The sequence below is a fragment of the Acidicapsa dinghuensis genome (assembly GCF_025685685.1).
GTDB classification, from domain to species: domain Bacteria; phylum Acidobacteriota; class Terriglobia; order Terriglobales; family Acidobacteriaceae; genus Acidicapsa; species Acidicapsa dinghuensis.
On record NZ_JAGSYH010000007.1, the window covers coordinates 288358 to 346028 of the forward strand.

A 57671-nucleotide genomic window follows, 5' to 3' on the forward strand; every position below is an offset into this window, starting at 1 on the left:
CCGGTATAGGTGTCGATTCCCTGCTCGTTGAATGGCGTGCCGAGCATGACCTTGTCCCAACTGGTGTCATCGAAGGATGGGTCTGACCAGCGCGCGTCATCGCCTTCATGGAAGCTCCATGGACCTTCAAGGTGGATCGTGCCATGCGTCGCCGCAGGAATGGAAACCTGCATCGCATTGATGGCGATGAAAATCTCAGTCGAGCCGGGTTGCGCAGCGAATGCGCGCGGAACTAACGCAACAGCCAGCAGGAGCCAGAGGAGCACCGCCGATCGAACTGGGGGATTACCTTGCATGCGCCTTTCAAGTGTACCGATATCTGACGGCGCGCAGGAAATCTGGTTATGCCAATTATGCCGCCAGACTCTCTAACTTACGGCTGAGCGGCCAGGATAGTTCCTGACCGGCTCAAGCCGCTGTGCCCTGCGGCGGTTCGTCGGAACGGGTTCGGCGCAGATGACGGAGCAGTAGTGCGGAACCCGCGATCAGGCCATAGAAAGCCAACGGCATGCCTAAAGCTGCTGCAAACAGAGTCAAGAGGCCCTCAGGACCGAAATAGCTGCCCGCAACATTCTTGTCGATGACATAAAGATGTTCCGCAATGTCCATGCACTCGCCGTCGTACGCGACCGTATGCTCCGGAGTGAAATGGGCACAGTTAGCCAAACGCTCGCCGAGACGGGTTTCGGCGCGATGCCTCAACCGAATAGGAACCACTATCGTCAGGTAGACGATCCAAAGCGCCGTTACGATTGCGAAAAGGCGGTGAAACGCCTTCCATCGTCGGACTATCAGCATAACCTTAACTCCGGCAGAGCTATTGCATAGCCCCTATCGGAATAAGCGGTGGTTTGAAGTTTCGCTGTTCAAAAATCCGGCGATTGGAGATCTGGTTTCATCTCACACAGCTAATCGCGTGCGGGCTGCCATGGCGGGAAAGCCTGACACTTTTCCCCTGCGCTCTTTTAAGCTCTGTATATGGCAGATCGAACTCCATATACGGCCGTGACGCGAAACATCGCGGTAAGCGTTGTGCCCACCTACCTGGAAGCAAATTCTTCGCCGGCAAACGCACAATATGTGTGGGCCTACCGGGTGACGATTGAGAACCGGGGCAACGAAACGGTGCAACTGCGGAGCAGGCATTGGATGATCACCAACGCCAGGGGCGAGTTCACCGAAGTGAAAGGGCCGGGAGTCGTCGGTGAGCAACCTGTACTAAGGCCGGGTGAGAGTTTCCAATACACCAGCGGCGCACCGCTCAACACACCTTCCGGTATGATGGGCGGCGCTTATCTGATGGAGAGCGAAAGCGGTGAGCAATTCCATATCGAGATACCAACCTTTTCGCTGGATAGTCCAGGACAAAACGTGATGTTGCACTAGAAATAGGTGCTGCGCGCGTCCTGGCATGGAAGATTGAGCACAGATTGCGGCTTCCTGCTGAGTGATCACCTGGCTGGAATCCAAACCGCTTGAGACATTTGCGGCAGCCAGGTTACGTGAGCTAGCATAGGAACCTCTTGAAGCTTCTGCTCTTAGTAACTACATCATGTATCGAGCGCTGGGACTGATTTTGTTGTTCATGATGACTCGTGTCGCTGGCGCGGCAGATCTTCCCTGTTCCCTTCGTGCGCCGCAATTAAGTATTTCCCGCCTAAACATCTTTACGGAAGAGCAGGAGCAATGGCTGGGCGATGCGCAAGCCGACATGGTGGAGCCGCGCTACACGCTTCTGCCCGCAACGGAAAGCACATATCTCGATGAGATTGGCAAACGGCTGCTCGATCAGCTTCCGCCCACCTCGATCCATTACACCTTCCGCGTCTTTGAGTCGCCCGATCTGCGGGCGTTTTCACTGGCCGGCGGCCACATCTACATCAGCCGCAAACTCATCATGGATGCACGCAACGAAGATGAGCTGGCCGCCATGCTGGCGCAGGAGATCGGCCGTGTATACATTCACCACTCCGCTTCGGTGGTCACGCTCCGGTTGAATAAGCTCCTGCATGTGAAGGCCGTAAGCGACCAGGCGGATATCTACGACAAGTTTGAACGCATGCTCGATGTTCCTCCCACCAATGACTCGCAGCTAAGTCCAGGCGACCAGAAAAAGGATGAGTTGCTGGCTGATCAGGTCGGGCTTTACGCCATGATTAAGGCAAGTTATGACCCGAGCGCGTTCGCCGTGTTTCTTGACCGGGTTAATAACAATGGAGGGTTCACCGGCAACCTGTTTACCGACCTTTTCGATACCACTCCGGAAATAAGCGTCCGCGTAAAAATGGCGCATAAATCCGTCGATTCCCTTCCTTCCGAATGCCGTCAGTCACGCCATGTCTATCGGCGCGGATTCAAGCCGTTCCAGGAGACTCTGGGCAGCCAACGCATCGATCCGCTGATGCCGGCTACCGCTGGCCTCTCATTCATTCCGCTGCAGCCGCCAATGAATCCGGCGCTCGAAAACGTAATGCTCAGCCGGGACGGAAAGTATGTGCTCGCCCAGGATCGCTACAAGATTCACGTGTTGAGTACGTCTCCCTTAAAGCTGCTCTTTTCTGTTGATGCGCTCGACGCGGAACTGGCGCAGTTTTCACCAGACTCGCAATTCCTGGCCCTTAACTACAACGACCTGCACATTGAAAAATGGAACATCTCTACAGGACAACTCGCCGACACGCTTGATTTCGTGGATTACGCCGGATGTGTACAAACCAGCCTGTCTCCCGATGGAAATGTAATGGCATGCGTCAGCTACTACGGCGGCCCGGTATGGCTAAAGCTCTTCGAGGTGCACACAGGGCGCATGCTCTACCAGAACATGCACTTTTTCGACCGCGGCACGATGTTTGGAATGGATGCGCCAGGGAGGCTTAACACCAACTTCCAGGTACTCATGCGCTGGACGAGCGACGGGCGGTACTTCGTTGGTGCATCCGGTACTTCTGCTATGGCGTATGACCTGTTGCACCATCAGACAGTTCCTTTGCAGAAGACACTCTCCTACCTGTCGCAGGAGCGATTCGCGTTTGTCGGTTCCGATAAGCTGGCCTCTACCTGCGACTGGACCTACAAGACCGGCCGGGCGGATGAAACATATAAGATGTGCTACACCACGTTTCCGGAAGGCCGCGACATTGCCAGTTTTGACCTTCCGAGAGGCTGGTTGACCGGGGTAACTTCCGGCGACGATCTGCTCTTTGGTCCGCTGAGAAGCGCCGCCGCTGCGCTCGTAGACCCGGTCACAGGCAGAGAAAAGAAAGAGTTCCGGCTGGAAACAGTGGATGTGGCTGGCGATAAACTGGCTGCCGAAACTCCGAACGGTGGCATCGCTGTTGGTAAGTTAGGTGGCAGCATGGAAGAGGTCAGACTACCGGTTACTCCACTGGCAGCCCTGGAGTCGAACGCCTTCAGTATGAACGGCCGATATCTTGCCATCTCCGACCGCGCCCGCGGAGCCGAATGGGATCTATCTACCGGAAAACTGATGGCCGTCACTTCACCCTTCCGAGCCGTTGCTGTGCAGGACGACGGCAAGCTCCAGGTGCAATTCATCCACCATGAGCTCAATCCATCGATCGACATAAATATCGACAAGCGAACGCATAAGTACGCAAGCTCACTAACCCGGCTCGCCGATCCGGTGCAGTACGGCAGCATCCGCATGCGGATCAAACCACGGAGCATGCAGCAAAGCGCTGATACGGACGTGGATCTGGAGGCTTACGATGCGTCGAGTGAAGCGCATCTATGGACCACGCACTTCGACTACCATCTCCCTGAGATAGTTCCGGCGGATGGAGACAAGCTGCTCTTTGTGATGAGCAGGCGCAGCGACTCAGGAGAAAACGAAGCCAGGCGCAATCATAAGCAATTGATCCGCACATCCGACTGGAACCGGGGATTTCTCGACGACCGCGGAACACTGGTCGAGATAGTCTCCGACCGCACTGGGCAGGTAGAACGCGCCATCGCCACTCCGCAGCTGATCTCAAACGAGGACGCCGAACGAAACACCAGGCTCTTCGGAAGTCTGCTGGCCGTTTACGGTGACCACAACAACACGGTGGTTTATCGCGTTTCCGACGGCGGTCGGCTGCTGACATTCTTTGGCCGCGCACTCGCTGGCGATGAAAACCTTGGCATGGTGGCTGCGACAGACAGGCCTCAGGAGCTGAACGTCTATGACATCGTCACAGGAAAGCGCTTGCTGGCTGTCACGCTCGACCACGATGTGCTTGCCGCGCGGTTTGTGCCCGGCGACAAACAACTGCTGGTGCTGACAGCGTCACAACATATCTACCGCATCAGTCTGCCTGCATCTCACTGACATCAGATCTAGCCGCTTTTCGCCTCCCGCTGTTCCTCGCAAAAATGCCAGCTTATACGTTTTACTAGTACACTTGCGCGAGTATGATGGGTGGCGGAAAAATGCTCCCCGAAAACTCTTCCGGAAGGTCCAGTATGACGCTCGCTTCGCCTTGGCGATTTCGCCTTTCCGCCGCCGTAGCTCTCGCAGCCATCGCGGCGGGTAGCATGCTTGTTGCGCAATCTCCCCGCCGTCGTCCGCCAGAACCCGCATGGGCCCACGCCAAGTACATGGACAAGAGCCTGTCGCCCGATGAACGCGCCGAGCTCGTCCTTAAAGAGCTCACGCTCGATGAAAAGGTCGATCTCATCCACGGCCAGGGCATGCCCGGCTGGGGCAAACCGAAGCCCAACTACTATCTCGGCAACGGGGGCGCCGGTTTCGTGCTCGGCATTGACCGTCTCGGCATTCCCTTCATTCAGATGAGCGACGCGGCCTACGGCGTCCGCTCCAGCGCCATGAATGGCCGTTATTCCACTGCCCTGCCCTCAAATCTCGGCGCGGCGGCCAGTTGGGACCCCGAAGCCGCCTGCGCCTATGGCGAAGTCATCGGCAGCGAACTTCGCGCCCAGGGTTACAACATGACCCTTGGTGGCGGCGTCAACCTCACCCGTGAGCCGCGCAATGGACGCACCTTCGAGTACCAGGGCGAAGACCCGGTCCTCGCCGGTACGCTGGTCGGCAACCGCATTAAGTGCGAACAGGCCCAGCACGTCATCGGCGACATCAAACACTTCGCCATCAACGACCAGGAAAGCGGCCGCAACGAAGTCGATTCCGTTATCTCGAACCGCGCCATGCAGGAGAGCGATCTGCTCGCCTTTCACATCGGCATCGAGGTCGGCGATCCGCAGGCCGTCATGTGCAGCTACAACGCCATCAATGGCGACTACGCCTGCGAAAACAAATACACACTCACCGATGTGCTGCGCAACGAGTGGCATTTCAAAGGCTTTGTGCTGTCGGATTGGGGCGGCACGCACTCCACCATCAAAGCTTCCGCCGCGGGCCTCGATCAGGAGCAGCCGCAGGAAAACTTCTACGGAGACTCCTTTAAGAAAGCTGTACAGGACGGGAAGATTCCTATGTCCGAACTCGATGAACATGTGCGCCGCGTGCTGCGTGCCGAGTTCGCCGCCGGGCTGGTCGACGATCCCCTCCACAAGAGCGTCGTCGATGTCTTCGGTGACCTTGCAAAAGCTCGCAAGATCGAAGACGGCAGTATCGTCCTGCTGAAGAACACGAACAACCTTCTTCCGCTCGACAAAAACTCCGTCCAGTCCATCGCAGTTATCGGTGACCACGCCGACTATGGCATGATCTCCGGCGGTGGCTCGGCGCAGGTCGACCCGCCCGGCGCGCCAAACCCGAAGTGGCTCGAGCATGTCTGGTTCCCTACCTCGCCGCTCAAATCAATCGAAGCCAGGGCTCCTTCGGCCAAGGTTGCGTTCGCATCGGGCAAGGATCTCGACGCAGCGGCGGAGCTGGCGAAGAAATCCGACGTAGCCATCGTCTTCGTGCAGCAGTGGGAGAGTGAAGGCATGGACCTGCCCAACCTCACACTACCCGATGAGCAAGACAAGATCGTGGAGGCAGTTGCAAAAGCCAACCCTAAGACCATTATCGTGGTGGAATCAGGAACTGCGGTAACGATGCCCTGGGTCGACAGCGTAGGCGCAATTGCCGAGGCCTGGTATGCGGGCAGCGCAGGTTCAGATGCCGTGGCCGACATCCTGTTTGGCGATGTAAACCCCAGCGCCAAACTGCCCATCACATTCCCGAAGAGCATCGACGATCTGCCGCATCCGACGATAGCTCAGCCCCCACCGCATTCGCAGGGCCCATCGCCCGTGATGCGCATGGAAGACGCCAAGCCCACCTTTGCCGTGCATTACGACGAGGGCGTGGAGATTGGCTACAAGTGGTATGACGCCGAGAACAAACCAGTGCTCTTCCCATTCGGATTCGGATTGTCATACACGACTTACTCGTATTCGGACCTGAAGGTCAGCGAGGGCAAAGAGCCAAGGGTGACGTTCAAGGTAACGAACACAGGCAGCCGCGCCGGTGTTGAGATCGCCGAGGTCTACGCCGGACTGCCTGCGGCAGCACAGGAGCCGCCGAAGCGGTTGGTCGGCTTTACCCGCGTTGCATTAGCGCCGGGCGAGAGCAAAGAGGTCTCGGTCAGCGTGCCAAGACAATATCTCGAAATCTTCGACGAAGGCGCGAACGCGTTCAAACTGACACCGGGCAGCTACACCTTCATGGTAGGCGGCTCGTCACAGGAACTGCCGCTCAAGCAGGAAGTCTCGCTGAATTAACTGGCTTTCCCGAATACTTCCCGCAGGTTGCTGCGTGTCATAGCAACCTGTGGGGAGTTGCTTTGATCAAGATCGATTCACAAGACCGCGTCCCGAAGCCGAGTAATGCGGCGCTAAAGGTTGTTGCAGCACGCCTGTTTGGCATGGAAATTGCGCCGCTTACTGCGAGGTGGACCGTGTTGTTCGAGTGATTTCGAAATCTGGGCCAACTGCCGATGGAGCCTGATCAGTGCATGTAGGTTTTGAGCAGCCACCAGATGAGAAAGAGTGCTACGAAAGCCAGCAATGCGTGCACGAGCCACTGGCCCAGGGTATTCGGTCTGCCGAAGTGGAACATTTGCGAGATGCTAGCAGTGTTTTTCAGAGGGATCTGTGCTGAAAAGAGCGCCTGAGTACAGGATTGCGGTCGTGTTATACGAAGACAAAGATCGGGATTAAGAAGTAGCTAAGAAATCGGGCGCATGGTTGATCAGCGGGAATTTCAAGCATTTCCCGAAAGAAGTATGTATGGGGGTGAAGGTGGTTTCGCCTGGGGAGTATTTAGAGGAGCTTGATGCGAAGTGGAATAACAAACACTAGGTTGTCGGGATTGTGATGATCGAGATCTGACATCAAGAAAAGAATGAGCAGCCCTATTTCGCATTCTCATCGCGCAAGTTTCCAATGAAAGAAAACCGCTTCCCACAAAAAACTCGCAAAAGCCACTCCAGCGCAAACTGCCCTCGCAACTGTAATTGCCCTATACTTAGCTGCGAGCTTCGGGAAAAATAACTCCTCTACGTAGATCACAAAAAAGCATGCCCAAATCGCCATTGCAACTGAGCTTTCTGTTGCCTCTACGCTCCAAAAAACACTAGCGGCAACAAAGGCTAACGCAGCAATCACTAATCTCTGCCGTCTTGGTACAGCTTGAACCAATGGCTCGATGCCTTCGATTTGGTTGCTCATTGCAATCAACATTACCTCAAATCCTTCTTTGGCGAATCCGACATGCAAATTGCAAGACAAAAAGAGCTGCCGTGCTTGCGGCAGCCCCTCTGTAATTCGAATTGACTTAACCGCGGAGGAGATATTTCACCTGCTGTACCACTGAATCGTATTCCTAAGGCTTTTCCTGGAACGCGGCCTTCAGGTGGTTGTCGGCTTCCGGTGCCTCGACCGTAGTGATTTGATCCTCTTTTTTTCTTCCTGTCAGCCGGCTCCACAGCTTGCTCGGCCAATCTTTGTCCATGCATGGTCGTTCCAACAGCATGTAATAACCGAGCCCCACGACGCCTACGGCTACCAGTTCCAACACCATTCCGGCAGGGATGCCTAAACGCCAGACCTTAACGATGCTGCTCAGCACCAGGTTGTGAGTAAGGTAGATGCTGTAGCACATGCCTCCGATGATGGAGATGGCCGGCAGGGAGAGAAACCAGCTGCCGATTGGCCCCTTGAAGGCAGACACAATTCCAATGGCTATAAAAACCGCCGACCAGATGGTCCACCCAGTCCCTCCAAGTCCGAAGACAAATCCCCAGGCTGCCAGGCCGATCACGTCCCATCCCCAATGGGATGGGATCCGCTTCCAATCGGTCAGGTAAAGATCGCAAACCAGAAATCCGGCGAGAAAATATTGCAGATTGCCGAGGAGACTCAACCGCACCCTGGAAACATCGCCGATCCATAACTGAGCGATGGAGAGGGCGAGGATGACGGCGAGAAATCCCGCTCTGCGCCAGTTCTTAGGCCCACGGAACGCGACCAGCGCCAAAATAGGAGCCAGGCAGTAAAACTGCACTTCGACTTCCAATGACCAGACCGGAGGATTGATAGAGCTCATTTTCCCGTAGACCATGCTGTGGACGTATCCCAGGGTTGCGAGAAAATGCGGCATAAGAGCCCGGACAGCTACGTGCATGGCTCCCACCAGCAAGGCAAACCGCAGCAGAAGCAAAACGATGTAAGGCGGTTCGAGACGGGTGAGGCGGCGCAGAAAATACGCGGAAATCCGCACTTTTTTGCCGCCGAGCAAATCCTGTTTGGCAAAAGGCAAGCCGAGAATGAAGCCGCTCAGAGCGAAGAATACTTCCACTCCGCGAAGCCCATAATGGACGGAAGGAAAGAGGATGGTCCGGACGCTGTCGGTGGCTTGAATGGCGATGTGGTACAGAACGACAGAAAGAATCGCAATAAACCGCACCCCGTCGATCTCAGGGATGTAGCTGCCACCTGTTGTTCTGCGCCGCAGATCCATTGCGTTCGCTCACCCTCCGTCTCACACAGGATAGAGTCGCGTCTCGCGGTACGTACAGAGTACCGATGGCGCGGCAGCATGCTTCCGGGCATCTCGCGGCTTGAGTTGGAACTATGCTGGGCCCGGTGCTAACTGCGAACCAAGTCCTTGATTTGCTGGACGATAACGTCGCGGGTGACATCGCTGATGGCTTCGGTTAATGGGAGCTGCTTGGGACAGGCCTGGACGCAGTTCTGGGCGAAGCCGCACTCCTGGACGCCGCCGTCGCCGGCGAGGGCGCGCAGGCGATCCTCTTTGAGGACCTTGCCGCTGGGGTGCTGGTTGAAGAGCTTGACCTGAGCGATGGTGGCTGCGCCGACGAAGCCGGTGGCGTCGTTGAACTGCGGGCAAACCTCCATGCAGCAGCAGCAGGAGATGCAGTTGGAGAGCGGGTAGGCCACTTCCTGCTCCTGCGGCGAGATACGCGGGCCGGAGCCGAGGTCATAGGTGCCGTCAACGGGAACCCAGGCCTTGACGGCCTTGAGGTTTTCAAAGAGGACGCTGCGGTCGACGGCGAGGTCACGCACGACGGGAAACTTGGTCAAAGGCTGGAGACGGATGGGCTGTTCCAGCTTATCTACAAGGGCAGAGCAGGCCATGCGGGCTTTGCCGTTGATGACCATGGCGCAGGAGCCGCAGATCTCTTCGAGGCAGTTGGAGTCGTAGGTGATGGGCGTCGTTTCCTGACCAGCAGCCGTGACGGGGTTGGCCGCGATCTCCATCATGGCGGAGATGACGTTCATGCCGGGACGCCAGGGGAGCTCGAACTTTTCCCAGGTGGCTTGGGCATCGGGGCCCGATTGACGCTTGATTTCGATGGTTACGGTCTTGTTTGCCATGATGTGTCTCGTCGTTTTAATTTCAGTTATTGCGGTTGGTAAATCGTTAGGGTTGATTTAGGACGTCTGATGAGATTCATGATTCCTATCGATGAGCCCCATAGTGAAACCAAAGTAAAAAGCCTAAACCGATTAACATTAGGCTTATTCCAAGCCCTAGAAGTACACGCCTCAACCAACTTCTGCGCGGAAACCAGTTGGCTACAGATGCTACGAAGAAGCCCGGTGGCCAGATGTAAAACCAAAACGGGTGTGATTGCGTCACCATCATGAAAGCCTCTATCGCGAGGAGGAGAGTCGCACAAGAGGTCCCGACGACTCTTACAACGCGCTCTTCTCTTTGCTGATCGGCTTCCACTCGATAGCTCCATTCCCAGCACGCTCGAACAACCTTCCCTCAGGGGCTAAAGCCCGCCTATTTCGTCGTTTCTAGCGGCACTGCTAAAGCCGTGCCCTGTTACAAAACTCTTGAAGCCGATCCTCCGCTTTGCTCAGGATGACAACAAAAAGACTACGTGCCTCCACCTAGTATTTGCGCGGGCGTGGAGGAATGTACTGCGTGTCGACGGGTTCGTATTCGAATTTGGGTCCGTCGGCGTCGGGGGCGAAGCTGGCTTTGGTCGTCTTCAGGAAGTTGGCGTCGTCGCGCTCCGGGAAGTCGGGCTTGTAGTGCGCGCCGCGTGATTCGTTGCGCAAGGCCGCACCCTGGGTGACGACCCGCGAGAGCTGGAGCATGTTGTAGAGCTGGCGGGTGAACGCGAAGCTGGTGTTGGCCCACTGGCTCTTGTCGCTCAGATTGATGTTGCGGTAGCGATCGAGAAGCTCGACGATCTTTTCGTCGGTCTTCTGGATGTTTTTGTTGTAGCGGATGACGGTGACGTTGGCGGTCATGGTTTCGCCGAGCTCGCGCCAGATGCGGAAAGGGTTTTCAGTGCCTTTGGAGGTCAGAAGCTGGCTGTTGAGCTGCTGCTGACGGGCGAGCTCGTTGGCTGCGCCGCCATCACCTGTAACCGCGCTGACGCTCTTTGCGTAGGCGAGGGCGTTGGGTCCGGCCTGGAATCCGCCGAAGATGCAGGAGACGAGCGAGTTGGCGCCGAGGCGGTTGGCGCCGTGGTACTGGTACTCGGCCTCGCCGGCGGCGAAGATGCCGGGAATGTTGGTCATCTGGTTGAAGTCGACCCAAAGACCGCCCATCGTGTAGTGCATGCCGGGGAAGATCTTCATGGGGACTTCGTGGGGGTCGTCGCCGACGAACTTCTCGTAGATTTCGAGGATGCCGCCGAGCTTGCGGTCAAGAGTGGCGCGGTCGATGTGGGTGAGGTCGAGGTAGACCATCGGCTGGCCGTCGATGCCGAGCTGGTGCTCGTAGACAACCTTGTGGATGGCGCGGGTGGCGACGTCGCGGGGGACGAGGTTGCCGTATTTGGGGTACCACTCTTCGAGGAAGTACCAGCGGTCAGACTCGGGGATGCTGCGCGCGGCGCGCTTGTCGCCCTGTGTCTTGGGCACCCAGACGCGGCCACCCTCGCCGCGGGCTGACTCGGACATGAGCCGGAGCTTGTCTTCGCCGGGGATGGAAGTGGGGTGGACCTGGATGAATTCGCCGTTAGCGTAGTAGGCGCCCTGCTGGTAGAGAGCGGACTGGGAGGAGCCGGTGCAAACGACGGAGTTGGTGCTCTTGCCGAAGATGGCTCCGATGCCGCCGGTGGCCATGATGATGGCATCGGCTGGAAAGATGCGGAGCTCCATGGTGCGCAGGTCCATGGCGCAGATGCCGCGTGCTACTCCGTTCGAATCGATGACGGCGGAGAGGAACTCCCAGCCTTCGAACTTGCGGACTTTGCCTTCGGACTCGTAGCGACGGACCTGCTCGTCGAGCGCGTAGAGAAGCTGCTGGCCGGTGGTGGCTCCGGCGAATGCGGTGCGGTGATAGAGGGTGCCACCGAAGCGGCGGAAATCGAGGAGCCCCTCGGGGGTGCGATTGAAGGGGACGCCCATGCGATCGAGCAGGTCGATGATGGCGGGCGCGGCCTCGCACATGTTCTTGACGGGGGTCTGGTTGGCGAGGAAGTCACCGCCGTAGATGGTGTCGTCGAAGTGCTTGTCGGTGGTGTCGCCTTCGCCCTTGAGGTTTTTAGCAGCGTTGATGCCGCCCTGCGCGCAGACAGAGTGCGAGCGCTTGACGGGGACGATAGAGAAGAGGTCCACGTTGCCGCCGGCTTCGGCGATCTTGATGACGGCCGCCAGGCCTGCGAGGCCTCCGCCGACGACGATGATTTTGGGTGCTGCCATAGGTTTGGCGAGTCCTTCCTTGATTTCCCAGGGCCTCATGCCAGGCCCTTAAAACTTATGCGTTGGCCAGCTCTTTCTCCGGCTTAGGAATGGGCGGAGTGAATTGAAGCGGGCCAGCGATGCGGTTCCAGGTGTTGATGAGGCCGATGGCTGTGGTAAGCCAGGCCGTTTCTTCAGTGCTGAATTGCGCGGTGACGGCGGCGTAGTCTTCGTCCGAGATGTGGTTGCCGGCGATGCTGGTGAGCTTTTCGGTCCAGGCGAGAGCGGCCTGTTCGCGTGGGGTGAAGATGCCGGCTTCGCGCCAGACGGCGAGGAGGTCAAGTTTTTCGGCTGGGACTTTGTGCTTGCGCGCCGCGTTGAGATGATACTGCGTGCAGAAGGCGCAGCCATTGATTTGCGAGGCGCGGAGCTTGACCATCTCGACGAGGCCGAGGTCGAGGCCGGAGGCGCCGATGGCCATGCTCAACTTAATAAGAGCAGCGTAGGCGTCAGGGGCGATCTCGTGAAATTCCTGCGAGCCGATGCGGGGTTTGGATTCGGACATAGTGGCTCCTTAGGCTTGGGCGGTAAACGCTGGCTTCCCTTCCCACATCTCTGCGAGATATGGGGCACCCGGAGTTGTGGTGGGTAGTACAAGCTGACTGGACGGCGTTACGTCTTCAGGAGCAGGCGGAGCGGAGACGAAGGCGTAGATGCTGGCCAGTCCCATGCCGCAGAGGATGATGCCGATAGCGGCGCAGACATAAGCGAAGCGCTTGCGCGATTTATTGCCGGGAGTGATACCCCACTTGGCGGCAAAGAGCCAGATGCCATAGCTGAAGTGCCAGCAGATGGCGATCATGGCGATGATGTAGACGGCAAGCATCCACGGATTTGCGAGCTCATGCTGGACCTTGGCGAAGGCCATGCCGGGATGCTCCGGCAAGTCTGCACCGGTGAAGCGCTGGCGAATCACGTGCTGAATGATGTAGAGGAAAGCGATGTAGCCGGTCCAGCGCTGCACCATGTACATCCAGTTACCGGCCCACGGATAGTAGACAACGTTGCTCTTGCCGCGAACGGCGATGTAGATGCCGTAGAGCGCGTGATAGAGGAGGGGAATGAAGATGAATCCCCACTCGAGGACACGCACGAGCGGCAGGCCGTTGAGAAACTTGACCTGCGCGGCGTAAGCGGCTGGCCCTTTGAGCGCTTCAAAGTTCGACAGGATGTGCTCGATAAGGAAGGCGCCGATCGGGATGATGCCGGTGAGCGAGTGCAGCTTGCGCCAGAAGAAGGAATGTCCCTGCCCGGCGCGAAGCGGTGCTACACCGCGACGTTCAGTACCGGCGGGTTGAGTGGCTGTGGCCATACGGATGCAACTCCTGACAGAGATCAGAGATCAGGGGCAAAGATCGAAGAAATGGATCAACGGCCGATGATCTGTGGTCGGTTAAGCGAAATGGGACGATTCGGCGCGGATATTATGTCGAATCTATAGTGCATTATTCGTGGCCGGGTTTGGGAGCGTCAAGGAAACGGGCAGGGTGTTTGCCGCATTACGAAAAAACGGGAAGTCGAGGCGGACGGAAAATTGGGACGGCGGAATAGAAGAGGAGAGAGTGAGATCGATCGCGGGTAAAGCACGCCGCGCCATTCTGCGATTCCGGCACCTGCAGAGGAGATGCGCTCAGGCGCTTTTGATTACGCAGTACTGCCGGCTGACATATCCCGTTGCCGGAGGAAGAGCGCGATAGACCAGGCGGCCGTTGAAGTCTTCTTCGGCGGTATTGGTGAACTGAATATCGACGATTCTGGCGGGACCGATGGCACGACGGACGAGCAGCTCAGGCAGACAGTGCATCTGCATGTCAGGGGCGCCGCTGCCGAAGGTTTCGCGGATACGCGAGCGGAGGCGAAGGCGCTGGCGCAGGCGGAGGGAAAACGAATTGAGATCGCGCACGCGGAAGGTGTCCTGCACGCCGAAGACAAGAATGCCGCCGGGAGCGAGGACACGCACGAACTCCCTGAGATACGCCTGCGCGTACTCAGGCAACATGTGTTGCAGGACGATGTTGCTGTAGACAAAGGTAAAACCAGCGCTGGCAAAAGGCAGTGTCAAGCCGGAGCCTATGACATAACGGCAATTGGGATAAAGGTTGAGCGCGCGAGCTTTCTCAATCATGCGCACCGAGATATCAATACCGGTACAGGAGGCGAAGCGGCGGGCGAGAGCCTGAGTGAGGCGGCCTACACCGCAACCGAAATCCAGTGCAGTGCCGTCGAAGGCGACGTTGCGGCCAATGCGGGCAAGGTGATCGAGGACGGTCTGAATTTCGCTTTCCCCTGTGGCGAGGAATTCACCGAGATCCCATCTGCCGCCTGCTTTGCTGGCGTCGGTGAGGATGGCCCACAAGGCATCGCGCTCGGCGAGACCTTCCCAGTCGTTCTTGAGCTTTTCAAAGCCGGCCATATCGTCGCAGATGAGTGTATGGCGCGGCGCCTGCGACAAATGTCACTCGATTGTCTGATTTCAGTCATCTGTTTGCTGTTAATGGAGGAGCTTGTTCGGTTTTGGCCGCATCTTTGCCGAGGAGTTTGCGCAGAAAGATGGTGGCCTGCGGATTGTCGTTATACCGGGCGCACTCGTCATAGCCGCGATTGCGATAAAGAGCGATGGCTGCTTTGAGGCCGTGATAGCTGTCGAGATAGATGGCCGTGAGCCCAAGAGAGCGAGCATGGTCTTCGAGCGCGTCCATCAGGCGGCCGGCAATGTGATGGCCGCGGGCTGCGGGTTGGACATACAGACGCTTGCACTCGCCTGCCCCTGGAATAGATGGAAGGTCGCGGAGCACGACGCAGCCCACGGCTTTGCCGTTGAGCCAGGCGAGCCACATACCGGAGCCGGGCGCATGCAGAATGTCAGCCAGCTTTGTAGGCGTGTCACGCTGCACTACATGGACCGCTTCGTAGTACTCGTGAATGAGGGCGAGTGCTTCGGAAGTGGGTTCAGTCAGGCGTTGAATGCGGACACCGTCTTGCTGAGAGCGGTTGAGGATGCGGTGCGCGCGGGTTAGTGCTGCCGTGAGTTCGTTGCGTTGATCGGCTGGAATGGCTGCGAGGATCTCCTGAATCTGCGTCTCGGATTGCTGATTCAGTTTGCTGACGGCTCTTTCGCCGGCCGCCGTCAGCGAGAGATGCTTTTCGCGACCGTCTTGTTTCGACGTGGTCTGGCGGATGAGGCGGCGTTTCTGGAGTGAAGCCAATGTGCGGCTGATGTAGCCTGCGTCAAGTTCGAGCGTGTTGCGTAGAACGCGTGCAGTCAGGCCTGGGCTTGCGCCGATTTCGTAGAGGGTACGGGCTTCCGTGAGAGAGAAGTCACCATCCAGATGACGCTTGCGCAGCAGGCCGAGCCGCGCTGTGTAGAAGCGATTGAAGGCGCGGATGGCGGCGATCTCGGTGGAAGCGGAAGATTGCGCCGCGGCTATAGTCATGAATATGAAGCTAGAACGGATAGTTGCTTTTGGCAAGTATATTAGTTTGTCAGCATCAGGCAAGCTGCTGCCTTTTAGTCGACAACAATGGTTTTATTATCAAAACCTAATGCGGAACGAATGTTATCAATAATCTGGGCTTTGATGGCGGGACTTATTGGGTCTTCTTGGTTAGGTGGATCCCAATTCTTAATCGAATGTGAAAAGAGTTGAATCTCGTTTCCTGAAAGTAACTCCGAATCAACAAACATTGAGCGAACTCCCTCGGTATATGTCATTCCAGTCAACCCCAAGATTTCTACCGAAAAGCCGGTGTCGCTTTCAATTTTGTTTACTCCTGAACGAATAAACATACCTCTCTCCCCGACAATGACAGCGTAGCCGTCAGGAAAATTTGAAACTTACAAGTACAGAATCGCTTCCTCTGTTAAGGGATTGCAGTTTTGCACTTCATCGCTCATACCGCCAACCGCGAAAGCAAATCCGCAAATGCCAACCCCCGATGACTCAAACCAAACTTCACGCTGATATCCAGATCAGCCATGGTCTGATCCAGGTTAGGCAGATAGAAGATGGGGTCATACCCGAACCCACCCGTCCCGTGCGGAGCTTCAAGGATCACGCCCTCGACCGTGCCTTCCGAGGTGAGCAGAATCTCCCCATCACGGGCCGCTGCCAGCACACAGCGATAGCGGGCCATACGCTCCGCGGCAGGGATGCCGTCTAGCTTCTGCAACAGCACGATGTTGTTCCAGACGTCGGTGTTGTCGTTGGCGTCGGGCGAGTCGGTCAGGCCTGCGTCAGCGGCAAATCGAGCTGAGCGGACTCCCGGCGCGCCGCCGAGAGCATCGACTTCGAGACCCGAGTCGTCGGCGAGGACAATCTGGTTGGGAGCGAATCCGCTGTAGTAGATGGCCTTGGTGACGGCGTTCTCTTCAAAGGTGGTTCCGTCTTCCTCGGGCGCCGGGATCGTGGCAAGGCCCGGAACCGGGTCGATGTCGATCTGGTACTCCTCGGCGGCCTCGCGAAAGTCGGCGAGCTTGCCGGAGTTAGTGGTGGCGACGAAGAGGCGGAGGGCCATGGGGTGAGTGTACTCGATGGGCAACCTGTTGAAACTTGGCGGCGAACCTCTAATTCTTCTCGCCGCCGTGATACTTTGTCACTCAGCAGTTTCTGCCCGGCCAACTGCATATTGAGCGGACCGTCCCATCTCGTCCGGACGCGCGTCCTCGAGGATTTCAGATGAAAATCAGATCTTCCCGTTCAGGGATTCTTGCCATTGCCGCTATCTCTCTCGGCTGTGCGCCCTTCGCGCTTGCGCAGTCGGACTCGGCTCTGCCCACGGCTTCGTTTACCGCAAGCCTCACCGGCCCCAGTCTCTTTGCTTCCGATGACGCCGCGCCTGCGCCGCCCAAATCGGTGGGCAGCCTCGATCTCTCGGCCATCGATAAGACCGCCGATCCCTGCCAGGACTTTTACCAGTACGCTTGCGGTAACTGGGTCAAGGACAACCCGGTGCCCGCCGACCAGGTCCGCTGGGCGCGCTCTTTTTCTCTGCTCGGCGAGCGCAACCGTTACCTGCTGTGGCAGGAACTGGACGCCGCGGCAAAGAATCCGAAGACGCCTCTGCAGCAGAAATATGGCAGCTTCTTCGCCGCCTGCATGGACACGGCGCTGATTGATAAAAAGGGCCTCACGCCGCTCGAACCGGCGCTGAAGCAGATTGCCGCGTTCAACGACCCTAAACAACTCGCCACGCTCGTGGGATCGCTGCAGAAGGTGGGTGACGCCGCGCCGCTCATCGCCTTTACCGTGAGCCAGGACGAAAAAGACTCCAGCAAGCAGATTGCTGAGACACGGCAGAGCGGTCTCTCGCTCCCCGACCGGGAATACTACCTCTCCGACGCTAAGCGCTTCGCCACCATCCGCGATCAATACAAAGATCACGTGACGAAGATGTTCACTCTCGCCGGCGATAGCCCCGATCAGGCCGCGAAGGAGGCCGATGACGTCCTCCGTATCGAGACCGCGCTCGCCAAAGCCTCCACCAGCCGCACAGCGCTGCGCGAACCGGAGAACCGCTATCACATCTATGCTGTCGCCGACCTCGAAAAGCTGACCCCCGACTTCGCATGGCCCGTCTACTGGCGCGACATCGGCATCGGCCATTTCGACACGCTCAACGTGGCGACGCCGGATTTCTTCAAGGAACTCGACACCCTGATCAACAGCGAACAGGCCAGCGCCTGGCAATCTTACCTTCGCTGGCATGTGATTCACGGAGCTGTCGCGGAATTGCCGCAGAAGTTCTACGACGAAAACTTCGCATTCTTCGGCAAAGTGCTCAGCGGCCAGAAAGAGCAGACCCCGCGCTGGCGTCAATGCACCGCCATGACCGACCAGGCGCTGGGCGAAGCTGTCGGGCAGGACTGGGTGAAGCAGCACTTCCCTCCCGAAGCTAAAGCCAGCATGGATAAGCTGGTCGCAGCGCTCGAAAAGTCCCTCGGCGACGATATCCGCACCCTGCCGTGGATGAGTGACGCGACCAAACAGGCCGCCGAAGCCAAGCTCGCCGACATCCGCAACAAAATCGGCTATCCCGAGCACTGGCGCAACTACTCCGCCCTCACTGTCAGCAGCACCGATGCCCTGGGCAACGCCCGCCGCGCCGCCATCTTCCAGCGCGACTGGCGTCTCTCCAAACTTGGCAAACCGGTCGACGAAAAGGAGTGGGGCATGACGCCGCCGACCGTCAACGCCTACTACAACCCCTCCATGAACGACATCAACTTCCCCGCCGGCATTCTGCAGCCGCCCTTCTTCGACTTCAAGGCCGACCCAGCCGTGAACTTCGGCGGCATCGGCGTTGTCATCGGTCACGAAATGACGCACGGCTTCGACGATGAAGGCAGCAAATATGATGGCAAAGGCAATCTGCGCGAATGGCAGACAGCCGAGGACCGGAAGAAGTTCACCGAGCGCACCGATTGCGAAGTGAATGAATACAACGGCTTCGAAGCATCGCCCGCGCACGACGGCCTGCCCGCGCAGAACCTCAACGGCAAGCTCACTCTTGGCGAAAACACAGCCGATAACGGCGGCCTGCGCATCGCCTACCTCGCGCTGCTCGACACTTTGGCCGAAGAGCACAAGACGATCGACGACAAAATCGACGGATATACCGAGGCGCAGCGCTACTTCCTCAGCTTTGCTCAGGTCTGGTGCCAGAATCAGACCGATCCCTCGGCCCGGCAGTCGGCTCTCACCGATCCGCATTCCCCCGGCCGCTGGCGCGCTAATGGCTCAGTGCAGAACTTTGATGAGTTCGGCAAAGCCTTCAACTGCAAAAAGGGTGATCCCATGTATCCCGAACACTCCTGCCGCGTCTGGTAGCGAAATGGAGACCAGGTTTCAAAGCTCAGAGATCAGGTTTCACGATCAGAATGTGCCAGCCGCATGTCACGCTCTTCTGATCTCTGAAACCTGATCTCCGATCTCTGTCATCCCACTAACCACCTCACTCCTGCTGCGTCCAAAGCACAGTAATCTCCTGGGGTGACTAAATGCCAAACTTCTGCACAGATGCGGAAACTAGGCATAACGCCGCCCTACCTTCTACAATGCAGCGAGGGACCCAACCCCACCCAGCTCAGCTGCGGAACACGAGACCCTGCCGGCCCAGGGCTGGACCAGGACGAAGGAATCGCATGAAGTTCAGGAAATTCGGCAAGACTCTGCTGGCCTGCGCCTTAAGCTCGGCCATGGTATTCAGCCTCAGCTCTTGCGTTCGGAGTTTTACCGTCGGATATCTATACGCCACCGGCACGGTCACAGCCACTCCTAGTGGAGACGGCATCATCACCGGCTTCGGAATCAACAACAACAACGGCAAGCTGAAGCTGCTTCATGGCTTCCCCACATCCAGCGGCGGAGCCAATCCCGTTCGCGCCGTCCTGGTTGACGGCAGCACCTTTGTTTACGTGCTCAACCGCGGCACAACCGCCAGCGGCGGCGCCAACTGCACAACGACAGACCCCTGCCAGAACTCCAACATCACCGAGTTTTCGGTTGGCGGCAACGGCTCGCTCAGCTACCAGAACACCTTCTACACGCAGGGCATCAACCCCTTCCGTCTAATTGCCGATACTTCAGGCAACTACCTGATCGCGTTGGATCATGATGCTCCCAGCAGCACGTACTGCAGCACCGTCGTTATCGGCGCAACCTCGTGCGGCGACATCACGATCTTCCAGATCAACCAGACCACCGGCCGTCTGACGCTGGTCACCAATGCGCAGTTGACTGCATCCTCTGGAACGCAGGTCACCTACTTCCCGGTACCGGCGAATCCCATCGACTTCGTCATGGCTTCCGGATACGTGATGACGCTCTCCGGCGCAGCCAGCGCAAGCACCACGCCGTCGGCCAGCAATGCCGGCCAGACCGTTTATCCGTATGCGTATAACTCCAGCAGCGGTCAGCTCACCCTCAGCCAGAGCATTCCGCAGGTCATCACCAATGGCAACGGAGAGCCTATCGGACAGGGCACGGCGATCCTGTACACAGGCGCCAAGATCTACGTCCTCGACAATGAGATTCTGGTCGGCACAAGCACCACTCCGGGACAGATTCTGCCCTTCACCGTCGGCACCAACGGCGCTCTTCAGGCCCTGGTCGGCGGCGCAGTAGCGGATGACCCCAACGAGACCAGCCCCATCTTCGGCATCACCGAGTCCAAGGGCAAGTACTTCTACGTAGCCAACCAGGCCGGATCCGACATCAACACCGCGGCCGGCATCACCGCCTACGTGATCGATCCTTCCTCCAGCCAGCTCAGCGAAGCATCAGGATCGCCTTATACGCTCATTACTTCAACGACGAGTGATACCGGCACAGGCGCTTCACCGCAATGCCTGCTGGAAGATCCGTCGAATCAGTTCATCTATACCGCAAACGCGGGCGACTCCACTGTCACCGGCAAGCTTCTCGATCCGAACTCCGGCGCGCTGAACCAGGTCCAGGGATGGACTGGGCAGATGACGTTGAACGGACCGGCGACATGGTGCTGGATCAGCGGGCGCACCAACTAATGTCCTCGTTTGCGTGAAACGCCAGAACAGGCCCGCCGCTATTGCGTTTTCTGAATAGATGCAGGCCGAAACCGCTACTATCGAGTGGATTTTTCCTCAAGAAAAATCCACTCAGTCGATCTTTAGGGAAGTTCAAGATAATTCAGGAAATGCCTTGATGCGGCCTTTCTGCTCAAACTTCCGACCGGTGGTTCGAAGTTACACCGGAAAATATCCGGCCAGACAAGGCCAGGCACAGTAACGAAGGAAACGCATGAAGTTCGGCAAACTCAGCCAGATCGGACTGGTCTCCGTAGGCTCTCTCCTGGCGGCCACAGCATTTACCGCCTGCCAGACCCTGACCGTCGATTTCTTGTATGTAGCCACCACGCTGCAGTCGCCGGGGCAGATCGAAGTTTACGAAGTTAACTCGGAGTCCGGCGCTCTCCGGCAGATTCCGACCTCGCCTTTCCCTTCCGGCGGCCGCAAGCCGGTAGCCGAAACAGTCTCTCCCGATTTTCTGAACTTTTACGCTGCCAATAACCAGGACAACAATATCGTCCAGTCCGGTATCGGCACCGACGGCAAGCTCTATTCCCAGAGCACCATCAATACTCCAGGCACTTTCCCCGTCGGCCTGGCGATGAATACCGCCGGCACCTATCTTTACGTTATCGATACTCTTCAACCGGTCGCGGGCTGCACCCTGGATAATCCCTGCCCCGGCCTGGTTGCCGGCTATGCGGTAACCCCAAGCAAAAGCAACTCCAGCACCACCGGTAGCATTAGCGGCTCCCTGGGCCAGGTTTGCGGCTCATCGAGCTGCACCCAGGGTACGCCGGTTTCAAACGCGAACGGACTTGGCTATGAGCCGCTTCAGTTGAGCGCCAATGACAGCACCGTGCTCACGCCCACTGGCGTTACAGTCTCAGCCAATGGCAACTATCTCTATGTAACCGCCTACAGCGCCTCCAATCAGGGCTATCTGTTCTCCTTCTCGGTCGGCAGCGATGGCGGTCTTACTCCCATCCCCAGCGGGCAGACCTACAGCTTCAAAGGCACAGCCACTGCGCTGACGCCGCTTCCGGTTGGCTCTGAGCTTTCCGCCATGACCACGGACGCCAACAACCAGTATCTGTACGTGACGGACCAAATAAATAATCAGGTTGATACATTCTCGATCGCCTCTGGCGCTCCAAGCCTGATTTCCACCGCAGCTACCGGCGGACAGCCAACAGCTCTCACCACGTTCAATAACCAGTTTCTCTACGTAACCAACTCCATCGACTCTACCGTCACCGCTTACAGCATTGCCTCGGGTGTCCTCACCAAAATCGGCGATTTCGCCACCGGTTCGCAGCCGATCGCCGTCATCATCGATCCGCGCAACCTCGGTTATCTCTACACGGTGAACTTCCTGGGCAGCTCCCTGAGTGGCTTCAAGATCAACCAGACCAGCGGCGCCCTGGTCAATGCGCAGGAGACGCCGTATGCCTCTTCCGCGCAGCCTACGGCAATCACTGGCATTCCGCACACCGGCACAGTCGCAGGCGGAACTCTGCAATAGGTGAGGCGACAAGCACAACGGATACGGCGCTGTGGCGATAACTCCCCTCAGCGCTGTGCGTCCAAACAGAGAATCCTCATGCGGATAACCGGTTTGCGCCAACTTTCCGCAATCCCTCGGACCAGCCGGGCTGCTGCCTGCTGACTTCGGGTTAACTAGCCGTAGCCCGTCTTGAGCTTTTACAATCGAGACGGATCAACTCAACTCAGTCTGATTGGGACTCCGCATGAGCGGCCCATATTGAAGGAAACAGATGAAGTCCAACCGACTCGGCCATGTATCCCTGGTCTCTGCCATTGCGCTCATACTGGCCAGCACCTTTACGGCGTGCAATCCCGTTACCATCGACTATCTTTATGTTGCCGGCAACAAAGAGAACCCCGGACAGATTCAGACATTCGTTGCTGACCGTGTCTCCGGCGCTCTGTCCGTCAGCGGTTCCGCCATCTCTTCCGGCGGCGTAACCCCGATAGCCCTCGCCACCTCGACGGACTATACGCATCTGTGGGCCCTCAACCAGGGTGACTCCAGCCTCGTCACTTTCGCCGTCGGCTCCAACGGAGCGCTGACCTCCGGCAAGTCCTACACCATGAGCGCCGAGGGCAATACCCCGGTTGCCATGGCCCTCAACGCTCAGGGGACGCTGCTCTACGTCGTCAACCGGTATCAGCCCGGCTGCTCCACCTACACACCCGGAGCGGCCACCTGCACTGGCGGCGCTTTGGTGGTCTTTCCCATCGGTACTGACGGGACCGTCGGCACGGCAGTCGCCAACGGCAGCCTCAGCTACTGGCCAATTGGCGTGAATCCCACTGCCGTCGCCGCGCTCCCCTCCGGAACCTCTGCCTTTGTGACCTCCTACAACACGGACACCGGCCTCGGTTACGTCTATGCCTTCGCCGCCACCAGTGCGGGCGTCCTCAGCGCCGAGCCGGGCAGCCCCTTTAACGCTGGCGTTAGACCGACAGGCATCGCCTGCACGCCGGTCAGCCGTTTCGTGTATGTAACTGACTTTGCTCAGAACCAGCTCATTGCCTACACCGTCCTCGACGGCGGCGTTCTGGTTCCGCTCATCAATGGTCCATTCAAGACGGGCAACCAGCCATCGGCGATCACCATCGATCCGCGCGGTACGTTCATCTACGTCACCAACGAACTCGACAACAGCGTCTCGGCGTACGCCATTTCTCTGCCTACCGGCACGCCTTCGGCAGCCGTCAACACCTCGGGCAGCTCCATCAATGCCACTGGCACCGAGCCCGTCGCCGTACTTGTCGACCCAAGCTTCGGCCGCTATGTCTTCACGGCGAACTTCCTGGATAACTCGTTGTCCGCCTTCCAGCTCAATCCGAGCACAGGCACGCTAGCCCCAGCACAGAACGGCCCCTACCCAACCGTAGGCCAGCCTGCCGCCCTGGCGGCCATCCCACGCGGCAACCACTCGGTACAGGTCAACCAGCCGTAAGCCAGCATCCATTCCAAACACGAAGGGCAGCCTACACAGGCTGCCCTTTCGCTTTTCTCTCTCAATTGATCTTTGGTCATTGTTTTCTAGCTTAAGGAGCGCTACGTTGGGACAGATCGGAGCTATGACCCTGTCTCTCCCGCGGCCATCCTCGCGCTTCCCGCTGTCGGTCATCCTCAAAATCGACGCAGAGGAAAGCCTCGACCGTTTTAATCAGACCCTAGACGCATTACTGCCTCAGTTTCCAGGAGTGCGGTTCGAATCCAATCCGGAACGGCTTCTGCTGTGGGCAACCAGTGAATCAGAGCTTCGCGGCATCAGCGTACTTCTCGACAGAGACTGTCTTCATTCGTTAGACCTGGGATCTCTCGCAATTACTTACCTTGAAACCATTCGCCAGCCCGCAGAAGGCGAAGGCAAATATATCCGCCAGACAGGCGGCCGCGGTAACTACGGCCATTGCAAAATTCGTTTGAATCCAAGCACGCCGGGCAGCGGCTATTCGTTCGTAAACGAACTCCAGCCTGGACAGATTCCTGCTGCGTATATCGAATCCATCGATATCGGCATTCGGCAATCCTTAGAATCCGGCATCCTTCGCGGCTTTCCGATAGTCGACCTCATAGCGACGCTGTACGACGGTAGCGCACACGAGGCTGATTCGAACGAAGTGGCATTTCAAATCGCCGCCTCCATCGCCACGAAGACCGCCGCGCGGAAGGCAGCTCCCGTCGTTCTGGAACCGGTCGTAGAGGCCCTTATTGAAGCACCTGATACATACGCTGGATTGATGCTTCGCGAACTGGCGCATCATCGCGCACAGATTCAAAGCACAGAGAGCAACTTCGGCATCACAGAGATCCGTGCCATCCTACCCCTTGTCGAAACTCTCCGCTCCGATTCGCCAACTTGGTTTGATCTACCCGGAGTCAAAGATAATTTCCGCTTTCTCGGCTATCAACCGATGGCTTCCGAAGGCCCCGGAGGTGGCACCGCAGACATCTTCGCCCGAAAACCAAACGGTCCTGGCCCCAGATACAGCTCAGCCGCCGCAGACCTGATCTTTGAGCAGGAATAACCCGAACTTCCCAGTTCCGCCATCCTCGGCTCAAAGAGACACCAACCCCGTTTGCGCAAGCGCGAACGGCCTGTTGTTCCCTATGCCCTAGTCCTTACCTTTAAACATGCAGCCATTTCCGCAGCGCTTTCTGCGCAGGCTTCTCAATCAGCAGCAGCGCCAACAGCGCCAGCCCGATCAGAATCCCATAGCTGATCCACGGATCGAATTTATCCAGCCCCAGCTTCGGCAGAATGCCGCTGTTATGCACCAGGTTCCAAAGATTAAAGTGCATCAGGTACAAGGCATAGCTCGACTCGCCGACAAACACAAACAGCGAGAACCCAAATATCTTCGATAGCCAGTTCACTCCAGCAAGCCCCAATATCAGGCACCCAAACAGCGGCATGATCAGCCCATCGTGAATCAGCGCGTACGGCACATCGGTATACGCCAGAATCGAATAGATCGCTGCAAAGCCGAATAACCCCAGCGCCACCCGGAACCAGCCCGTGCGCTCCAACGTCTCGTCCAGCCCAGCCAGCATCACCCCGAACAAGAAACTAGCCAGATGCGGAATCGGCGTAAACTTCAGCGCCTGCAGCCAGGTCCCCGTCGAGAACCGGTCCACATGCACAATATGATCCGGATTAAAGATCACATACAGCGTCCCCGGGATCATCCCCAGCGCCCACAGCAGCCCCAGCCGCCAGAAGTGTCCCGCCCGCGTCTTCGGCTGCTTCACAGCCGCAGCCCACGGAAACAGCATGTAATACGCAGCCTCCGCCGACATCGTCCACGCCGGCGTATTTCCGAATGTCGCAATCTCCGGAATCCACCCCTGAAGCAAAATCGGCGTCAGAATCGCACCCGCCAGGAACATCCCATGCGTGTGCGCCGCGCGCTCGCTTAGAAATGTCTCCCAACCCAGCGCCAGACTAAGCAGATAAATCGGATACAGCCTCGTCAGCCGCGCCAGCCAGAACCGCTTTTTACTCAACTTTCCTTCGCGCGCCCGCCCGGCATAGTTGTATGCCAGCACAAACCCCGACAGCATGATGAAAAAGCTCACCGAGAGATACCCGGCGTTCACAATCGGGGCCATAAATCCGAACCACAGCGGATTCGAAAAATGGAAGAAAACAATATTCAGCGCCGCAAAGAAGCGCAGGCCCGTCAGCGCATCCAGCCGCTTCGGCTTTTCTATTGCGGCGTACTGCCCCGAAACAGACCGCTCCACGCGCGGCGTCTCGCTAAGCGTCTGGGCCACAGCAGATTGCTCCACTGGCTTTTCCAAAATCAAAGTCATCCAGAAAAAATTCCTCTGTCTACCGTCGTTCTTAATTCGGTGGAACCAAGGCGTCTGACATTCGTCCTAATCGAATCGTTAGAAGACATTTCCGGAGATCTAAGCCGCCTGGTCGATGCTCAATACGTAGCCATTAGACGCAGCTTTTCTGGCGCAAGAGTCAGAAACCAAGGGAGGAATGTGCAAGAAGCGACGTTTCCAAAAGAGAAACCGCTGGCTTGATGCCGAAGCATCGCATTACTGCGCAGGCAAGAATGCGCCTAAGCGGTCATCAAAGTCAAGCAAATCAGGCTGTTACCAGCGACCCAACCTTCTCTCCCTGCGCCACCCGCATGATGTTTCCCGGCTGATTCATATTAAAGATGATCATCGGCAGGTTGTTGTCCTTGCACAGACTCACCGCGGTCAGATCCATCACCTTGAGACCCTGCTGCAGAATCTCCATATAGGTGATCTCGTCGTACTTCACCGCGTCTTTGAAGAGCACCGGGTCGGCGGAATAAATCCCCTCCACCTTCGTCGCCTTCATCAACACGTCGGCCTTGATCTCCATCGCCCGCAGAGAAGCCGCCGTATCCGTCGAGAAGAACGGATTCCCAATCCCCGCGGCAAAGATCACCACCCGGCCTTTTTCCAGATGCCGCACCGCGCGCCGGCGAATATACGGCTCCGCCACCTGATCCATGGCAATCGCCGTCATCACCCGGCACTGCACATCGTGCTTTTCGATCGCGTCCTGCAGCGCCAGCGCGTTGATCAGCGTCGACAGCATGCCCATGTTGTCCGCCGCGACGCGGTCCATCTCCTTGGCCTGCTGTGCTACTCCCCGAAAGAAGTTGCCGCCGCCAACCACCACCGCGATCTCGATGCCGAGTTTCCGAACTTCGACGACTTCGCTTGTGATCTCCTGAACACGCTGCGAATCCAGGCCAAAACCCCTATCGCCAGCCAGGGCTTCGCCAGAAAGCTTGAGAACAATCCGCTTGTACATGCTTGTTCGAGTATCGCATACGCACACTCACGCGCAGATACTTCCGTAACCTGTCCGCATGGCGTGTCAACTACGGCCCGCTAACGCCGCAGCCGTCCCTTATCCTTAAAGTTCACATGCGTTACCGTACTCAGTTTCTCCTCTCCGCCACCGACCCTGCCCAGTTCCCAACCTCGGGAGCTCCGGAGATCGCCTTCCTCGGCCGCTCCAATGTCGGCAAGTCGAGCTTGCTCAATGCGCTCGTCGGTGAAAAAGCAGCCAAGGTCTCCTCCACACCGGGCCGCACCCGCGCCATCAACTTCTTCGCGCTCACCAACGCGGAACTGCCCATATCCGTAAACCAGCACCCAAAACTCGTCTTCAGTGACCTGCCCGGCTACGGATACGCCAAGATCTCCAAATCTATTTCGTCGACGTGGCCCGCATTTATCGAGCCCTACCTCGCCGAGCGGCCTCAGTTAAAGCTCTGCATCTGCCTTATCGATGCCAAGATCCCCGCGCAGGAGAGCGACCGCCAGCTTATCCACTGGCTCCGCCACGCCGGACGCAGGTTCGCCGTTGTCGGCACCAAAGCCGACCGGCTCAGCGGCAACGAACGCACCCGCAACCTCGCCGCCCTCAAGCGCGACCTGGAAGTCGATGACCTGTTCCTGATTTCGTCCAAGACTGGTTTTGGACTGAAAACTCTCTGGCAACAGGTCGAAGACGCTGCGCAATGAGCTGGGACGTTATCCCTCAGCGAGGGACCTCGATCCGGATCGAAACCGGTTCTTCGCCGGCAGCGGTCCGTTCCGCGACAAGAGCATTGACACCCGCGCGGAAACTCTCCAGTTCATCCGGAGTCATCGCCACGCCGCGTCGCTGCATCGCAGCCCGGCCCAGATAGCGCGGGGCCAGCCGAAGCCATCGCTGCCGCAGAGCATCGTTCTCCTGCACCACCGAGATCCCAACCTGATCGATGCGCGTCAGCCAGATTGCAGCTCTGCGATCCGCTGTCCAAGTCGTAAATTCGACATCGAAGTTCCTGGACTGGAGACTCCCGGACTCATTCACCGGCAACGATCCCCAGGCCCGGAAGCATTGCTCAGCAGCCTCGTCCATACCAGTCACGCCAGCACCCCACGCTGCCGGAGGAAGCAGATCGGGCAAAACGCCGCGCCGCTGCATCTGGCTTACAACACGCTCCGGCGCTTCCGACACCCCCACGGCTACCGGCTGTTTCTTCCGCACCTCATTTTTCAGAATCCGCAGGGCCTCTTCAAGTGATGTCACCAGGAAATCAATCGCCCCATCTCGCATCGCCTGACGAAGCACCGTTGCATCACTCGAAGCTCCCAGCGACGCAGCTCCAGCAATGCTGGCCGCCGTCAACAGCCGGTTCTCAGCATGGATGTCTCCAGCGAACAGTAACCGTCCTCCCAACCCGCCATGAGGATCAAACGGCAAGGTATCGGCCAGCGCCTGATACAGACGATAGGTTTCCGCAATCGGATCGGATCGGGTTGGCAATGCCGGAGAGTGCGAGGAAGACATTCCTCTTAGTGTAGGTCCACGACAAGCGAAGAATCGGACCGAATCATCGAAGGGCGCAGGAGCTTTTACCAGGTCGAATACGGCTGCCCGTCGCTGCCCGGTTGATCGTCGCCCGAATGTACATCATCGACGCCTGGCTCGGTCTGATCCACCGAATGCAGATCGTCGCTCGTCACCGTCACCCAGGTATCCGCCGAATGCGTCATAGGATCGACCGGAATCTTGCGCAGATACCCAGCATCCACCAGATCCTGCAGCGACTGCGGAGCTTTCTGCTTATCCATCGTGTAGGAGTCGATGGCGTTGCGCATCACATGCAGATCTTCTTTCAGAACCGACTCATTCGCCGAGCGCATCGCTCCAACGTAATTCGGAATCGCAATCGCCATCAGGATGCCGATGATCAGCATCACGACCATCAGCTCAATGAGCGTAAATCCCGATTCTGCCTGCCGCTTCGCGCGCATTGCTTGCCCTTACCAGTCCTTATATTTCGTGCCGTCCAGCGCGGTGCCTTCTGATTTGGAATACACATCGAAGACATTCTGTCCGCCCCAGCTATCGCTGTCTGCATCATCCTGCATCGACCGCATTCCCCACTCGGCTTTCCCTGTCATGGGATCAACCGGAATCCGCCGCAGAAACTTCACCTTCTTACCCTGTATATCGACCCCGTTCACCAGTTCTTCCAGGCTTGGCGGATAATTCATGCTGTCCACCTTGGTCATGAACCCGCCTTTTACGGCCGCATCATAGTAGTGGTCGATGGCGTCGCGCATCTGCCACAGGTCGTACCGCAGCTCACGCTCGCGTTGGCGCTGTACCTGAAATCGCGCAATCGGCACCGCTACCGAAGCCAATATACCCAGAATCGCCGCCGTAACGATCAGCTCAACCAGCGTCAGTCCGGCTTCTCCGCGATGACGCTTACGCGGGCTGTTCACAGGCACACGCCTGCCCGGCCTCGGATCGCGTTCCGGCATCCGCCTGGTAGGCAGCAACAACATCTCAACCGACCCCTTCTCTAATGTACGACGATCGTCGCCGGCTGAGCGCTCGCCTGAACCGGCTGTTGCGCAGAATTCATCGCACCCGGATGCGTTATGACCACCTGGCTCGATCCAGCCTGCTTGGCCTGGAAGGTCAGCAGAAAGACCGGTCCAGAGCCAGATTTGCCATGCGATCCCGGCGGCAGCGAGCTCACCACCGATATTGTGTGCAACGGCGTTCCCGCCACTTCCTCGTCTCGATGCACCAGCGCCGGAAGCTGTCCATTCTGGATCAGGAAATCGCCGCTGTCCACATTGACCAGGCTCAGCTTGCTGCTATCGTATTGAATCTGCAGCGGAACGGAAGCAATGTCCTTAGCCCCGGTCAACACCACCGGCACCTGGAACGTTGACCCAGCAGCGACCGGAGCCGCAGGAGCGGTCATCGAAAACGCCATGCTGCCTGGAGTTGCCGCCGCTGTGGTTGGCGTTGCAGCTGATGGGTTGGCGCCCGGTACATCCGACAAAGCGCTCTGGCGCATCTGCTGCAGTGCCGAAGAAGTCGCCGTCGCCGCCGTTTGTCCGCGTAGCGGAGCCACCGCACTCGACGGCTGTATTTCGGCGCCGCTCGGCGGGGTCGCTGCGGCAGGCTTTGCCTCCGGCGCCTGATCCACAGGCCGCAGCGAGATTGCCTGTCCAGAGCCGGTATCGATGCTGCGCAGGTTCAGCGGTGTAATGTCAGGGCTGCGCACGACATGCGGCATCAGCACGAAGACCACTTCGTCGTCGATATGCTCAACAGACTTGGAGCCAAAAATGTACTTCAAAATAGGCAGTTCACCCAAACCTGGAATGCCGGTGATATTCACCAGATCCTGCTTATTCAGAATGCCGGCAAGGATGGTCGCCTCGCCCTCACGCAGCCGGATCGTCTGCTCTGAATTCTTCTGGATAAAGGTGGGCTCCGACACACCGCTGATCGTCACCGCCGGGCCTTCCGACATGTCCTCGACCTTCAGTTTCAACGTCACATCGTGGTCATAGTGCACCGTCGGGGTCATCTCGATGTTCACGCCAATGTCCTGATACTGGAACTGTGTATTGACCAGCGAGCTGGTAATCGCGGTCGTTGCGCCTGTCTGGTAGGAGCCAGTCGCGAACGGAACTTTCGAACCAATCTTTAGTGTCGCCTTCTGCCCGTCCAGCGCGCGGATGCGCGGGTTCTGCAGAATCTTGCTGTCCGAATCCGTCAGCAGCAGATTTGCCGTCGCCGCGCTGACCGTCACGGCAAAATTGTTCGCATTCAGATTCGCCAGGTTGTTCAGCGTCAGGTTCGTCGTACTTGTCGTGCCGTCCGTCGTCGTTGTGGTCGTGCTCGTCGAGCTCGTCGGCGGCTGCAGCGCAAAACTGATGCTTCCCGGCCAGCTCAGGCCGATATTGCGCAACTTGTCCTTGTCCACTTCCATGATGGCGACGTCCACCACCACTTCAGGCCGCGCCTTGTCGAGATCATTGATGATCTTCTGCGCCAACGTCAGTTCGTCCGGCGTGCCGCGCATCACGATCGCGTTCTGACTTGGCACGCCATAGGCATGCGCATTGGCCATCACGTTGCGCAGCGCCTGCACCACGTCGTTCAGGTCGTTCTGCTGCCAGGCATTGGAGAGATAGAAGGTCTGGACCGCCTGCTCATCCAGCTCCGTATGCTTCGTTCGCGAGTTGGCAGCGACAAAGATGGTGTTATCCGTTACCGGGCGCCAGAAGGTATTCGACTCGATGCTGACAATCCGCAGCGCATCCATCAGCGTCACATTCAGCAGATCGACCTGAATCGCCTTGCCGTTGTAATCCGAATCGAACAGCACATTGATTCCGGCGGCCTTGCCGATCGCCTGATAAACGACCTTGGAATCCGCCGTCATGTGCAGTGTCAAAAAAGGCTCTTTGGAAACTGACTTCAGTATGGAAGGAGCACCGGAATCCTCGATATCCCGGAGCGAAGCATCGCTGAGGCTTGTCTCATGCGGCAATGGAGTGCCGTTTTCCTTCGAGCGAATCTTCGCGATCTCCTGCAGCGCAGCCTCGTTGCCCGGATCGATTTCCGTTGCACGCATGAATTGGGCAAGCGCTCCCGGCATGTCGCCCTGGCTCTCCAACTGCTGCCCGCGGGTTACGTGGTTTGAGGATGTCGTCTGCCGCAGCCGGTAGAACGCCGTGCGCATGCGCAGATCGCTCGGAGCCTTCGCATATGCCTTCTTATAGGCTTCGTACGCAGCGTCGTAATCTTCTCGGTCTTCGGCCTTCTGTCCGATCTTGAACAGCTTCGCTGCAGAGTCAGCCGCAAACGCGGGCACAGAAAAGCCATTGCAGACGAGCAAAGCCATCAGCGAAGCAGCAATTACGGTTCTGCAACCTTGAATCAGAAGTGCGAAGCGGCTCATCAAACTCCCATGCAGCGGTTTGGAAGCTCGCCGCAGTCGACGGCTTCTACAACGGTTTCCATTCCCTGGCTGGACTATACCGCCTGAATGGTCTTTTAAGTCGCTGGCAACTGCCTCAATCTTGCCGCAGACCTCGTTCCGGAACCAATGACCGGAATGGGCCATGGCTGAGATCAAGCCTTTTGCCTGGACACATCGTCCGCGCCATAGGGGGAAAATGAGCGCGCTATTCCAGCGTTGCCTCATTCTAGCAAAGCCCCTCGCACTCCGCCGTTAACTTTGAATCGGCTTTTGCTCCGATGCTACGATAGAGTTTCAAGGCACTAAGTACAAGGAAATCTTTACCATGCCGCGCCAATCCAGTCACGTGATAACCCCCGCGGCCAAACCGGCGGCAAAAGCCACCAAACCCCGCGACCCCGTCGCCGCCGGCGAACGCGATGCCGCCTACAACCGAAGCGCAGGCTTCAACTACTTTCTCTCCGACAAGGTGGAGGCAGGCGTCGCCCTGCGCGGCACCGAAGTCAAGTCCATCCGCGAAGGCCAGGCCAACCTCAAGGACGCCTACGGCCTCATCAAGGACGGAGAAGCCTTTCTGCTCAATGTCCATATCGGTCCCTACTCCCACGGAAACAGCGCTAACCACGACGCACTCCGTACCCGTAAGCTACTGCTTCACAAGGAAGAAGTCCGTAAGCTACAGACCAAGACGCAGATCAAAGGCAATACGCTCATCCCGGTTCGACTTTATTTCCGCAAAGGCCGCGTCAAATGTGAACTGGCCGTAGCCAAAGGCAAGCAGGAGTGGGACAAGCGCGAAACCGAAAAACGCCGCGAAGCTGACCGCGAATCCCGCGCCGCCATCAACGCCAGCAAATACAAGATGGGCCGCTGACAGTTCGGCTTTTCAATACCCGCCAATTTGCCTGCCGCAATCCAGCCATTCAGCGTTTCGCCCGAAATCAGCGTTGTCATCCTGAGCAAAGCGAAGGATCTGCTTTTCATCTGCACTCCCCGTTTCCCCGGCCCCTGTTCCCGGCTTCCCGGTCTCTGAAATAATGAGTGCCATGAAAACGCAACTGAGCACTGCGAACCTCTCCGGAATCGAAACCGAGCTGCTGGCCGTCCTCACCGCAGATACCCAGACTGCCACACAGGCCGCCAAAGGATCCGACGCCAAGCCCGAGCTGACCCTCCTCACCAGCGATGCCGCCGTAAAATCCGCCGCTGCCGCCGCGCTCGGCTCCGGTGAATTCAAAGCCGGTCCCAACGAAACCATCCTGCTCCACGCTCCCGCGGGACTCGCCGCCAAGCGCCTGCTCCTCGTCGGCACAGGCAAGCTCTCCAAGGCTACGGCCCACTCCGTCCGCAGCGCCGCAGGCACCGCCATCCGCTTCTCCAAGCCGCGTACCATCCGCGACGTGGTCTTCGCTCTCCCCGAAGCAGCCGAGCTTCTACCCGGCCCATGCGCGCGCGCAGCTACTGAAGGCGCACTCCTCGCCGACTACGACCCGGACACCTACCGCTCCGACCGCAAAGACCAGAGCGTCTACAACTTCATCCTCGCCGCTCCCGCTTCTGACAAAGCCGCCATCGAAGCCGGTTATAACGAAGGCATCATCGTAGCCGAGAGCCAGAACTTCGCCCGCGAGCTGGTCAACGAGCCCGGCAACAAGCTCACCCCAACCATCCTTGGCCAGCGCGCCGCAGCCATGGCCAAGAGCCACGGCCTCAAATCCGAGGTCTACTCCACCGACAAGCTCCACGAGTTGAAGATGGGCGCATTCTGGTCCGTCTCGCAGGGATCGGAAGAACCACCAGCCCTCATCGTCCTCACCTACGAACCCGAAGGCTACGACGCCAAGACTTACTCCGGCCCCGTCCTCGGACTCGTCGGTAAAGGCATCACCTTTGACACAGGCGGCATCTCCATCAAGCCCGCCGACAAAATGGAACTGATGAAGTACGACATGGCAGGCTCAGCCGCAATGCTAGGAGCCATGGCCGCCATCGCCCGTATCAAGCCCAACGTCAAGGTCATCAGCGTTGTCTGCTCGGCAGAAAACATGCCCGACGGCAAAGCCCAGAAGCCCGGCGATGTCCAGATCGCCATGCCCTTCAAAGATGGCGAGCCTGGCAAATCCATCGAGATCATCAACACCGACGCCGAGGGCCGCCTGGTCCTCGCCGATGGCCTTACCTACGCACGCCAGCTCGGCTGCACGCACTTGATTGATGCCGCTACCCTCACCGGAGCCTGCGTCGTCGCCCTCGGCCCTGTCAACGCAGGCGGATTCTCCAACGATGACGAAACCTTCGGCAAGCTCCAGAAGGCGCTCGAAATCTCAGGAGAAAAAATCTGGCGCCTCCCGCTCGGCGACGAGTACTACGACCAGATCAAGTCCGACATCGCCGATATCAAAAACACCGGCGGACGCTGGGGCGGAGCCATCACCGCCGCCGAGTTCCTCCACGTCTTCGCCGCCGACACCCCCTGGATCCACCTCGACATCGCCGGCATGGCCTGGTACGAAGACACCAAGCCCTTCATCGCCAAAGGCCCAAGCGGCTTCGGCGTCCGCAGCATCCTAGAGTGGGTCCGCAGCTACGAACAGTAGTTGCCTCAATACACTCAAAATCCCACAACGTGACAGAACAAGGGCGGCAAGATCCATCTTGCCGCCCTTGTTCTGTCGTATCGTGTTTTACCGCAGTCGCTATCGAAGCTGCCAGCCTCGCCTCTCGTCACCTGGCTGCAAGGTGATTGCAAGCACGAAAGAGTCGCTCGTCTGATCGGTGTTCGTCAGCGTAACGCTCTCTATTTTCCGGTGAGGATCGAGAGCATAAGTGTAAGCGTAGAGATTGCAGCTCGCACCGCTCAGCGTTCCGTCACTGTTGATGCGTTCAATGCCGCCAACCGCAACGCTCTCGTTCGCATTCGCACCATAAGAACACCAGTCGCTGAAGGTTTGGTTAAAGGTTTCGCTTGGACCATTAACGTAGTGAACCGTAACTGTTCCCGTATGGCTTCCGTTAGCACCCGTTCCTAATAGCGTCATAGTCTCATACGGCTGCTGCTTATCGAATGGAATGTGCACAGTCGTACCTGGGCTCGCTCCGAGATCGATCTCGTTAAGCAAGCAGGCAGTCGTGCAATCGACAGTATTTACCGGTCCAAATTCAAACTGTATGCCTTTCTCCGTAAGAGACGGAATCGTGTTTGTCGAGAGGCCTAGTTGCTGCGAGGAATAGGCATCAGCGCAGCCATCCGGAAGCGTGCAGCCGTCACCGCCTCCATCCATGCCGCCAGTGGCCGGGAAGGTCACGCCGTTGCTATAGACACCTGCAAGGTTGAACTTGCGTGAGAGATCCAGCCGCGCCTGATCCTTGAGACTCGTGGTCGTCAGAGTGGCCGCAAGCACCACAACGTTCGGATCATCCGGCAGCGTAAAGCTCTTTACAGCTTTGTGGCTATCCAGAACAAAGACGTAGCCATACAGGTTGAATGGTCGGTTGTCTTTTGTGCCATCTGCGAGATTTCGATACGGCATCACCACGGCAAACGACTCGTTGGTATTGAATGAGGGAGAGAACCAGTCGCTGAAGCTCTGAGTAAACTCCGCAGTCGTGCCATCCATGTAGGTAACAGTAATGGCTTGTGCCGCCTGATTCCCGTCGAAGCCAGTGCCAAGCAATTGCAACGTCGAGAAGTTTCCCGCAGGCGTATTGATCGTCTGTCCCGTGGTCCCCACAGCATCGGGCTTATCCGAGGGTCCGAAGTGGAATTGCACGCCATTCAAAACACGATCGCGCGTGAGCACGTTTGCCGAATACGCGCTGCCTCCTCCGTCAAGCCCGCCGGTAGTGATGGTAGTGCCATCTTTGTAAATCGCGTTCAGGTTATACGCAGATGACAGATCGATCGGTCTTCCAGAGCCATTGGTACCGATGCCCGCGCTTACCGTCAACGTAACGGAGGAAGCGCTCTGCACAATGTCCCCCGATGTTCCGGTCAGAGTGAGTGGAACAGCCGGCCCTGTCGGCGTAGTGGCGCGAGCTGCAAGTTCGAGCGTGCTTGTCGATGCACTCTTGTCACGATGCAGCAACGCGCTCACACCGCTCGGCAGTCCCGTTACAGGCGAGAATGTCACCTTGCCGTCAAAGCCGTTCTGCCCCGCAACGCTCAGCGTCGCATTTGCTGTTCCATCCTGGTTGATATAAATAGCGCTTGGAGATGCCGAAAGAGAGAAGGTTGGCAGCGCCAACTTCACATAAGCGGGTTGCGTTGCAACTCCATCCGCGCTCGTTCCAGTGACAACAAGCACAAGGTCTCCACCCGGCCCGGAACCCGTAAGCGAAACAGTCAGAATCGAACTCTGCGAACCGGAGATCGCAGTGGGACTTAGCGTAGCTGTCACACCCGAGGGAGCTCCCAATATATTCGCGGTCAAATTCACTGTTCCATTGAAGCCGTTCCCGGAAGTGAGCTGGATCGTTCCCGTTGCTCCCGTAGCACCCGGCGCAACCGTCAAGGTCGATGGCGTTGCCGAGAGCGCAAAGTAAGGAGCAGTTGATGCAGGGGTGAGCATGTTGATGAGCGTCTGCCCGTTCGGACTTCCCCAGCCCGTGACAAGGTCATAACCCGTCACTGCGAAATACTCCTGCCCTAGCCCGTTGTCATTGCTTCCACTGCTAATGTCGTGGAATTGACTGTCGTAGCTTGCGCTTGTACCGATTCCGTAAACGGTCGGGTTGAGGAAACCCACAGGAGGTGCGTTCTTGTTGGCCGCCTGCTCATTGACCAACGCCATGAATCCAGCCCAGCGCGGCGTAGAGAGACTGGTTCCTCCAATTCCCCCTTGGCATGTGCCGCCGGCACACCACCAGTTGTCGCAATCCGCCTCAGCGGCGATATCAGGAATATTCCGCAAAGTCTTCGAAGCTTGGTTCGTGGAGTTCACCGCTCCCGGAAGCTGTTGATAAGCAGGAAGACTGAACCCGTTCGTGCTGTATCCGCCGCTGCTTCCGCCCGTCGGATTGGCGCAAGCGAGTACAGGATTTGTTCCGCCCCAGGAGATTTCAGACTGCCACGAACCACCCGATCCATTGGTCGTGATATGCGTGCCTCCAACGGCAGTGATGTACGGATCATCCGCGGGATAAAAGACCGGGTTGCAATTGCCGGTGCAGCCGGGCAACGAATAGGCCCCACTATCACCACTGGCAACGAAGAGATTTTGTCCCTGCGCGGCGAACTCCATGAAGATGGGCTCATCCGATGCCGGATCAGCCGGGAGCCAGCCCACCGAGGCGCTGAGCTGCTTGGCAACATTCTCGGTCGCCATTTGCGTGAACGTGTCGACGTCATTGGACGCCTCATATTCAATGACCGCATTCGCGCCCGGGGCCATGGAGAGCGACTGCACAATATCGGCAACCGGTTCACCGTCGTTGCAGGATCCGCACGAAGTGTCATATCCATCAATCGACTCCGTAATCACAGTGCCCGAATTGAAAGGCTGACCGATGGAACTGTAATAGTTCTCAACATCGCTCAGATTAAAGTTCAAGCCAAAGATTCCAATAGATTGACCGGCGCCGGTGAGTGCGGTTCCTCCGTAATAGGCCGCCCTCATGTCGCTTCCCAGATACTGCCCGTTAGGGCCAGAGCCCGTCTGGTCCGTGTGCACATTGTCCTTGGCAAAGCGCAGCATCGGACGCGGAGGCGAAAAGTCGTCAAGGCCTGCTATATGCCATAAGCGCACGCTCGAATCAGTTGTCGGCTCGCGGTCAGGAGCGTAGAAGGTACGATTTTCTGTCGGGTGCTGATAAACACCCATCTTCACGTGAAATGCTTTTTCAATGCTCGCTACTGAAGCCCAGACATCGATGACCATTCGATTGGACGTTGTTCGCGTCACCGTCATCCCATTCGCTTGGGTAAATTGAACTGCGGCATTCAAGTCGGCCTGCGTCGGCCCAAATTCATCCGTGAATTGCTGCACAGAAAGATAGCGATGGTATTGCGGACTCTGCGGATCGTTCAAATTGCGCAGTAGATCATTGAGTTCTGTCTGGTTGCGAAGAGGCAGCATGATGGCGAGCTTCAAACGCCGCGTTGCAGGTAGGGCTCGAACCAACGGAACTTGCCGCTTAGTGACCACTTCACGCGTGTGACGTGTCATGAGACGCTGTTGAGCGAGAGCATTGGGGCCAAAGAGCAGAGACGTGAAAATACAGGCTGATGCCAGAATCAGCCACCTATGGAAACAGCTTTTCTTCTCCATCGGGATCTCCCTTCGATCATCTTCAGTTTGGGAACAAGGTGTCACGTTCGAGTCAGAAAGGTGGGCAGTAAGAGTTCGGCGGTTCTACTAAATAAGGGCCCTGTTTCCTGAAGCTGGACTGCGCATGGCAAAGTTTGAGTTTGTTGAGATGCCGCGTAGTTGGCGGCACTCGCTCTGGCGCGATGCCGCGGAAGGCCGGGGATATTCCTTTAGAAAGTGGGTACAGCTCATTCTTTGCACAGGGGAGTGTGCCTTCCGTGACTCAAAGAGGCTGGTCTGCAAAGCAAGCAACAGACAGGACGGTACCGGCTCCACAATGGAATCGATCCCATCCCGCCAGAACAGTAGCGGCGCACAAACGAGATTGTCAAATAAATTTAACTGCGCGGAAGAAGATGTGTCTCATTCAATACGCAAAGCTTGCACCGGATCGATAGACGCCGCGCGGCGCGCCGGAATGATGCTGGCAATGGCAGCCGCAAGCACCAGCACTCCAATAGCTACGCTCATGACCGGCACATTGACACTGGTGATGTCATAAAGCTGCGACTTGATGTATCTCACACAGAAGATTGCCACCGGAATGCCGATAGCAAGACCAATTACTGCCTGCAGCATCGCACCACGCATCACCATTCCAATAACGCGGCCGCGCGCCGCTCCCAGCGCCATGCGGATGCCGATCTCCGGCGTACGGCGAACGACGGTGTAAGCCGTGACACCGTAAAGCCCGATAGCCGCCAGAAGAAGCGCCAGCAAACCGAAGAGAGACGTAAGCCGCGCAATGAGCCGCTCCTCAGTAAAGCGGTCGTCAATCTGCTGCTGGAATGTCTGGAACTTCACAATTGTCAGATTAGGATTGATGCTCGCCAGAGTAGCGCCCACGATCTTTTCAAATCCGGGAATCGGGCGGTTGGTCTGGATAACCAGAGCTCCGGCATACATGGATTGGTCTTCGTCGAGATGGTAGGTGGTGTCGTTTGCGCTGCCGGCGCGCTGCGTAAGCGGCAGAAAGTACATCGCGTGATTCTTCCAGTACACGCTCGTGTACGTGGTGTCTTCTACGACACCGACAATCTCATGCGCTCCATCCAACCCGGCCTGGCCCGGACCGGAGAAACCAAAGCGATGACCGATGGGGTTCTTACCGCTAAAGAATTGCTTAACAAATTCCTGATTGACGACGGCGACAGGCGGCGCATTCATCGTGTCCTGCAACGTAAAGCCACGCCCCATGACAACGTGAGTGCCGACAGAGTCAAAGTACTCCGGGGTACCTTTCACCCAGGATGCACCCTTGTTCAGATCCGGCTGCCCTTGAATCTTTACGCCAGATCCCCAATTGTTCGCTTCCATCGGTGTGTAAGTTGCAAGGCCGACTTTCACAACACCGGGAATGGCGTGGAAGCTGTCTACGATCGTCTGGTAGAGAGGCTCAACCTCTGTATTCTTGTAACCGGCCGCTTGCGGATTGATATGGGCGATGTAGCGGTTCGTTGCATCCAGCTTCATGTCCACGTTCTCAGCCTTGTTGAGGCTCTGCGCAAAGAGTCCCGCTGCAACGAGCAACACCAGCGAGAGCGCTGCCTGCAGAACAACAAGTGCACGCTGCAGAAAGGATGCTCCTTGTGCAGTGGTACGCGCATTCGAGCGCAGTGCTTCAGCAGGCTGCGTACGCGCCGCCATCAGCGCTGGTGCAAGGCCAAAGAGAACGCCCGTAACCAGCGAAAGCGCAAAGGCAAAGCCGATAACCAGCGGCGAAGGCGAAGCCGTAACTGGCATGTTTTGCTGATTAGGAAAGGCCAGAGCCAGCAGCGCATGCGCTCCAAGATAGGAAATAGCGAGGCCAAGCAATCCGCCCGTGCACGAGAGCAGAACACTTTCCGTAAGAAGCTGTCGCACAATCCGGCTGCGTTGCGCACCAAGCGCCGAGCGGATGCAAAGCTCCGCGCGGCGGCTCATGCCACGCACCAGCAGCAGGTTGGCGATATTCGCGCATGCCACCAGAAGCACCAGCGCGGCAATCCATTGCAGCAGCTTCAGATGGTCCTTGTAATCGTCCTGCATATTCTGGATGCCACCCCCGCCCGGAGTGAGCACCACGTGCGTGCGGGGAAGAACCTCTTTGGCGCGCTTGTCGGTAAATGTCTTGAGCGGCGCAAACTCCTGCTTCAGCAGCGTACTGGCCTTGGCCTGGAGAGTCGGTAGAGAAGTCCCAGGCTTAACGCGGCCGATGATATAGGCCCACTGAAGGTCAGGATCGTTGAAATACGGCGCGCCGATGACTTGATCCATCGAATTCATGGGGAGGTAGTACTTCGGCGGATTGGTATCGATGCGATCCCCGTAAAACCCCTTCGGCGCGATGCCAACGATCGTAGCCGCTTTGGTATTGATGTAAAACGCGCTTCCCACCACGCTCGGATCGCCCGCAAAATCCTGCTGCCACGCGTCATAGCTCATCACCGCCGTGACCGGTGCGCCTTTCTGATCGTCGGCATCCACCAATAGCCGGCCCGCCGCCGGCGAAAGACCAAAGACCCGGAAGTAGTTTCCAGAGACGAAGGTCCCCATGACAGATTTCGCTAAAGTCTGGGCTCCGGCGCGGCGAACCGTAACAGGCCGCCATGCGTAGCCGGACTCCATCGCAGCCAGCTCTTCAAACTCGGGCAGGTTCTTCTTGAACATGTAGTAGGTGTCTGTCGCAAAGAGCGAGTAGTCCCCGTTGTCGTTCCAGCCGCCGTTGACGCAGCAATCATCCTGATCGCCGATGCGGACAAGAGTCTTCGGATCAGTTACCGGCAGGTTGTGGAGCATGATCGCATTGACCAGCGTGAAGATGGCCGAGTTAGCGCCGATCCCCAGCGCAAGCGTAAGCAGCACCGTAACGGTGAACCCCGGCGTCTTACGCAATTGGCGAAATGCATAATTCAGATCCTGCAGCAGTACTCTCATCGCTTAACCTCATACACACACATCAACGTGCATATACGGAAAGCATGTCGAGTACCACGAGAATTCTGCATTAGCTGCCTGTAACGAAACAGCTTAGCAATCTCAAGATCACACACCTGCGTTCACAACCGAGCAAGAGGCGTCCAAATTCGGACACTTTCCTGCCGTGCTTTGCTCTTGTCTTTCTTGCTGTCATCCGCGAAGGGGATCTGTTTTTTCTCAATCGCTCAAAGCTTCCGCTCAAAACTCCTCTGCCTCCAGGCTTTGAAGCGTTTCGCTTGGGTTCAGCATAAATTTCATAGCGCGCGATTTCCTTATCGCTGTTTCAACTTCGTTGTACTCCGGAATGATCACCTCGTAAGCTTTCGTCCACGCGAGACAATCCAACGATGTTGCCCACCGGCAAGCGCGAAAGACAAACTCCTTCGAGTATTTTGAGAGATCGATTCTGATCTCGATCTGCTCAACCTCTCGTTTCTCTTCACTGCGATAAACCACTAGAATCGCATGGCCTCTTTCATCACCCCAAATGCGCATTTCTTTTGACCACGAAGATACCTCCGGCAATATTGTGTCGATTTCTTCTTCGAAGCCCTTCGCAGGCTGATGACACGACCACCAGGGACTATCCTCCGCAACATCCATCTCCAACTGCGCAGGCACTTCCTCGAATCTCTCCACAAGAGATTCCCTGGGAACGAGATAAAGAGAGAATTGCCAGATCGCCATCAGACTCCGTTTTGCTTGGATTCGAACATCACATCAGTTCCAATCGTCGACAATCTCAGCCTTACTTCGCCTCCGGCCCCTTATAAACCACCCCAGCCTTCATCACAAACTTCACATCCTGGAACAGCTTCACATCCTGCAGCGGGTCGCCATCCACAGCAATGATGTCCGCCCACTTCCCCGCATCCAGCGATCCAGCCTTATCTGTAATCCCCAGCAGCTCCGCTGCATTCACGGTCCCCGACTGAATCGCCGCCAGCGGAGTCATGTGAATATCGCGCACATACACCTCCAGCTCATGCCCGTTCAATCCATGCGGATACACCGCCGCATCCGTGCCCAGCGCAATATGCACTCCCGACTCATACGCATGGCGGATATTCTTCTTCGCCACCGCGCTCACATCGCGCATCTTCTGCGCATAAAACGGCGGCAGCTTGCCATACTCCAACTGCCAGTCTTCGAGATACAGCGTCGGCACCAGCCACGTCCCATGCTTCTTCATCTCCGCAATCCCTGCGTCATCGATATAGCTACCATGCTCGATCGAATCAATCCCCGCCTCGCTCGCCCACAAAATGCCCTGCGCGCCATGCGCATGCGCCGCCACCTTGCGGCCAAGCCGGTGCGCATCAGCCACAATTGCCTTCAACTCTTCCAGCGTGTATTGCGAAGCCTGCGGATCGTCACCCTTCGACAACACACCACCCGTCGCGCACACCTTGATCACATCCGCCCCATACTTGATGTTCTGCCGCACCTTCTGCTGTACCGCCGCAATCCCATCCGCCACACCGTCGCCGACAATGTGGTACTGAAACGGCAGCAGATTGTCATCGCAGTGACCGCCTGTAATACCCAGCGCAGGCCCGCTCACCAGCATGTGCGGCCCTGGCACTTGGCCTGCATCAATCGCATCACGCAGATCCACGTCCACATAATCATCCGCGCCCACATTGCGTATCGTCGTAAAGCCGGCCAGCAGCGTCTTCCTGGCATTCACCACACCATTGATCCCCTGCTTGCCATCCGTACCCGTCAGCTCTTTGTACGGATCGAACTCCGTGTTCATAGTGATGTGCGTATGCGCATCAATCAACCCCGGCGTTACCGTCATCGATCCAAGATCGACCACCTTGTCGCCCGCCTGTGACTGCACACTCGAAGTCGCGCCGATAGACACGATCCGGTCGCCCTGCACCACAATCGTCTGCGCATCCAGCGTCTTGCCCGTATGCACATCCAGCAGATGCCCGGCACGCACCAGAGTGCGTCCCGCAGCCGCCTCCTGCGCCAGACTCATCGTTGTGATGGAAGAAAAAGAAACCGCCGAAACCACCAGCACAGAAGCAAAGGACAGACCGCGAACACGCATCGCATCAACTCCTCGGGCCCTCAGGCAAAAAGTTGTAAACCGATGCAAGAGAGTGTAGCAAGGGCCGCAAATATTCCCTAGCCATATCGCCTCTCACTTGTCATCCTGAGCGAAGGATCTGCTTTCGGAATCTGCTTGTCTGCAAGCTCAGAGGTCTTGCTTGAGACTGGTGTCTACGACTAGGCTATGACGCACCCTCCATCGAGACTGAGCGGCTTACTGCATCTTAGCCAGAAACGTATTCATCTCCCGAATTACATCCGCCTCATTCGACTCGAAGATAAAGTGATCTGCATGCGGAATGCGCACCACTCGCGCAGTCGGATTGCCCGCTTCAAACGCATTCACCTGCGCCCCTACAATCGCCAGGTCATCTGCTTCAGCCTTCGCCTTCGCGGCCGCATCCAGGTCCTTCATCGGCCCCAGATTATGTGGCACCGCAAAGATCGCCAGCGCCGGACACTTCACTCCGGTGAACTGCTCCACGCCGCGCAGCACCGCTGACCCATACTCCACATCCGGCGAATCCGGCGGCGCTGGCTGGTCCTTCACAGTTTCCAGGTGCTTCTGCTGCGCCTCAAAGTCTTTCTGCAACCGCGGCAGCGTCACCTCCAGCATCTCCTTCACCATCTCCTTACGTTCCTGCGTCGACTGCGGCCCTGTAAGCTGCCACAACTCATGCCGCGCCATCGCCATGTCCATAATCGGGTCGGGATTCTCTGCCTTCGGGTCGTAATACGCATACGGATAGCCGGCATCCAGGTACACCAGCCCTGCTACACGCTCCGGAAAACGCGTCCCGATCGAGCTCAGTTCTTCTCCCGCAATCGAGTGCCCCACCAGCACCGGCTTCTCGATCTTCAGCTGATCCATTACCGTCAGCACATCGTCCGCCAGCCGCGTGGCCGAGTAGTTGTTGCTATCCGGCTTCGGACCATCCGATTTGCCATACCCTCTGCGCGAAATTCCATACACATGGTGCGCACTCGTAAACTTCAGCGCGAACGTATCAAACACATGCGCATCGCTTCCCAACCCGGCCAGAAAGATCAGCGGAGACCCGGTCCCACCCCAATCAAGAACCTCCAGCTTCACCCCCGGCTCAACCGTGACGAACTGCACGGTATGCGATGAAGTATCCGCCGGCTTCGGAGCCGCTGCCTGCCCATGCGCCTCCACCACTGCCATCAGCCCAACAGCCACCAGCTCGGTCCAGCGAAGTTTCATTTCTGCCCCTTACCTCCGATCACCCTATGTAGCAAACGATATAGCGCGCCGTCAAGGAGTACCTCCGTAGCTCACCTTGCAATTCGCGAATAGTTCTTTTCAGACCGAGGAGAGGGGTAACCGCATATCTATCGGCAAGAGTGCGCGCATGGCAAACCTGTTGCACACCGATTGCGCATCGTCATGCACGGATTGCCACTTGTCGCGCAGCGATTGCGCATTGCACCACGCCGATTGCGCATCGTCGGACAAATATTGCGCATCCTCACGCAAACATTGCGCAGTGAAACCCGCCCCTAACATTTCACGAGCAGCAATCCTCTAAACCCCAGCCGTCCGTGGCGGCAGCGACTCCGGCGAGCTAGCCCACTTCATGTTCGGCTCCGGCCCCATCGTCAGTTCCAAAATGCCGCCAGCCACAATCTCCGCATGGCGAATCCACGCCCGGTCAATCGCCTTCCCATTCAGCCGCGTCGACTGGATATAGATATTCCCTGCCCCATGCCCACGCGCCTCAACAGTAAAACTGCCACCCCGGTACCACTCCCGATCCAGATGAATCGTCGCCTTGCGAAATAGCGGACTGCCCAGGATATAAATTCCATCTCCCGGACAAACCGGATAAAAACCTACTGCCCCAAGCACATACCACGCCGACATCTGCCCCACGTCATCATTGCCGACAATGCCGTTCACATCGTTGTGATAGGCATGCTCCAGAATCTGCCGTGCCCACTTCTGCGTAAGCCACGGCTTGCCCGCATACACAAACAGATACGGAATATGGTGCACGGGCTCGTTGGAGTGGTTGTAATACGGATTCCAGCCAAAGTTTTCGGGCGTCTTCTCGAAGAAATCTTCCAGAGCACTCGCAAATTGTTCGTGGCCCATGACCTCAATCAACCCTGCAACATCATGCGGCACAAACCACGACTGCTGCAGCGGATTGCTCTCAGTGCATCCCTGCCCAAACTCGGTCGCGCCCTTCCACGGAATCCACTTGCCATCCCTATCTTTGGCGCGCATGCTCTGCACTTCTGCGTCGTAGATCTTGCGGTAGTTCTGGCTGCGTTGCGTGAAGGTTTCCGCGTCTTCAGTCTTGCCTGTATGCTTCGCCAGCTGTCCAACACACCAATCAAAGTAGGCATTATCCAGCGTCCATGAAACCTGGTCTGGCACAAAGCCATGCTGCATATAGAACTCGTTGTCAGGACGATTGGTTTTCGCGTCAGTTCCAGCCGCTGTCTGACGGCAGGCAGCATACGCCTTCTCTACATCGAACTTGCGAATGCCCTTTACGTAGGCATCGAGAATGACTGATGTCGCCGGATCGCCGTCCATGCAGCCGCTGTACGCATTCATCAGCTCCCAGCGCTCCAGATAGCCTTTGCCGCTCAGCTCAGCGAGATTCACAAGCGAGTTGATCTGATCATTGACGATCGCGGGCTTAATGAGCGTCAACAGCGGCATCTCACCGCGATAGACATCCCAGCCGCTGAAGACGGTGCGAGGCGTAAAATCCGCGGTCTGATGGATCTTTCCGTCGCCAGCTTTATAGCGGCCATCAACATCCGTCATCGTTCGCGGATCGAGCAGTGCATGATAGAGGGCGGTCGAGAAGATCACCTCCTGCTCATGCGTGGCTCCCTCGATATCGATGGCCGAGAGCGCCGAGTCCCATTGTTTTGTAGCCTCTCTGCGCACGGCATCGAAGTCCCAGCCGGGAATATCGTGCTGGAGGTTTTTGCGCGCGCCTTCGATATCGACGAATGAGATACCTGCCTTCGCCAGCACCTTTTCATCTTTAGCGGTGTTGAACTCCGTGAAGAAGCCTAGATGATCTGCTTCCATCTCGCGGCAGCAGTCGATAACATGCGCCTGCTGAGCGCGCCGATAAAACTCCTCGGACTGCATCTGATCGCTGACCATGCCGTCGCCGAAGTTGAACCCGCTAATGTCGATTGTCCAGACACCGAAGCGGGTTAACGGCTTTGAGAACTCCATGCGGAAATACGCTGTATAGCTCACATGGCCGTCACCGTTGCCCCAGCCGCCACCGGAATCAGGGCATTGCATCCAGCCTTCGATTGCATTGCCGCTCACCACCTTTACGTATTGCCGTGTTGAGGTGCCTGCGATACGGCGCGCGAGATCAAGCTGAATACGCGATTGTGACGACTCGGGAAACGTGAAGCGGAGAATGCCGGCATGCGATGTCGCGGTGAGCTCGGCGCGAATCTTGTAGCGATCCAGATCGATTGCGTAATAACCCGCTTCTACTTTTTCTGTCTCGTGACGGAACGGCGAGCGCCAGCCTTCCTCGGGATGAGCAATACGGCCGCTTGCAAACTTCAATGGACCGGTGGTCGGCATCGTCAGCAGATTGCCAAAGTCGCCGTACCAACCTACACCGCTCATGCGCGTGAAGCTGAACCCTTCGATGGTCGTGTGTTCCCAGGAATATCCCGGAGCGTTGTCGCCACCGGTGATGGTGTCTGGCCCAAGCTGCACAAGACCAAATGGAGTGGCCGGTCCCGGATAGGTTTTGCCTTCGCCGAGCTTGGTGCTGGTGCTTGCTCCGATGAGCGGATTGATTCTGCTCGACAGACCCTCGGTGTGGCCCTCGGTTTGGGCGGCGGCATTCTTCAGATACAACGATCCGACTCCGAGAGCGGATGTGTAGAGAAATCGGCGACGAGAAAAAGGGAACGTCAACGGGTGCTCCTATGCAGTTCTTCGAAAGAAATCAATGCGATTGTCAGTGTAGCGTGGCTATGCTGCCACCATTTCATTTCGAGTCAGGATTGGCTGAATTCGGAGTAGGATGTTCGGCATGGGTGAACCAGAGCGCGACGCTATCGATATCTACTTCCTTTTGTACCCGATGCTGGATGCTGGCCAGAAGGAGACTTCTGAAGGACGGAAAGCACATCAACTTGCGCAGAAATACCGCACATTCAGCAGGGACTCGGACAATCTTGCGGCCTTCGCCAGGATCGTACACATGATCGAGCGGCAACTGTTGGAAGAGCGGCGACTGCTCAAGAAGAAAGGTGCAGAACAGGAGATGCTGGTGCAGCGTCTTGAGACGTATCACTCGATTGTCCGCATGTTGACGATCGGGCACGATTTCGAAGATTCATCGATTGGCTGGACTGACTATCCAATGCAGAAATTGCCGTCTGAGCTAGAGGCACCGAAGGCTGCCGCGCCACCAAAGAAAGCGAAACTAGCAAAAGCCAAAACCGAAAAGGCGACGCGCCCTGCAAAGAAGCAGTCAACAAAAGCAGCGCCCAAAAAGTCCGCGGTTAAAACCGCGAGGAGACGAACCGTTGGATCACGCTCTACAAAGGCGACTAAGGCATAAGCGAACGCGTGTGCCAAAGCGCTGGGCAAAGGTTTCTCTCCTGACGATCTGGCAAAGCATGCTATGGCCGGAAATCTAAGATTACGGCGCGTAGAAACGCACGTAATCCACGAGAAGCGACTGCGGAAACGTGGTGGATGTGTTGGGACTACCGGGCCAGTCGCCGCCGATTGCCAGATTGAGGATGATGAAGTTACTGGTGCCTGAATCGAAAGGCCACACCGCACCGCTGAGATTTGCGAGGCTGGCCGGATTGGTGTAAGTCACATAAGGGTTCGTGGGATCGTCCACATAGTAGGCGACAGACCCTTTTTTCCAGATCATGCCGTAGGTATGCCAGCCTGCGGCTATCTCTCCGGCGGGAAAGTGGAAGACGGTTCCCAGGCCAGTACTGCCGGTAAAGCCTGTGCCGTGTACGGAGCCTTCATTCCAGTCGGGGGTCGTAGCGGCGTTGACACGCTCCATGATGTCCTGCTCGCCGCAAGCCGGCCAATTCACATGATCGATGTTGTTGCCTAGCGCCCAGAAAGCGGGCCACAGGCCCTGCGCTTCGGGGACCCAGATGCGCGCTTCCAAGCGTCCGTACTGCACGCTGAAGAGGCCCTGCGTTTTCATGCGCGCTGAGGTGTAGACTCCTGTGCTGGGTTGCTGCGACACGATGTGCAGATAGCCGTCTGTCCCGACATAGGCGCTGGGATGAGTTGGATCGCAGGGTGAGGCGTTCGATCCCCAGGCGCAATAGGTCTCCAATTCGTTGTTGCCAAAGCCGCTGTTACCGGTGTCGTAAGTCCAGATGGCAGGGTTGGGTTGTTGATTGCTGCCGGTCGTATTCGTGAACTCGTCACTCCAGACAAGCGTGCCGGATTGGATATTGGGCGAAAAGGTCTGGGTCGTGACGGCGCTGTCGGTTTGGCCGGAGCGTGTGGCGTAGGCTTTGAGCGTCAGGTTTGACGCAATTAAAAATGGCGCCGCGTAGATGGCGGAGGACGCTGTGGGAGCAGTTCCGTCGACGGTGTAGTAAATGGTGGCGCCGGAGGTGGTGGTTGAAAGGCTCACGATCTGCGCGCCTGCGTGTGCCGCATAGGTTGTCACTGCAGGCGCGGTTGCGTTCGCCGGTGTTGTTGAGGACGACGTACTACCGTTGCTGCTACCACAGCCGCAGACTGCAGCCACCAGAGCCATCACTAAGCCAGAAATCATTGGACCTGCCCGCATGCCATTGACCGTGCTGTCTCCGAAACCGAGCTGCGGAGCGTCATGGATTTGTAGCATTCGAAGAGAAACACCGTCAATCAAACGATTAAGCTATCCGGATTAGCCGATCGAGCGATGATGCAACGTCATCATTGCTGACCGGTTTATAGATCTGCTGCAGGTTCGGGGAAGAACTGGCGGAAGGCCTGTTGTGCGCGTTCGCTTCGAGAACGGGCCACGCATTGCGCGATGCGTAAGCGCACGTCAGACGAGGCATAGACGCGGCTGAGCGCCTCGAGCGCGGAGGCTGCCTGGCGCGGGTCACGCTCGATCAAGCCAAGCAGAAATTCCAGGCTCTCCTGAGTACGTGAGACGGCGATAGCCTGGTCAAGGATGGAAACGAACCAGGGGTCAGCCCCGTAGCGACGGCGGTCGATGAGCGCCTGAACGGCGGCGGAATCATGCGTTTCCGCCAAGGCGAACGCGGCTTCTGATGCGGCCTCTTCGCCGTGGTCAAGAAAGTCGGCAACGAGCGAGATGGTGCCGAGGCGATCGTTGTTCTGCATCCTGAGCAGCGCAGAGAAACACGCGCCAAGAACCTCAGGCTCCTCTTTACGCAACAGCACGCGAAGCTTGAGCAGCAAAGCAGACGAGACGCCGCCAACCTGGCCAACGGCACGCACTGCTTCGATGCGGACGGTCTTGTCCGGGTCGAGCATCGGTTCGAGAAGGATATTGAGTAGCGCAGCTTCGGTGAGTTCGGAGCACTCGACAAGAACCTGGGCGCAAGTAGCACGGAGCGCGCCGGCGGTATCTGACTGTCCGCCCCAGACTGGCTCTTCCTGAAAATGGCGAAGGCCGCGCAGGTAAACGGCAGCATCGCGGCAGCCGAGTTTGACCAGAGCTTTTACCAACGCATTCTTGGCCCAGCACTGGGGGTCACGCTTAACGGGGTCAATAAGAAAACGATCGAAAGCCGCAAGGATTTGCGGAAGCAGCCCGGTTACTTCGTGCTCGGCTACGAGCTTCGCTACTTTCGCAACGAGGTAGTTATTCTCGCTCTCAAGGGTACGGCGAAGACGTGCGATGTCGGCTTCATCGGGCGTGCGGCCGCTCATGGACTCGAGAATAGCCAGCTCGCGTTCAAAGGATCGATGCACGGGCATTCGGACTCGTGTCTGGCTACCGGACGTTTTTTCCGACATCAGATTCATCTCCAAATACCTCGCGACGAGCAAACGCTAAGGCAACGAAAATCCCATAAATGCGGAACGCAGTCTTCGTTGGGAACTATGTGATCGATATCCGACGTCTATTCGACACGGTTTCCCTGCGCCTTCCCCCGAAGGCACCCATAGGCCTCAACTTTACACAGAACTTCGCCTGTGCTGCCTGCTTTCGGCTCCAAAGTATGAAGCTGTAGTAAAAGGGTACCGCGAACGGCCATCGTTTCGAAGAAAAAGTAATTAAGCTGCCAAATGCCTGGATCAGCGGGCCGGATCGTAGCCGAGATTGGGTCCGAGCCAGCGCTCAACCTCGGCCACTGGCATCTGTTTGCGGCGTGCGTAGTCTTCGGTCTGATCGCGGGCTATTTTGCCGAGGCTGAAGTATTTGGCCTCAGGATGGGCGAAGTAAAGACCGCTTACACTCGATCCGGGCCACATGGCGAAGGACTCGGTGAGCTGGATGCCTGTGCTGGGCTCAACCGAGAGCAGATGCCAGAGAGTTCCCTTTTCAGTGTGGTCGGGGCAGGCAGGGTAGCCGGCCGCAGGACGGATGCCGCGATACTGCTCCTGAATGAGCTCGGCGGGAGCGAGATTCTCTGAGCGACCATAGCCCCACTCATCGCGGACACGCTTGTGGAGGCACTCTGCAAAAGCCTCGGCGAGGCGGTCGGCGATAGCCTCGGCCATGATGGCGTTGTAGTCGTCATGCGCAGCTTTGAAGCCGTCGCAAAGCTCACGCAGGCCGATACCCGTAGTGACGGCGAAGGCACCGATGTGATCAGCGAGACCGGTTTCTGCGGGAGCGATAAAGTCTGAGAGCGAACGGCAGGGCTCGGACGCGTCGCGGTCGGGTTGCTGACGAAGGAAGTGGAAACGGTCTAGCACCTGGGTGCGCGATTCGCCGGTGTAGAGATCTACATCATCACCGACGGAGTTGGCAGGAAACAGGCCGTACACGCCGCGTGCGGTAATGAGTTTCTCCGCGATGACGCGATCGAGCAGAGCGTTGGCTTCGGTAAAGATCTGGCGCGCCTGCTGACCTTGTTTTTCGTCGTCGAGGATGCGCGGATAGACGCCTTTGAGCTCCCAGGTATGGAAGAACGGAGTCCAGTCGATGTATTCGCGGAGGGTCGAGAGCGGGAAATCTTCGAGGACGCGGACACCGGTGAATTCGGGCTGAGGAATATCTTCGCTACGCCAGGTGATCGGCGTGCGGCGCTCACGGGCGGTCTCGATCGGTATAAGTTTCAGCGTCGGTGCAGCATGCTTCTTGCGGATCGCGTCGTAGCTGGCACGATGCTCGGCGATGAAGGCATCGCGACTCTCATCACTGAGCAGGCTGGTGGTAACGGGCACGGCACGGCTGGCGTCGAGAACGTGCACTACGGGCTGGCTGTAGTGAGGAGCGATCTTGATGGCGGTGTGTGCGCGGCTGGTGGTGGCTCCGCCGATGAGGAGTGGAAGGCGAAAGCTCTGGCGCTCCATTTCGCGGGCAACGTGAACCATTTCGTCGAGTGAGGGGGTGATGAGACCGCTGAGGCCGATGACGTCGGCTTTCTCAGACTTTGCGCGTTCGAGGATCTTTTCGGCGGGGACCATGACGCCCATGTCGATGACTTCGTAGTTGTTGCAGGCGAGGACTACGCCGACGATGTTTTTGCCGATGTCGTGTACATCGCCTTTGACGGTGGCGAGGACGATCTTGCCTTGGGTCTTTACGGCATAGCCAGCTTCGGCCATGGCGGCTTTTTCGGCTTCCATGAAAGGCGTGAGCCAGGCTACGGCTTTCTTCATGACGCGGGCGGATTTAACGACTTGAGGCAGGAACATTTTGCCTGCACCGAAGAGGTCGCCGACGACGCCCATGCCATCCATCAGGGGCCCTTCGATCACCAGCAACGGGCGGCCTAGCTTGAGGCGCGCTTCTTCGGTATCGGCGTCGATGTAGGTGTCGATGCCTTTGACCAGTGCATGAGAGAGACGCTCTTCGACAGTGCCGTTGCGCCACTCTTCGGTTTTCTTTTCGGCAGTCCCGGTTGAAGCGCTTGAAGCTTTGAGAGCTTCGCCGAATTCGACAAGGCGCTCGGTGGCGTCGGGGCGGCGATTGAGCAGGACATCTTCGACGAGAACTTTCAGCTCGGGCTCGATCTCTTCGTAGATCTCAAGCTGACCGGCGTTGACGATGCCCATGTCGAGGCCGGCGCCGATCGCGTGATACAGGAAGGCGGCGTGCATGGCTTCGCGGACTTTGTTGTTGCCGCGGAAGCTGAAGGAGATGTTGGAGACACCGCCGCTGACTTTGGCATGCGGCAGGTTGGCCTTGATCCAGCGCGTGGCTTCGATGAAGTCGACAGCGTAATTGTTGTGCTCTTCCATACCGGTAGCGACGGTAAGGATATTGGGATCGAAGATGATGTCTTCGGCGGGAAAGCCGATTTCGTCAACGAGCATCCGATAGGCGCGCTCGCAGATACGAATCCTGTCAGCGAATGTAGCGGCTTGTCCCTGCTCGTCAAATGCCATGACGACGGCCGCCGCACCGTACTTGAGAATGGTGGCTGCCTGCTGGCGAAATTTCTCCTCGCCCTCTTTGAGTGAGATGGAGTTGACGATGCCTTTGCCCTGCATGCACTTGAGCCCGGCAACGATAACCTCCCACTTGGAGGAGTCGATCATGAAGGGAGCTTTTGCAACTTCGGGCTCGCTGGCGAGCAACAACAGGAATCGCTGCATGGCGGCGACGCCATCGATCATGCCCTCGTCCATGCAGATATCGACGACGTTTGCGCCGTTTTCCACCTGCTGACGGGCAATGGCTACTGCCTCTTCATATTTGCCGTCTTTGATGAGCTTGGCGAAGCGGGGCGAGCCGGCGACGTTGGTGCGTTCGCCGATCATCATAAAGACGCCGCGCTGCTGCGTGAACGGCTGTGAACCAGAGAGTCGAAGTGGCCTGAAGGCTATCTCGGTTGAGAATTCAGTATCTGCGAGCTGACTCATGCGGCGTTTTCACCCAACTGACTCGCACGGCGTGCATCGAGTGGACGCGGAGCAACACCTTCGAGAGCTTTGGCGATCGCGGCGATATGCTGGGGGGTATTGCCGCAGCAACCGCCCGCGATGTTGATGAGACCATCCTTGCCGAATCCTCCGAGGAAGCGAGCCATGTCTTTGGGCTCGAGATCAAAGCCGGTGGGCGAGAGTGGGTTGGGCAGGCCTGCGTTCGGATAGCAGGAGATGGCGACGTCGGCCTTCTCGGAGAGTTCTTCGAGGAACGGATACATGAGGTCAGGACCGAGCGAGCAATTGAGCCCAACAGACAGCGGACGCGCGTGCTCTACTGCATTCCAAAAGGCTTCGACGGTCTGCGCGGAGATCATGGTTTCTCCGCCACGGCCTACGGCTGCGGAGATCATGACGGGCAGTTCTTTTTCGCCGGTAAGACCATCTTCGTCGAAGACTTCACGGATAGCGACGAGGGCAGCCTTGGCGTTGAGCGAATCGAAGATGGTTTCGACGAGTAGAAGATCGGAACCGCCAGCGATGAGTGCGCGGACCTGTTCGGCATAAGCTGTTTTGACCTGATCGAAGGTGACGACGCGGAAGCCGGGATCATCTGCATCGGGGGAGTTTGAGAGCGAAACAGTGAGGGGACCGATAGCTCCGGCGACGAAGCGCTGTCGGCCGGTCTCGTTGGCGACGCGATCAGCCCACTCGCGGCACTGGCGAGCGGATTGCTCGTTGATTTCCCACGCGAGGCTGCTGAGCGACTTGTCTTCGATGATCTTCTGGTAGAACTCAGGATCTTTGCGGCCGCCGTGTTCGCGCGGATCATCCACGAAGAATTCGCTTTGCGAGATGCTCGTAGCGCCGAAGGTGTTGGTCTCGATGATGTCCGCACCTGCATCGAGGAAACGGCGGTGAATATCACCGATCATCTTTGGCTGCGTCAGCGAAAAGAGATCTCCATTGTTGAGAAGATCCTTCTTCGAGTCTTTGAAGCGATCGCCGCGGATATCCGCCTCAGCCATGCTGTAGGTGCGAATGGTTGTGCCCATCGCGCCATCAATGATGGCGATGCGGCTTTCGAGCACCTTTTGCAGAGGATGTTTGCGGACTGGCTTCATGGTTGATCCCTGATTGATTCCTGAAGTTAGAACAAAGAATCCCTTAGTTGATTATACGTTCCCGTGTTCCTTACAGTGCGACGCCAGCAATGGCTATGAACTGCGATACGGGCCGAAAGCACCTGTTACATTGGCATCTTCGTTGCCATCGTCGATCACAAATACGCGATATTCTTCACCGCCGGGTGCGACGCGAACGAGTACATGCCCTTGCTTGCTCTTAAAGCGATCTGAAAATCTGCCACTGACAACTCCTGCGGCAGGATGCAGACCGAGGCAGAAAACATCGCGTTGCTCAGGGTAAAGAGATGTGCTGGAGATATTGGCCAGGGATGAAATCGAGGCATGCGCGGCGTGCCAGCTTTGCAGTATCCAGACGCGCGGTTTGAGAGCCTGGACAAAGGCTGGGCCACAGGCATCGAAGTAAGCGTGGTGGTTGCAGGTGGCTACATCCACAGGGCCGGCAGCTTGCGCTACAGGTGTTTCGATATCCCGCCACGGATCGCGGCCATAGTTGGTGAGACAGTTCAGGTCTGCGCCGGTGAAATATGTGAATTTGCCATAGCGCAGGCGAAGCGCGATGGAGAGCATATTTTCCGATTCGATCTCGTCTTTTGGGGCGATTGCGCCTGAGGGGATGAGGATGCGGTTCTCCTCACCCTGCCCGGTCCTGATAGCGCCGCTGGATGAGAGGATTCGTATTTCGAACTGAGAATCACTCTGCCGTGCGTGCCGTTGAATAAGTTGAATAATCTGATTGACTGATCCGGGCCGTGCACGTTCCACGCGCGTCTCGCGCTGTTGGACGGACTGAACGAAGCGGATGTAGTTGAGTGCAGTCGGAGCAGCAACTTTGGTTGGAAAATCATAGTCCGGAAAACCGCGATCAATGAGTGTCGTTATCGGAATGACTTCAGCTACATCTGAGATTCCGGTAAGACGATAGTCACCGTAGCTTGATCGCGGTGAAGAATCTGTTACGTCTCCCACGTGGTCGCCGTGCAGATGTGTCGCTAAGGCATAGTCGAGTTTTGCATGGCCGGTGGCAGTGAGCTGCCGCTGAACATAACGCGCGATCCATTCGCCGGGCCTGCGCGATTCATCTGGTCGCGCGGGGCATACGGCGGGACCACGAGTGCTTGTCGCTCCGGCATCGATGAGAAGCGACGTGCCATCAGGCATAACCACCAGAGTCGCATTTCCGCGTCCGGTGTTGATGTGATGCAGATCCAGCATTCCCCGCGACCACTGCGGGAGAACAGGCATGGACGAATCTGCCCAAATAGAGGATGAGAGTCCGGGCATTGCGGTGACCAGAGCGACTTCGCCGGAGCTACGCAGAAATTTGCGCCGGTTCATACAATTTGAGTCCTGAGAAATGACTCGGGGTGTATAAAAACTTCTCGAACGAGAAGAGAGCCTTTGCGCTCGTCTCCGTACAAACTCTCTACCGGGCTGTGAGAGACGCCACCGGCACCAACATGTCTTCTTTACGCATGACGAGGTTGGTAGCGTTGAGGCTGGCCAGCTCGAATCCGTGCCCATGAGTAATGGCATCGGTGGGGCAGGCCTCGACGCAGTATCCGCAGAAGATGCAGCGGTTGTAGTCGATATTGTAGGTCTTCGCGTAACGCTCGCTGGAGGAGATGCGCTTCTCTTCTGTATTGTCCGCTGCCTCGATGAAGATGCAGTTGGAGGGGCAGGCAGCGGCGCAGAGGAAGCAGGCTACGCATTTTTCCAGGCCATTTTCGTCGCGCTGCAACTCGTGCTTGCCACGGAAGCGCTGCTCGAATTTGGCGCCGCGCAACGGGCCGGGGCCATCCGGGTAGTTTTCCACCTGAGTTGGCTCAAGCATCTCCCGAAAGGTAATGCTCATTCCCTTCGCGATTCCGGCGATATTGCGCGCGATCGACATGGTCACAGTATACGATGCTCTGCGGCCATAGGTCGGTCGCTTAATACTCAATTGCTCCTGTGACCCGGTGGATTGGATTGTCCTTTGTTGTTAGCCGGAGGGGTCGTGACCGGCTTTCTGGCGGGTCTGGCTTTTTTCGTTTTCTCCGGCGGTGTTCCAGTGCAAAGATTCGATTCCTGGCCTGATGCCAGAATGGCCAGGGCCGGATCAATCTGGCCGGGGTTGGCGCGGCAGAGCCGGTGCTCCATGGTTTCGGCATGGTCGCCGCTCAGTCCCTGGGTCTGTTCGAGGCCGGTCGAGGGATCGACGCTGTATTCAAACACGTAGTCCTGCGCGGGCTTGGCGCCCCCGTAATCGTAATGATTCCAGGTGGCCAGGACTTCGCGACCAGGCAGCTCTGTAAGCAGGCCATAGACCTGCGAGCGGGTGACGCCATCCACATTGCCTCCGCCAGAGAGCACAGCGGCCTGGTCGCCACGCATCCAGCGGGCACGCCAAGCGTGATCCGAAGCACTGTAGTAGAGCGTTGTAAAGAAGGTAGTTGGGGCATCGCAACCGAAGCAGTCGGAGTAGACAAGACCCAGTTCCGGGATGGGAGAGCCCTGACCGGCGAAGTTGGTCCAGCCAACCATGCGCGGATTAACACCATGCAGCAGCGGCTGCACCTCATGCTTGGTCAAGGAAACCGCCCAGAAAGTATAGGTGTCGCTGGCGGGTAGAGACTGCGGTGTTGGGCGGTCAGAGGTAATGACCAGCGCCGAATCCCAGGCGACTCCAATCTCGCGAAGTTGCGTGTACTTTTCGGCGGTGAGAGCGCGATTTACCCACTGGATGACCTGATCGTCATTGGGATCGGATGAGCGATGAAAGCTAACCCAGTGAAATGTGTTTGGCGCAGGCTGTGCCTCGGCGTGCTGGGTCATCAAAATAACGGTCAACATCGCGCAAGCAGTGATTGAAAAACATATTGATTGCAAAGTCCGGTTTCGACTTGCGGAAAGACGGGCCGTTCGAAGAGGTAGGAGCAGCCTGAACCATCGCATGATTCCAGTATCCAACGTGAATCTGGACCGGGGTAGAGAGAAACCGGAATCGGCGTTGCCAGTTCAGGTTCGGGCGCATGGATAAGAGATGGTGTTTTTCGTCGGCATCGGTGGAGTGATGCCGGGCGTTTTGTTTTTCTGCAGCAATTTCCGTTGACATGCAATCTTTTTCTGCGTAGTCTTCCCATAATATGTTTAGGGAAGAACAGCCGGAGACAGGCGACCTGATCCAG

The 57671-nt window shown here is 57.4% G+C and carries 44 protein-coding genes (2 of these 44 only partly in view); 13 read left to right on the plus strand and 31 right to left on the minus strand.

Annotated features, from left to right (window positions below; all coding sequences use genetic code 11):
* Both OHL22_RS20705 and OHL22_RS20710 read right to left on the minus strand, forming a co-directional pair.
* Positions 1 to 296: the beginning of a PP2C family protein-serine/threonine phosphatase gene (locus tag OHL22_RS20705; RefSeq protein WP_263341528.1), read on the minus strand. It extends 1708 nt beyond the left edge of the window; the window shows 296 of its 2004 coding nt (coding positions 1-296); its start codon is at positions 294 to 296; its stop codon lies beyond the left edge, outside the window.
* Between the two features lie 112 nt (positions 297 to 408).
* A complete protein-coding gene (locus tag OHL22_RS20710) occupies positions 409 to 798 on the minus strand; it encodes a hypothetical protein (protein ID WP_263341529.1) in 390 nt (129 codons plus the stop codon).
* 180 nt (positions 799 to 978) lie between these two features.
* On the opposite strand from OHL22_RS20710, the gene apaG reads away from it, so the two are divergent.
* The 3 genes from apaG to OHL22_RS20725 all read left to right on the plus strand — a co-directional run bounded on the left by apaG (position 979) and on the right by OHL22_RS20725 (position 6690).
* Positions 979 to 1386 (plus strand): Co2+/Mg2+ efflux protein ApaG, encoded by a 408-nt coding sequence (gene apaG / locus OHL22_RS20715; protein ID WP_263341531.1) that lies wholly within the window; start codon positions 979 to 981, stop codon positions 1384 to 1386.
* 166 nt (positions 1387 to 1552) lie between these two features.
* Positions 1553 to 4330, plus strand: coding sequence for a M48 family metalloprotease (locus tag OHL22_RS20720; RefSeq protein WP_263341532.1), 2778 nt, complete (start codon positions 1553 to 1555; stop codon positions 4328 to 4330).
* 134 nt (positions 4331 to 4464) lie between these two features.
* Positions 4465 to 6690 (plus strand): beta-glucosidase, encoded by a 2226-nt coding sequence (locus OHL22_RS20725; RefSeq protein WP_263341533.1) that lies wholly within the window; start codon positions 4465 to 4467, stop codon positions 6688 to 6690.
* A gap of 645 nt (positions 6691 to 7335) precedes the next feature.
* Here the strand turns inward: OHL22_RS20725 and OHL22_RS20730 are convergent.
* From OHL22_RS20730 to OHL22_RS20775, 10 genes are all read right to left on the minus strand, one after another.
* Positions 7336 to 7650, minus strand: a complete 315-nt coding sequence (locus tag OHL22_RS20730; RefSeq protein ID WP_263341534.1) for a hypothetical protein — start codon at positions 7648 to 7650, stop codon at positions 7336 to 7338.
* Positions 7651 to 7792: 142 nt separating this feature from the next.
* Positions 7793 to 8929 carry an acyltransferase family protein gene (locus tag OHL22_RS20735; protein ID WP_263341535.1) on the minus strand — a complete coding sequence of 379 codons (1137 nt, stop codon included), beginning with the start codon at positions 8927 to 8929 and terminating at the stop codon, positions 7793 to 7795.
* 128 nt (positions 8930 to 9057) lie between these two features.
* Positions 9058 to 9807 (minus strand): succinate dehydrogenase iron-sulfur subunit, encoded by a 750-nt coding sequence (gene sdhB / locus OHL22_RS20740; RefSeq protein WP_263341537.1) that lies wholly within the window; start codon positions 9805 to 9807, stop codon positions 9058 to 9060.
* Positions 9808 to 10332: 525 nt separating this feature from the next.
* On the minus strand, positions 10333 to 12099 hold the full coding sequence (gene sdhA, locus OHL22_RS20745) for a succinate dehydrogenase flavoprotein subunit (protein WP_263341539.1): 1767 nt from the start codon (positions 12097 to 12099) through the stop codon (positions 10333 to 10335).
* Between the two features lie 55 nt (positions 12100 to 12154).
* Positions 12155 to 12643, minus strand: a complete 489-nt coding sequence (locus OHL22_RS20750) for a carboxymuconolactone decarboxylase family protein (protein WP_263341540.1) — start codon at positions 12641 to 12643, stop codon at positions 12155 to 12157.
* A 9-nt stretch (positions 12644 to 12652) separates the two neighbouring features.
* The gene (locus OHL22_RS20755) at positions 12653 to 13450 is read right to left on the minus strand and encodes a succinate dehydrogenase cytochrome b558 subunit (protein ID WP_263341542.1); all 798 of its coding nucleotides are present in this window, start codon (positions 13448 to 13450) and stop codon (positions 12653 to 12655) included.
* A gap of 318 nt (positions 13451 to 13768) precedes the next feature.
* Positions 13769 to 14590 (minus strand): class I SAM-dependent methyltransferase, encoded by an 822-nt coding sequence (locus OHL22_RS20760; RefSeq protein WP_263341543.1) that lies wholly within the window; start codon positions 14588 to 14590, stop codon positions 13769 to 13771.
* Positions 14591 to 14615: 25 nt separating this feature from the next.
* The gene (locus OHL22_RS20765; RefSeq protein WP_263341544.1) at positions 14616 to 15572 is read right to left on the minus strand and encodes a bifunctional helix-turn-helix transcriptional regulator/GNAT family N-acetyltransferase; all 957 of its coding nucleotides are present in this window, start codon (positions 15570 to 15572) and stop codon (positions 14616 to 14618) included.
* 74 nt (positions 15573 to 15646) lie between these two features.
* Positions 15647 to 15925, minus strand: a complete 279-nt coding sequence (locus tag OHL22_RS20770; RefSeq protein ID WP_263341545.1) for an Imm74 family immunity protein — start codon at positions 15923 to 15925, stop codon at positions 15647 to 15649.
* A gap of 104 nt (positions 15926 to 16029) precedes the next feature.
* Entirely contained in the window at positions 16030 to 16653 is a 624-nt protein-coding gene (locus OHL22_RS20775) for a non-canonical purine NTP pyrophosphatase (RefSeq protein ID WP_263341547.1), read from the minus strand.
* Between the two features lie 161 nt (positions 16654 to 16814).
* Between OHL22_RS20775 and OHL22_RS20780 the strand changes: the two genes are divergently transcribed.
* The 5 genes from OHL22_RS20780 (at position 16815) to OHL22_RS20800 (ending at position 24751) form a co-directional block, all read left to right on the plus strand.
* Positions 16815 to 18965: a M13 family metallopeptidase gene (locus tag OHL22_RS20780; protein WP_263341548.1), complete on the plus strand. Its 2151-nt coding sequence runs from the start codon at positions 16815 to 16817 to the stop codon at positions 18963 to 18965.
* 314 nt (positions 18966 to 19279) lie between these two features.
* Positions 19280 to 20662 (plus strand): lactonase family protein, encoded by a 1383-nt coding sequence (locus OHL22_RS20785; protein WP_263341549.1) that lies wholly within the window; start codon positions 19280 to 19282, stop codon positions 20660 to 20662.
* A 253-nt stretch (positions 20663 to 20915) separates the two neighbouring features.
* A complete protein-coding gene (locus tag OHL22_RS20790) occupies positions 20916 to 22208 on the plus strand; it encodes a lactonase family protein (RefSeq protein WP_263341551.1) in 1293 nt (430 codons plus the stop codon).
* 253 nt (positions 22209 to 22461) lie between these two features.
* Complete coding sequence (locus tag OHL22_RS20795) at positions 22462 to 23673, plus strand: lactonase family protein (protein WP_263341553.1); 1212 nt, start codon at positions 22462 to 22464, stop codon at positions 23671 to 23673.
* Positions 23674 to 23797: 124 nt separating this feature from the next.
* A complete protein-coding gene (locus tag OHL22_RS20800; protein ID WP_263341554.1) occupies positions 23798 to 24751 on the plus strand; it encodes a translation factor GTPase family protein in 954 nt (317 codons plus the stop codon).
* A gap of 100 nt (positions 24752 to 24851) precedes the next feature.
* Here OHL22_RS20800 and OHL22_RS20805 read toward each other — a convergent pair whose 3' ends face one another.
* On the minus strand, positions 24852 to 26039 hold the full coding sequence (locus OHL22_RS20805; protein ID WP_263341555.1) for an acyltransferase family protein: 1188 nt from the start codon (positions 26037 to 26039) through the stop codon (positions 24852 to 24854).
* A gap of 286 nt (positions 26040 to 26325) precedes the next feature.
* Positions 26326 to 27030, minus strand: a complete 705-nt coding sequence (pyrH, locus tag OHL22_RS20810; protein WP_263341557.1) for a UMP kinase — start codon at positions 27028 to 27030, stop codon at positions 26326 to 26328.
* A 116-nt stretch (positions 27031 to 27146) separates the two neighbouring features.
* Between pyrH and yihA the strand changes: the two genes are divergently transcribed.
* Positions 27147 to 27749, plus strand: a complete 603-nt coding sequence (gene yihA / locus OHL22_RS20815) for a ribosome biogenesis GTP-binding protein YihA/YsxC (RefSeq protein ID WP_263341559.1) — start codon at positions 27147 to 27149, stop codon at positions 27747 to 27749.
* A 16-nt stretch (positions 27750 to 27765) separates the two neighbouring features.
* Here yihA and OHL22_RS20820 read toward each other — a convergent pair whose 3' ends face one another.
* From OHL22_RS20820 to OHL22_RS20835, 4 genes are all read right to left on the minus strand, one after another.
* Positions 27766 to 28563 carry a hypothetical protein gene (locus OHL22_RS20820; protein WP_263341561.1) on the minus strand — a complete coding sequence of 266 codons (798 nt, stop codon included), beginning with the start codon at positions 28561 to 28563 and terminating at the stop codon, positions 27766 to 27768.
* 65 nt (positions 28564 to 28628) lie between these two features.
* Positions 28629 to 29030: a type II secretion system protein gene (locus OHL22_RS20825; protein ID WP_263341562.1), complete on the minus strand. Its 402-nt coding sequence runs from the start codon at positions 29028 to 29030 to the stop codon at positions 28629 to 28631.
* 9 nt (positions 29031 to 29039) lie between these two features.
* Positions 29040 to 29546, minus strand: a complete 507-nt coding sequence (locus tag OHL22_RS20830; protein WP_377819966.1) for a type II secretion system protein — start codon at positions 29544 to 29546, stop codon at positions 29040 to 29042.
* Positions 29547 to 29587: 41 nt separating this feature from the next.
* Entirely contained in the window at positions 29588 to 31993 is a 2406-nt protein-coding gene (locus tag OHL22_RS20835; protein WP_263341565.1) for a cohesin domain-containing protein, read from the minus strand.
* 346 nt (positions 31994 to 32339) lie between these two features.
* Between OHL22_RS20835 and smpB the strand changes: the two genes are divergently transcribed.
* Entirely contained in the window at positions 32340 to 32888 is a 549-nt protein-coding gene (gene smpB, locus OHL22_RS20840) for an SsrA-binding protein SmpB (RefSeq protein ID WP_263341567.1), read from the plus strand.
* A 172-nt stretch (positions 32889 to 33060) separates the two neighbouring features.
* Positions 33061 to 34611, plus strand: coding sequence for a leucyl aminopeptidase (locus OHL22_RS20845; protein ID WP_263341569.1), 1551 nt, complete (start codon positions 33061 to 33063; stop codon positions 34609 to 34611).
* 99 nt (positions 34612 to 34710) lie between these two features.
* Here the strand turns inward: OHL22_RS20845 and OHL22_RS20850 are convergent, their stop codons facing one another.
* From OHL22_RS20850 to OHL22_RS20875, 6 genes are all read right to left on the minus strand, one after another.
* The gene (locus tag OHL22_RS20850) at positions 34711 to 38280 is read right to left on the minus strand and encodes a S53 family peptidase (protein WP_263341571.1); all 3570 of its coding nucleotides are present in this window, start codon (positions 38278 to 38280) and stop codon (positions 34711 to 34713) included.
* A gap of 402 nt (positions 38281 to 38682) precedes the next feature.
* Positions 38683 to 41235 carry an ABC transporter permease gene (locus OHL22_RS20855; RefSeq protein WP_263341573.1) on the minus strand — a complete coding sequence of 851 codons (2553 nt, stop codon included), beginning with the start codon at positions 41233 to 41235 and terminating at the stop codon, positions 38683 to 38685.
* Between the two features lie 240 nt (positions 41236 to 41475).
* Positions 41476 to 41880, minus strand: a complete 405-nt coding sequence (locus OHL22_RS20860; RefSeq protein ID WP_263341574.1) for a hypothetical protein — start codon at positions 41878 to 41880, stop codon at positions 41476 to 41478.
* Between the two features lie 145 nt (positions 41881 to 42025).
* Positions 42026 to 43339, minus strand: a complete 1314-nt coding sequence (locus OHL22_RS20865) for a metal-dependent hydrolase family protein (protein ID WP_263341575.1) — start codon at positions 43337 to 43339, stop codon at positions 42026 to 42028.
* 216 nt (positions 43340 to 43555) lie between these two features.
* Positions 43556 to 44566 (minus strand): alpha/beta fold hydrolase, encoded by a 1011-nt coding sequence (locus tag OHL22_RS20870; protein WP_263341577.1) that lies wholly within the window; start codon positions 44564 to 44566, stop codon positions 43556 to 43558.
* A 321-nt stretch (positions 44567 to 44887) separates the two neighbouring features.
* A complete protein-coding gene (locus tag OHL22_RS20875; RefSeq protein WP_263341579.1) occupies positions 44888 to 47281 on the minus strand; it encodes a GH92 family glycosyl hydrolase in 2394 nt (797 codons plus the stop codon).
* Positions 47282 to 47399: 118 nt separating this feature from the next.
* Here OHL22_RS20875 and OHL22_RS20880 point away from each other — a divergent pair, with 118 nt between their 5' ends.
* Complete coding sequence (locus OHL22_RS20880; RefSeq protein WP_263341580.1) at positions 47400 to 47933, plus strand: hypothetical protein; 534 nt, start codon at positions 47400 to 47402, stop codon at positions 47931 to 47933.
* Positions 47934 to 48014: 81 nt separating this feature from the next.
* Here the strand turns inward: OHL22_RS20880 and OHL22_RS20885 are convergent, their stop codons facing one another.
* The 7 genes from OHL22_RS20885 to OHL22_RS20915 form a co-directional block, all read right to left on the minus strand.
* Positions 48015 to 49205 (minus strand): chitobiase/beta-hexosaminidase C-terminal domain-containing protein, encoded by a 1191-nt coding sequence (locus OHL22_RS20885; RefSeq protein ID WP_263341581.1) that lies wholly within the window; start codon positions 49203 to 49205, stop codon positions 48015 to 48017.
* An 86-nt stretch (positions 49206 to 49291) separates the two neighbouring features.
* On the minus strand, positions 49292 to 50293 hold the full coding sequence (locus tag OHL22_RS20890; protein WP_263341583.1) for a hypothetical protein: 1002 nt from the start codon (positions 50291 to 50293) through the stop codon (positions 49292 to 49294).
* Positions 50294 to 50614: 321 nt separating this feature from the next.
* Positions 50615 to 53353, minus strand: coding sequence for a methionine synthase (gene metH, locus OHL22_RS20895; RefSeq protein ID WP_263341585.1), 2739 nt, complete (start codon positions 53351 to 53353; stop codon positions 50615 to 50617).
* Entirely contained in the window at positions 53350 to 54480 is a 1131-nt protein-coding gene (locus OHL22_RS20900) for a homocysteine S-methyltransferase family protein (protein WP_263341588.1), read from the minus strand. Before OHL22_RS20900 ends, metH begins: the two co-directional genes overlap by 4 nt.
* 93 nt (positions 54481 to 54573) lie before the next feature.
* Positions 54574 to 55839 (minus strand): ComEC/Rec2 family competence protein, encoded by a 1266-nt coding sequence (locus tag OHL22_RS20905; RefSeq protein WP_263341590.1) that lies wholly within the window; start codon positions 55837 to 55839, stop codon positions 54574 to 54576.
* 88 nt (positions 55840 to 55927) lie between these two features.
* Complete coding sequence (nuoI, locus tag OHL22_RS20910) at positions 55928 to 56395, minus strand: NADH-quinone oxidoreductase subunit NuoI (RefSeq protein WP_263341592.1); 468 nt, start codon at positions 56393 to 56395, stop codon at positions 55928 to 55930.
* Between the two features lie 47 nt (positions 56396 to 56442).
* Positions 56443 to 57336 carry a hypothetical protein gene (locus OHL22_RS20915; RefSeq protein ID WP_263341594.1) on the minus strand — a complete coding sequence of 298 codons (894 nt, stop codon included), beginning with the start codon at positions 57334 to 57336 and terminating at the stop codon, positions 56443 to 56445.
* Positions 57337 to 57629: 293 nt separating this feature from the next.
* Between OHL22_RS20915 and OHL22_RS20920 the strand changes: the two genes are divergently transcribed.
* Positions 57630 to 57671 carry the 5' portion of a PadR family transcriptional regulator gene (locus tag OHL22_RS20920; protein ID WP_263341596.1) on the plus strand. The gene runs 303 nt beyond the window's last position, so only the first 42 of its 345 coding nucleotides appear in the window; its start codon is at positions 57630 to 57632; its stop codon lies beyond the right edge, outside the window.

Excerpts from the sequence above, each read along its gene's own strand:
- OHL22_RS20710 (WP_263341529.1), bottom strand. The coding sequence starts at position 798 with ATGCTGATAGTCCGACGATGGAAGGCGTTTCACCGCCTTTTCGCAATC.
- apaG (WP_263341531.1), top strand. The coding sequence starts at position 979 with ATGGCAGATCGAACTCCATATACGGCCGTGACGCGAAACATCGCGGTA.
- OHL22_RS20720 (WP_263341532.1), top strand. The coding sequence starts at position 1,553 with ATGTATCGAGCGCTGGGACTGATTTTGTTGTTCATGATGACTCGTGTC.
- OHL22_RS20725 (WP_263341533.1), top strand. The coding sequence starts at position 4,465 with ATGACGCTCGCTTCGCCTTGGCGATTTCGCCTTTCCGCCGCCGTAGCT.
- OHL22_RS20730 (WP_263341534.1), bottom strand. The coding sequence starts at position 7,650 with ATGTTGATTGCAATGAGCAACCAAATCGAAGGCATCGAGCCATTGGTT.
- OHL22_RS20735 (WP_263341535.1), bottom strand. The coding sequence starts at position 8,929 with ATGGATCTGCGGCGCAGAACAACAGGTGGCAGCTACATCCCTGAGATC.
- sdhB (WP_263341537.1), bottom strand. The coding sequence starts at position 9,807 with ATGGCAAACAAGACCGTAACCATCGAAATCAAGCGTCAATCGGGCCCC.
- sdhA (WP_263341539.1), bottom strand. The coding sequence starts at position 12,099 with ATGGCAGCACCCAAAATCATCGTCGTCGGCGGAGGCCTCGCAGGCCTG.
- OHL22_RS20750 (WP_263341540.1), bottom strand. The coding sequence starts at position 12,643 with ATGTCCGAATCCAAACCCCGCATCGGCTCGCAGGAATTTCACGAGATC.
- OHL22_RS20755 (WP_263341542.1), bottom strand. The coding sequence starts at position 13,450 with ATGGCCACAGCCACTCAACCCGCCGGTACTGAACGTCGCGGTGTAGCA.
- OHL22_RS20765 (WP_263341544.1), bottom strand. The coding sequence starts at position 15,572 with ATGACTATAGCCGCGGCGCAATCTTCCGCTTCCACCGAGATCGCCGCC.
- OHL22_RS20770 (WP_263341545.1), bottom strand. The coding sequence starts at position 15,925 with ATGTTTATTCGTTCAGGAGTAAACAAAATTGAAAGCGACACCGGCTTT.
- OHL22_RS20775 (WP_263341547.1), bottom strand. The coding sequence starts at position 16,653 with ATGGCCCTCCGCCTCTTCGTCGCCACCACTAACTCCGGCAAGCTCGCC.
- OHL22_RS20780 (WP_263341548.1), top strand. The coding sequence starts at position 16,815 with ATGAAAATCAGATCTTCCCGTTCAGGGATTCTTGCCATTGCCGCTATC.
- OHL22_RS20785 (WP_263341549.1), top strand. The coding sequence starts at position 19,280 with ATGAAGTTCAGGAAATTCGGCAAGACTCTGCTGGCCTGCGCCTTAAGC.
- OHL22_RS20790 (WP_263341551.1), top strand. The coding sequence starts at position 20,916 with ATGAAGTTCGGCAAACTCAGCCAGATCGGACTGGTCTCCGTAGGCTCT.
- OHL22_RS20795 (WP_263341553.1), top strand. The coding sequence starts at position 22,462 with ATGAAGTCCAACCGACTCGGCCATGTATCCCTGGTCTCTGCCATTGCG.
- OHL22_RS20800 (WP_263341554.1), top strand. The coding sequence starts at position 23,798 with ATGACCCTGTCTCTCCCGCGGCCATCCTCGCGCTTCCCGCTGTCGGTC.
- OHL22_RS20805 (WP_263341555.1), bottom strand. The coding sequence starts at position 26,039 with ATGACTTTGATTTTGGAAAAGCCAGTGGAGCAATCTGCTGTGGCCCAG.
- pyrH (WP_263341557.1), bottom strand. The coding sequence starts at position 27,030 with ATGTACAAGCGGATTGTTCTCAAGCTTTCTGGCGAAGCCCTGGCTGGC.
- yihA (WP_263341559.1), top strand. The coding sequence starts at position 27,147 with ATGCGTTACCGTACTCAGTTTCTCCTCTCCGCCACCGACCCTGCCCAG.
- OHL22_RS20820 (WP_263341561.1), bottom strand. The coding sequence starts at position 28,563 with ATGTCTTCCTCGCACTCTCCGGCATTGCCAACCCGATCCGATCCGATT.
- OHL22_RS20825 (WP_263341562.1), bottom strand. The coding sequence starts at position 29,030 with ATGCGCGCGAAGCGGCAGGCAGAATCGGGATTTACGCTCATTGAGCTG.
- OHL22_RS20830 (WP_377819966.1), bottom strand. The coding sequence starts at position 29,546 with ATGCCGGAACGCGATCCGAGGCCGGGCAGGCGTGTGCCTGTGAACAGC.
- OHL22_RS20835 (WP_263341565.1), bottom strand. The coding sequence starts at position 31,993 with ATGAGCCGCTTCGCACTTCTGATTCAAGGTTGCAGAACCGTAATTGCT.
- smpB (WP_263341567.1), top strand. The coding sequence starts at position 32,340 with ATGCCGCGCCAATCCAGTCACGTGATAACCCCCGCGGCCAAACCGGCG.
- OHL22_RS20845 (WP_263341569.1), top strand. The coding sequence starts at position 33,061 with ATGAAAACGCAACTGAGCACTGCGAACCTCTCCGGAATCGAAACCGAG.
- OHL22_RS20850 (WP_263341571.1), bottom strand. The coding sequence starts at position 38,280 with ATGGAGAAGAAAAGCTGTTTCCATAGGTGGCTGATTCTGGCATCAGCC.
- OHL22_RS20855 (WP_263341573.1), bottom strand. The coding sequence starts at position 41,235 with ATGAGAGTACTGCTGCAGGATCTGAATTATGCATTTCGCCAATTGCGT.
- OHL22_RS20860 (WP_263341574.1), bottom strand. The coding sequence starts at position 41,880 with ATGGATGTTGCGGAGGATAGTCCCTGGTGGTCGTGTCATCAGCCTGCG.
- OHL22_RS20865 (WP_263341575.1), bottom strand. The coding sequence starts at position 43,339 with ATGCGTGTTCGCGGTCTGTCCTTTGCTTCTGTGCTGGTGGTTTCGGCG.
- OHL22_RS20870 (WP_263341577.1), bottom strand. The coding sequence starts at position 44,566 with ATGAAACTTCGCTGGACCGAGCTGGTGGCTGTTGGGCTGATGGCAGTG.
- OHL22_RS20880 (WP_263341580.1), top strand. The coding sequence starts at position 47,400 with ATGGGTGAACCAGAGCGCGACGCTATCGATATCTACTTCCTTTTGTAC.
- OHL22_RS20885 (WP_263341581.1), bottom strand. The coding sequence starts at position 49,205 with ATGCTACAAATCCATGACGCTCCGCAGCTCGGTTTCGGAGACAGCACG.
- OHL22_RS20890 (WP_263341583.1), bottom strand. The coding sequence starts at position 50,293 with ATGCCCGTGCATCGATCCTTTGAACGCGAGCTGGCTATTCTCGAGTCC.
- metH (WP_263341585.1), bottom strand. The coding sequence starts at position 53,353 with ATGAGTCAGCTCGCAGATACTGAATTCTCAACCGAGATAGCCTTCAGG.
- OHL22_RS20900 (WP_263341588.1), bottom strand. The coding sequence starts at position 54,480 with ATGAAGCCAGTCCGCAAACATCCTCTGCAAAAGGTGCTCGAAAGCCGC.
- OHL22_RS20905 (WP_263341590.1), bottom strand. The coding sequence starts at position 55,839 with ATGAACCGGCGCAAATTTCTGCGTAGCTCCGGCGAAGTCGCTCTGGTC.
- nuoI (WP_263341592.1), bottom strand. The coding sequence starts at position 56,395 with ATGTCGATCGCGCGCAATATCGCCGGAATCGCGAAGGGAATGAGCATT.
- OHL22_RS20915 (WP_263341594.1), bottom strand. The coding sequence starts at position 57,336 with ATGTTGACCGTTATTTTGATGACCCAGCACGCCGAGGCACAGCCTGCG.